Source organism: Kitasatospora sp. NPDC001539, from assembly GCF_040298565.1.
In the GTDB taxonomy this organism is placed as follows: domain Bacteria; phylum Actinomycetota; class Actinomycetes; order Streptomycetales; family Streptomycetaceae; genus Kitasatospora.
This window is the reverse complement of the sequence record NZ_JBEPAK010000028.1, coordinates 1-41,426: the sequence shown is the minus strand read 5'-3', so window position 1 is coordinate 41,426 and position 41,426 is coordinate 1. Positions and strand designations below refer to the sequence as shown.

Here is a 41,426-nt window from a genome sequence, read left to right as displayed (position 1 = left end):
ACAACCGAGTCCCGCGCAAACAACCCCGCGGCCCGCCGGCCCCCGGCGCCCCCCGGCACCGGCCCGACCGGTCCCGGGGCGCGGCTCGTGGCCGCCTCCTCCTGGCGTCCTCCTCGCCGGGACCACCGCCGAACCGGTCGCCGCGCCCGGAATGCGCTGGCCCCGGGTGCCGGGCGGGCGTCAGACTCGGTGCCATGCGAGCGACCATCGAGCACATGGCGGGCCGACTGGCCGAAGTACCCGGCGTGGTCGGGGTGATGCTCGGCGGGAGCCGGGCGCGCGGCGAACACCGCCCCGAGTCGGACTGGGACCTCGGGATCTACTACCGGGACCCGCTGGACCTGGACGCCCTTCGCGCGCTCGCCGGGCCGGACGTCGAGGTGGCCGGGCCGGGCGGCTGGGGGCCGTGGGTGAACGGCGGGGCGTGGCTCCGGGTCGACGGGGCCGCCGTCGACTGGATCCTGCGGGACCTCGACCGGGTCGAGCGGGTGTGGGCGGACTGCCGTGAGGGCCGCTACGAGGTGGGCGTCCAGGCCGGTCACCCGCTGGGCTTCTGGTCCCCCTGCTACCCGGGCGAGATCGCGTACGGCGTCGTACTCGCCGATCCCGCAGGCGAGTTGGCGGCTCTGAAGGAGCAGGCCGCGACATACCCCGAGCCGCTGCGCGAGGCGCTGACGGCGGGCGCCTGGGAGGCGGAGTTCCTGGTCGGTGTCGCTGCCAAGGGCGCGAAGCGCGGCGACACCCTGTACGTCACGCTCTGCCTCGCCCGGGCGGTCGGGGTCCTGGTGCAGGCGCTGTACGCGCACGACCGGCGCTGGTGCCTCAACGAGAAGGGTGCACTCGCCGTCGCCGAGCAACTCAGCACCGCACCGGAGGAGTTCGGCCCGCGGGTACGGAGCCTGCTGGGTGCCGCGGGGGAGAGCGCCGAGGCACTGACGGCGACCGTGGAGCGAGCGCGGACGCTGGTCGGGGAGGTCCTGGCGGCGCTGCGGAACTGACGGCCCGACGCGGTGCCCGGCGGGGTCCGGCGCCACACACCCGCCCCCGCCACTACCAACGTACAGCGCACGGAGGGTCTTGCGGCAAGGCCCCGGTGATCCCGCAGAATCTCCGACTCCAGGGCGGACCTGGGGGAACGGGAGATGCACGGGATGCGAGTGGTGTTGTCCACGTACGGGTCGCGCGGTGACGTCCAACCACTGGCGGCCCTCGCGGTGCACCTGCGGGAACGCGGCGCGCAGGTGCGGGTGTGTGCGCCGCCGGACGAGGAGTTCGCCCAGCGGCTGGCCGCCCTCGGGGTGGAGGCGGTGCCGGTCGGGGAGTCCGTCCGCGCGCTGGTGAGCGGTGCGTCCTCCGCACCGGTGGACTTCCCCTCGCGGGTGGCGATGCTGGTGGGGCAGTTCCACGAAGCGGTGGCCGCCGTGGCCGAGCCGGGCGGCGCGGTGGTGGCGACCGGGCTGTTCCCGGCCGTGGCCGGCGCGCAGTCGGCGGCCGAGCGGGTGGGCGCCCGCTTCACGTACGTCGCGCTCCAGCCGACCATGCTGCCGTCCCCGCACCACCGGCCGTTCGAGTTCCCCAGCCGGCCCTACCCGGCCGGGACGACCGACAACCGGGAGCTGTGGGAGCACAACATCCTGACCATGAACGCCCTGTTCGGGGAACAGGTCAACGCCCACCGGGCGGCGTCGGTCGGCCTCCCCGGGGTCGCGAACGTGCGCGACCACGTGTTCACCGACCGCCCCTGGCTGGCCACCGACCCGCTGCTCGCCCCCTGGCCGCAGCCCGCCGAGCGCGAGGTCGTGCAGACCGGCGCCTGGCTGCTGCCGGACGAGCGGCCGCTGCCCGCGGAACTCTCGGCCTTCCTGGACGCGGGCGAACCCCCGGTGTACGTCGGCTTCGGCAGCATGCCGCTGCACGGCGCGCCGGACGCCGGGCAGGTGGCGGTCGAAGCCGTCCGGGCCCACGGGCGGCGGATCGTGCTCGCCCGGGGCTGGGCGGACCTGGCACCGGCCGACGCCGGGGACGACTGCTGCACCGTCGGGGAGGTCAACCAGCAGGCCCTGTTCGGCCGGGTCGCCGCCGTCGTGCACCACGGCGGGGCGGGCACCACGACCACCGCGGCCCTGACCGGGGTGCCGCAGGTCGTGGTGCCGCAGATCGTCGACCAGCCGTACTGGGCCGAGCGCGTCGCCGCCCTGGGCATCGGCGCGGCCCACGACGGCCCCGCCGCGACGGTGGACTCCCTGTCGGACGCGCTCGAGCAGGCGCTGACCCCGGAGGTCGCCGCCCGGGCGGCGGAGGCCGCGGGCGGGATCCGCACGGACGGGGCGGCCGTGGCGGCGGGGCTGCTGCTCGACCCGGCCGCACCGTAGGGCGCCGGCTGGCCACCACCCACGCGTGCGGCTGGGGAACGTTCGCCCCCCAGCCGGCGCCAATGGGCTCGCGCGCTGTGGGTGGCCCAATTAGCATCCGGCGAATGATCATCTCCCATGACGTATCAGGCGCCGGTCCGGCGGTCGTTCTCCTGCACTCCTCGGTCTGCGACCGACGCATGTGGGACCCGCAGTGGCAGCCGCTGGTCGACGCCGGCTACCGGGTGGTCCGCTGCGACTTCCGCGGTTTCGGCGACACCCCGCTCGCCGACGCCCCGTACAGCGCCTCGGCCGACGTGCTGTCCCTGCTCGACCACCTCGGCATCGAGACCGCCGCCTTCGTCGGCGCCTCCTACGGCGGCCGGATCGCCCTGACCGTCGCGGCGCTCCGCCCGGCGGCGGTCTCCGTGCTCGCCCTCCTCTGCGCGGCCAAGCCCGGCCACCAGCCGAGCGACGCCCTCCTCGCCCTCGACGCCGAGGAGGAGGAACTGCTCGAAGCCGGAGACATCGACGGCGCCGTCGAACTGAACGTCCGCACCTGGCTCGGCCCCGAGGCCGACGAGCCGACCCGGGAACTGGTCCGGCGGATGCAGCGCCACAACTTCGAGGTGCAGCTGGCGGCCACGGTCGGCCCGCAGAAGGAGGACGTCGACCTCGCGCGCGTCACCGCCCCCACCCTCGCCGTCGGCGGCGCCCACGACGTCCCCGACTTCCGCGAGATCGCCGCGTCCCTCCCCGCCCTCCTGCCGAACGCCCGCCACCAGGAACTCCCCTGGGCCGGCCACCTCCCGAACCTGGAGCGCCCAGCCGAGGTGACGGAACTGCTCAAGGCCTTCCTCCAGGAGTCCCTGGCGGGCCGGTAGCCGCGGGCCCGGAGCAGGAAGTCGGCGGGGTCGACTTCCTGTTCCGGGGTTTTCGGCGCGGTGAGTGGGGGCGTGCGGGGGGCGGTGTGGGCTTTGGGAGTAGGAAGTCGGTGGGGTCGACTTCCTACTCCTATGCGGTTGGGGCGGTTGGGGCGGTTGTGGGGTGGTCGTGCGTGGTCGCCGGTGGGGTCGGCTGTCTGCTCGGGGGTTTTCGGCGCGGTGAGTGGGGGCGCGCGGGGGCGGTGTGGGCTTTGGGAGTGGGAAGTCGGTGGGGTCGACTTCCTGCTCAGTGCTCAGGGCGGGCGGCCCCCGGAAGGCGGCGCCGCTGGGCGGGCCGAATGGCCGCTGGGGGCGCCCTCGGGGCGGCGCGCCGACAAACAAAATGTCCTTGACAAATTTTCTTGTCGGCGTGACGCTGGAACCGTGCTCGATGTTGCTGTGATCGAAGAACCCGCTGCGGCCGAGGCGTCCCTGGACCCGATACGGGCCCGGATCCTCGCCGCCCTGGCCGAGCCGGGGTCGGCCGCCATGGTGGCCACCCGGCTGGGGCTGCCCCGGCAGAAGGTCAACTACCACCTGAAGGAGCTGGAGCGGCACCAGCTCGTCGAACTCGCCGAGGAACGGCGGAAGGGCAACGTCACCGAACGGGTGTACCGCGCCACCGCGGCCTCGTACGTGATCTCGCCGAGCGTCCTCGCCGCCGTGAGTCCGGACCCGTCGCGCTCGCCCGACCAGCTGTCCGCGCGCTGGCTGCTGGCGCTCGGATCCCGGTTGGTGCAGGAGGTCGGGGCGCTGCTGACCGGGGCCTCCCGGGCCGGGAAGCGGGTGGCCAGCTTCGGCATCGACGCCGAGGTGCGGTTCGCCTCGGCGGCCGACCGGGCGGCCTTCGCCGAGGAACTGTCCGAGGCCGTCGCGGCCCTGGTCAGCCGGTACCACGACGAGTCCGCCCCCGGGGGACGCACGCACCGGGTGGTCGTCGGACTCCACCAGATCCCCGCCACCCCGCCGCCCGCAGCACCCGCACCGCCCGCAGCACCCGCACCGCCCGTGTCACAGGAGGACCCGCGATGACCCACCCGTTCGAGATCGAGCTGGAGACCACCCTCCCGGTGAGCCCGGAGGAGGTCTGGGAGGCGATCGCCACCGGACCGGGGATCGACTCCTGGTTCATGGGCCGCAACGAGCTGGACCCGCGCGAGGGCGGGGCCGCCGTGATGGAGGTCGGCGGCCACCGTGAGGAGGCGGTGGTCACCGCCTACGAGCCGGGCAAGCGGCTGGCCACCCGTACGGCCGCGGGTGAGGACGGCCGCTTCATGGCCTTCGAGTACCTGGTCGAGGGCCGGGACGGCGGCAGTACGGTGCTCCGCGTGGTCCACAGCGGGCTGCTCGGCGACGACTGGCAGGACGAGTACGACGCGCTGCGCCGCGGCTGGCCGTTCCACCTCCACACGCTGCACGAGTACCTCGTCCACTTCCGCGGCCGCACCGCCGTACCGGTGTTCGCCGCCGCGCCGTCCGGCGGCCGGGCGGAGGCGGAGGTGCGGACGCTGCTCGCACGCGCCCTCGCGCTGCCGCTCCCGCTCGCCGTGGGCGCGTCGGTGCACGCCGAGCCGGCCGGTCTGCCGCCGCTGGAGGGCGAGGTGGTCTGGGCGGACGGCGAGCGCTTCGAGGTCCGCTCCGCCGACGCGCTGTACACCTTCCACCACGGCGGCGGCATGGTCCTGATGTTCCATCACCTCTTCGGCCCGGCACCGGAGGGCGTCGAGGTCGCCTGGCAGCGGTGGCTGGCCGAGCTCCTGGGCTGACCCGGAAACCCGACCCACCCCACCCCGACCCACCCACCCACGCGAGGAAGCGACAACCACCATGCGCACCCTGATCACCAGTGCCTTCATCTCGCTCGACGGCGTCGTCGAGGGCCCCGGCGGTGAACCCGGCTACCGCAACTCGGGATGGACCTTCAAGGACGTCGAGTTCGTCCCCGAGGCCTTCGAGCTCAAGGAGCGGGAGCAGCAGGAGGCCGCCGCGGTCCTGTTGGGCCGCGTCAGCTACGAGGCGTTCAGTCCGGTGTGGCCGGCCATGCCGGAGTTCGCCCGCTACAAGACGCTGCCGAAGTACGTCGTCTCCACCACCCTCGCGGACGACGCCCTGGTCTCCGACTGGGGCGAGACGACCATCCTCCGCTCCCTCGACGAGGTCGCGGCCCTGAAGGAGACGGAGGGCGGCCCGATCATCGTGCACGGCAGCGCGGCCCTGAACCGGGCCCTGTCGGACGCGGGCCTGGTGGACCGCTACCACCTGCTCGTCTACCCGCTGCTGCTCGGTGCCGGAAAGCGCCTGTTCAGCACCACGGACAAGGACACCCAGAAGCTGCAGCTGGTCGAGCACGCGGTCTACGCGAACGGCGTGCAGAAGCAGGTCTTCGACGTGGTGCGTTGAGCCGGCCCGAAGCGGCCCCGCCCGCCCTGCCCGCGTTGCGCGCAGTGCGTGGTGACCATCGGCCAGGGCGGCGAAAGGGTTGGGCTCGAACGTGTGTGTGGCGCCATGATGAGGAGATGCACTTCACCTCGGACTTCACCTCGGACTCCAGTGCGGACTTCACCCCGGACTCCAGCGCGGACTCCAGTGCGGGCTTCACCCCCGGCGCCGCCCCGGACGCCAGCCCGCCCGCCGTCACCCAGCGGGGCTTCGTCCTCGACGCAGTGCCCGGCGTGCTCTGGCAGCCGGCCGGATCGTCCCTCCGGGCACGGCCGTTGGTGCTGCTGGGGCACGGGGGCGGCCAGCACAAGCTGGGGCCGGGGGTGGTGGAGCGGGCCCACCGGTGCGTGACGCGGTACGGGTGGGCGGCGGTGTCGCTGGACGCGCCCGGGCACGGTGAGCGGGAGCGGACCGCGCAGGACGAGCGATTCGCCACCGAGATCGGGCAGTTGCTGGCGGCCGGGCGCCCGATCAGCGCCTGGGTGGCGCGGCACACGGCGGCGCTCGCCGAGCGGGCCGTGCCGGAGTGGCGGGCGGTGCTGGACGCACTGGAGGAGGAGGCCGACGGGGAGTTGGGTCCGGTCGGCTACTGGGGGCTGTCGCTGGGCAGTGTGATCGGCATCCCGCTCGCGGCGGCCGATTCCCGGATCGCCGCCGCGGCGGGTCGGCGTGCCGGTGGAGTTCCTGATCCAGTGGGACGACGAACTGGTGCCGCGGGAGGGGGCCTTGGCGGTGTTCGGTGCGCTGGGTTCGGCGGAGAAGACGCTGCATGCCAATCCGGGGGGCCACCTGGCGGTGCCCGACTTCGAATTGGACTTCTCGGAGAGCTTCCTGCTCCGCCGACTGGGCCGGAAGGCGGGTGCGGGCGGCTGACGGAATCCGGCGCGATTGCCACCCTGATCGTGCACGGTTCCTTCACGGTTCGGGCTGCGTCTCCCAGTGTTCGTCCAGCAGGGTTGCCCGGTTTGTCGGGGCCGGGGGGCTTTGTCGTGGATCTGTTGGCATGAGCACCTTCATGGGCTTGTCGGCAGCGAGTAAAACTTCGCAAAGAATTGCCCTCGGCAACCATCCGCCCGGCCCGAACTTTCAACAGAATGTTGCAGCTCAGCGGGCGCCTCGTCACTCAGCGTCGGTTTGGCGTAACTTCCTGCGCCTGTCCCGCTCGGCAATCCGCAGGAGTACGGTTCCCAGCGAATCGCCGAACGGGCTCCCGAGCGAACTCCCGAGCCCCCTCGTCCGTACCGGGAATTGGTGCGCTGTATGGCTCGACAAAAGGGTGGGGAAGGTGTTTCCGAAGGAGCACCCGAAAGCGCTGCCGGGGCTGCCCGGCCGATATCCGTCACGTTAGTCCGCGAAGTCCTGCGCGGTGTCGCCCAGGTCGACTTCATGCCGTCCGCCGTGTGCGGGCTCCTCTTCGTCGCCGCACTGTTCGCGGCCGGCTGGCCGTACGGCCTCTACGGTCTGCTCGGCAGTGCCGTCTCGACCGCCGTCGGGTACGCCCTCGGGCTGCGGCGGGAGACCGTCGAGGCAGGGCTGGCGGGCTACAACGGGTGCCTGGTGGCGCTCGGATGTGCCGTCTTCCTCGGCCCCGGGCACCCGGCCACGGTCGCCGTCGCGGTGCTCGGCTCCGCCGTCGCCGTGGTGATCGCGGCCGGCCTCGGCGCACTGCTGGAGGGGCGGCGGCTGCCGGCGCTCACCGCGCCGTTCTGCCTGGTCGCCACCGCCGTCACGGTCGCGGCACCCGGCTTCCGGCGCCTGTGGCACGAGGACGCCGGACCGGCCGCGCTGCCCGTACCGGCCGCGCTGGGCGCGCCGGCCGCCGAGGGAGCCGGGCTGGGCTGGGAGCAGGTGTGGCACGGGTTCCTCGCCAACATCGGTCAGGTCTTCTTCATGCCCCAGTGGTACGTCGGCCTGCTGTTCCTGGCCGGGCTGTTCGTCGCCAGCCGCCTCGCCGGGTTGGTGGCCTGCGGCGGCAGCGCCACCGGGCTGGTCACCGCCTGGGCGTTCGACGCGCCCGCCGAGGCCGTCGAGCAGGGGCTGCTCGGCTACAGCGGCGTGCTGGTGGCACTGGCGCTGTGCGGGGTGTTCGTCGTGCCCGACGGTTGGAGCGCGGCCTACGCCGTGGTGGGCGCGGCCACGGCGACCGTGCTGACCCCGGCGCTCGACGCGATCTCCGCGCCCTTCGGCGGCCACGCCTTCACCTGGCCGTTCGTGTTGACCACCATGCTGTTCCTGGCGGCGGTGCCGGCGATTCCCCGGTTGCGCCGGGTCTGATCCCCGGCGGGCGCCGCACGCATTCCCCGCCGTCCAACTCCCTTGCCGTTCATCGGATCCTCGGAAAGGAGGAGTGGTTCCCGTGAATCTCTCCCCGCGTGAGATGGACAAGCTCTACATCTACGTCGTGGCCGATCTGGCGCGCAAACGCCGCGACCGGGGCGTCAAACTCAACTACAGCGAGGCCTGCGCGCTGATCAGCGAGGCGATCATGGAGGGCGCCCGGGACGGCCGCACCGTCGCCGAGTGCATGGAGATCGGCAAGCAGGTCGTCGGAAGCGCCGACGTCATGCCCGGCGTGCGGGAGATGCTGCCGCTGCTCCAGGTCGAGGCCGCCTTCCTGGACGGCACCAAGCTGGTCTCCTGCCACGACCCGGTCGGCGCCTGAACCGTGGCAGCACGTCAGGCAGCCCGGTCCGGGCCCGCCACCGTGGTGCTGGCCGGCGGCCACGAGAGCGACGGCGGCCGCGACCTGGCCGCGCTGGTGGGCCACCGAGCCGGCGGGACGGGGCCCGCCGTGCACGCCGCGACCGCCGCCGGCCGGCACCTCGTCGAGGCCGTACGGTCGGCGCTGGCGGCCACCGGCGGCCCGGTGTGCGTCGTGCCGATGACGCTCGGACGCGACCCCCGGCTGGTCGCCGACACCGCCCGCGCCCTGCGGTGGCTGGCGGCCGGCGAGGGCCGGGAGCGGCTCGCGCTCACCGCGCCGTTCGGCGCCGCCGAGCACCTCGTCGGCTGGCTGCGCGCGGCCGCCGGGGGCGCCACCCGAACCGGGGGCGCCACCCGAACCGGAGGAGCCGCCGCCGGGCGCGCCGCCGGAAAAGCCACCCCCGGAAACGCCGCCGCCGGAGGCGCCGCTCCAACCGGAGGCGGCACCCGAACCGGGACCGGGAGCGGCACCCGGACCGACGGCGAGGGCGCCGTCCTGATCACCGCCCCGGCGGCCGGCCCCTTCGAGGACGCCGACCTGTTCCGGATCGCCCGCCTGGTGCGCCAGTACGGGCACCACCGCTGGGTGGAGGTGGCCCTGACGGGCGGTGACCCCGAGCCCGCCGAGGGGGCCGAACGCTGCCGGCTGCTCGGCGCGGCCGCGGTGACGGCCGTCCCGGCCTCCTTCGGACCGGCGCTGCGCACCGCCCTGCCGGGCGTACGGGACGGCGGGCCGCTGCTGCGGCCGTCCGCGGTCGCCGGCGTGGTCGCGGCCCGCACGGCGGCGGCGCTGCACCTGCTCGGACACGGCGAGGACGGCATCGCGGCCGGCCTCGACGCGGAGCACGGACACGGCTACGCCCACAGCCACGGGCCCGGCGACGCCGGCTCCCACCCGCACCCCCACAACCACTCCCACGGCCACCTCCAGAGCCACCCCCACGGCCACCCCCAGACCCACCCCCACGGCCACCCCCGCGCACACACCCCCACGTTCACCCCCCACTGAACCGGCAGAGAGGAAGGCCAGCCATGTCTGGTGGCGCCGCATACCTGTACGGCGACGACCCGGTCGAGATCAACGCCGGCCGCGCCAAGGCCGTCATCACGGTCAGCAACACGGGCGACCGGGCGATCCAGGTCGGTTCCCACTACCACTTCTTCGAGGCCAACCGCGCCCTCGACTTCGACCGGAACGCGGCCTTCGGCAAGCACCTCGACATCCCGGCCGGCACCGCCGTCCGCTTCGAGCCCGGCGACACCAGGGACGTCACGCTCGCCGAGTTCGGCGGCCACCGCCGCCTGGTCGGCTTCAGCAACCTCGTGGACGGCGGCGTCACCGCGCCCGCCACCCGCGCCCGCGCCATCGACCGGGCGATCGCGCTCGGCTTCAAGGGCACCAACCTCGACCACAAGGAAGACCGCCCCCGCGCGGACTTCCACACCGAGAGCCACCAGGAAGGCGGCGACCGCTGATGGCCGTCCTGTCCCGCAAGCAGTACACCGACCTCTTCGGCCCCACCGTCGGCGACCGCTTCCACCTCGCCGACACCAACCTGGTGGTCGAGATCGAGAAGGACCACAACCAGGGCCACTACGGCGACGAGGCCGTCTACGGCGGGGGCAAGGGCATCCGCGACGGGATGGCCCAGGACCCGGCCGCCACCGCCGTCCAGGGCGCGCTGGACCTGGTCATCACCAACGTCGTCGTGCTGGACCCGGTGCTCGGCGTCGTCAAGGGCGACATCGGCGTCAAGGACGGCTTCATCACCGCCGTCGGCAAGGCCGGCAACCCGCACACCCAGAGCGGGGTGCACCCCCGACTGGTGATCGGCCCCGGCACCGAGGTGATCTCCGGCGAGCACCTGATCGCCACCGCCGGCGGCATCGACACCCACATCCACTTCATCGCCCCCCAGCAGGTCCAGGAGGCGCTGAGCAACGGCATCACCACCCTGATCGGCGGCGGCACCGGCCCGTCCGACGGCACCAACGGCACCACCTGCACGCCCGGCCCGTGGAACATCGGCCGGATGTACCAGGCGGTCGAGGACCTCCCGGTGAACGTGGGCCTGCTCGGCAAGGGCAACGGCTCGCTGCCGGGCGCGCTGCGCGAGCAGGTCGAGGCGGGGGTGTGCGGCCTCAAGGTGCACGAGGACTGGGGCAGCACCCCGGCCGCGATCGACAGCGCGCTGATCGTCGCCGACGAGTACGACGTGCAGGTGGCCATCCACACCGACACCCTCAACGAGTCCGGCTACTTCGAGGACACCCTCTCCGCGATCGACGGCCGCACCATCCACACCTTCCACACCGAGGGCGCGGGCGGCGGCCACGCCCCCGACATCATGCGGATCGCCGGCGAGCCCAACGTGCTGCCGTCCTCGACCAACCCGACCCTGCCCTACACCGTCAACTCGGTGGACGAGCTGCTGGACATGGTGATGGTCTGCCACCACCTCAGCCACGACATCCCGGAGGACGTCTCCTTCGCCGACTCCCGGGTGCGCGCCGAGACCATCGCGGCCGAGACCGTCCTGCACGACGAGGGCGTGATCTCGATCTTCTCCTCCGACTCGCAGGCCATGGGCCGGATCGGGGAGTCCTTCACCCGCGCCTTCCAGACCGCCCACCACTGCAAGGAGCAGCGCGGCAAGCTGGCCGGGGACACCGAGCGCAACGACAACTTCCGCGTGCTGCGCTACCTCGCGAAGCTCACCATCAACCCGGCCGTCGCCTCCGGCACCGCCGACCACATCGGCTCGCTGGAGCCCGGCAAGCTGGCCGACATCGTGCTGTGGCCGATCAACTCCTTCGGTGCCAAACCCAAGATGGTGATCAAGGGCGGAATGATCAACTGGGCGCTGATGGGCGACCCGAACGCCTCGCTGCCCACCCCGCAACCGGTCTACTACCGCCCGATGTTCGGCGGGTACGGGCGGGCCAGGCAGGCCACCCGGGTCTCCTTCATGTCCCAGGCCGCCGTCGACCTCGGGGTCCCGGCCGAACTCGGCCTCGCCAGCACGGTGCTGCCGGTGCGGCGGTGCCGATCGGTGGGCAAGCAGCACATGGTGCGCAACGACGCGCTGCCGAAGATCGCGGTCGACCCGGAGACGTACAAGGTCACCCTGGACGGCGAGCCGGCCACCATCGAGCCCGCCCGCGAACTGCCGCTCAACCACCTGTTCTACCTCACGTGAGCGGCGCCGCTCCCGGCCTGGACGCCCTGCTGGTCAGCCTCCAGCTGACCGACTCCGCCTTCCCCAGCGGCTTCTACACCCTCTCGCACGGCCTCGAGGGCTACGCCCAGGCCAAGGCCGTCACCCCCGACACCGTGCCCGCGCTGCTCGCCGACCTGCTGCGGCACTCCGTCGGCCCCTCCGAGGCCACGGCGCTGGCCCTGGCCCACCGGGCCGCCTCGGCCGGGGACTGGGAGCTGCTGGCCGAGACCGACCGGCGGCTGCACGCCACCAAGCTCAACCGCGAGCTGCGCCTGGCCGCCACCCGGACCGGACGCCAACTCCTGGACATCGCCCGGGAGTCACTGGGCGGCGAGCCGCTGGACCGGTACGCCGGACTGGTCGCCGCCAAGCGTGCCCCCGGCTGCCAGGCGGTGGCCGCCGGGGTCGCCTACGCCTCGGCCGCCGTACCCGTCGAACAGGCCGTCGCCGGCGATCTGTTCGCCTTCTGCACCAGCTTCGTCGGCGCCGCGCTGCGGCTGCGGCTGACCGACCACCGCAGGGCGCAGGTGGTGCTGCGGGCGGCCGCGCCGGTCATCCAGGAGGTGGTGGCGGCGGCCCTGGTGCGGGAGTCGGCGGACCTGGGCGGCTGCGTACCGGTGGCGGACGCGATGTCCGGACGGCACGAGCGGGCGGAGGCCCGGCTGTTCGCGAGCTGAGAGCCGCAACGCGGACGAACGACGAGCGGACGAACGACGAGCGGACGAACGACGAGCGGACGAACGACGAGCGGACGAACGACGAGCGGACGAGACGACGAGTGAACGAGCCAACGACCAAGCGAGCAAGGGAGACAGCATGACCGACAACGTGCTCCGGGTGGGCATCGGCGGCCCGGTCGGCTCCGGCAAGACGGCGCTGATCGAGGCGCTCGTCCCGGTGCTGATCGCGCGCGGCCACCGCCCGGCGGTCATCACCAACGACATCTACACCCAGGAGGACGCCCAGCACGTGCGCCGCACCCTCGCCGGGGTGCTCGACCCCGAACGGGTCGTCGGCGTCGAGACCGGAGCCTGCCCGCACACTGCCGTCCGGGACGATCCCACGATGAACCTGGCGGCCGGGGCCGAGATCCTCGAACGCTTCCCGGACGTCGACACCCTGCTGTTCGAGTCCGGCGGCGACAACCTGACCCTGACCTTCAGCCCGGTGCTGGTCGACCTCTTCCTGTTCGTCCTGGACACGGCCGAGGGCGAGAAGATGCCCCGCAAGCGCGGGCCGGGCATCACCGAGTCGGAGCTGCTGGTCATCAACAAGATCGACATCGCCCAGTACGTCCGCACCGACCTCGGCGTCATGGAGTCCGACGCCCGGCGGGTCCGCGAGGGCGGTCCGGTGGTGCTCACCAACTGCCTTACCGGGGAGGGCCTGGAGGAGATCGCGAGCTTCCTGGAGACCTACCGCAAGGTCCCCGCGTGACCGTGGCGGCGCAGCGGCCGGTGCCCCGGCTCGACCCCCGGCACTACGCGCCGGACCGCGTCCCGTACGAGGTCCGGCGGTACGCCGGGACGCCCGACACCCTTGCGGTCGGGCGTCCCGGCAAGGTCGGCCTGCTGGAGCTGGCCTTCGAGCGGATCGCCGGGCGCACCGAACTGACCGGGCACTATCAGAAGTCGCCGCTGCAGATCATGCGCCCGCTCTACTTCGACCCGGCCCGCCCCGACCTCGCCGTCACCCTGCTGATGTCCACCGGCGGCGGGATCCTGCAGGCCGACCGGCTGCGCACGGACGTCCGCTGCGGTGCCGCCACGGCCGTCCACCTGACCACCCAGGCGGCCACCAAGGTCTACCGGATGGAGCACGACTACGCGACCCAGCTGTTCAACCTGTCGGCCGGGCCGGGCTGCTACGTCGAGTACCTGCCAGAGCCGGTGATCCCCTTCGTCGACTCGCGCCTGTACCAGCGGACGGTGCTGACGGTCGACGCCGACGCGACGGTGGTGGCCGGGGAGACGGTGCTGGCCGGCCGGCTCGCCCGGGGCGAACGGAACGCCTACCAGGTGTTCGCCTCGGACCTCGAAGTGCGGCGTCCGGGCGGTGAGTTGGTCGCGCTGGACACGGTGCGGCTGGTGCCTCCCGGTGGCGGTACGACCGGCCCGGCCGTGCTCGGCGGGCACGACGTGATGTCCAGCCTGTACGTGGTCAGCCCGCTCGCCCCGGCCGCGCGGATCGCGGACGTGCTGCACGGGGCGCTGGCCGACTGCGGCCTGCTGTACGGGGTCAGCGTGCTGCCGCAGGACAGCGGCGCGTGGCTGCGCCTGCTCGGCTCGGACACCCGGGCCTGCGCGGCCGCGCTGCGGGCGGGGTGGGACGCGGTGCGGCGGTTGCTGATCGGGGTCCCGGCGCCGGAGTTGCGGAAGACGTAGCGGTAGGGACTTCCCGGGCCCGGCCGGCGCGGTCAGGCGGGGCCGGTCCCGCTGAGGCGGGCGATCTGGCGCTGGCCGAGTTCCACCGTGCGGTTCATGTGCCGCAGCAGGAAGGCGAGTTCGTCCTCGCTGTCGTCGGCGAAGACGGCGGCCCAGTCGGCGCCGAGGGTGCGCCAGACCTCCCCGAAGCGGGTCAGCGCCTCGGGGAGGACGGCCACCAGCACCCGGCGGCGGTCCGCCGTGTCCCGCTGGCGGGCCACCAGGCCCGCCTTCTCCAGCCGGTCGACCAGGCGGGTCGCCGAGCCGCTGGTGAGGCCGGTCAGCTCGGCGATGCGGCCGGTGGTGACCGGGCCGTCCTCGAGGGTGAGCAGGTTCAGGCACTGGACGTCGGTGGGGTGCATGCCGAGGTGGTCGGCGACGGCCTGGTTGAACAGCACGTAGGAGGCCAGGTAGCGGCGCGAGACCGGCCACAGCTGGGCCATCAGTTCGTCGCGGGTGGGCGTCATGGGGGAAGGGTAGCCGGGCTGCGGATAAACAGTTGCGCGGCGCAGTCAATCCTCCGTAGCTTTATCTGCATGACGCAGATATCTGAGCTTCCCGTCGCCGTCACCGGCGCCACCGGCGCCCAGGGCGGGGCCACTGCCCGCGCGCTGCTGCGCGCCGGCCGCACCGTCCGGGCCCTGACCCGCGACCCCCGCTCCCCGGCCGCCCGCCGACTGGGCTCCCTCGGCGCCGAACCGGTCTTCGCCGACTTCGACGACCCGGCCTCGCTGACCGCCGCCCTGGACGGCGCCGGCGCGCTGTTCGCGATGTCCACCCCCTTCGGGACGGACCTCGACACCGAGGTCCGCCAGGGAACCGCCCTGCTCGACGCGGCGGCCGCCACCGGCGTGCGCCACGTCGTCCTCACCTCCGCCACCAACGCCGACCGCTCCACCGGCATCCCGCACTTCGACACCAAGCAGCGCATCGAACAGCACCTCGCCGGCCTCGACCTGCCGTGGACCGTCCTCGGCCCGGCCGCCTTCCTCGACAACTACGCCAACGACTGGACCCTCCGGTCCCTCCGCGAGGGCGTCTTCCACCTCCCCATGCCGCCCGGCGTCCCGCTGCCGGTGATCTCCACCGAGACCATCGGCGCCTTCGCCGCCCACGTCCTCGCCCACCCGGACGCCTACACCGGCCGGCGCATCGACCTCGCCTCCCAGTGGTGCACCGGAGAGCAGATCGCCGCCGCCATCGCCGCCGCCGCAGGCCGCCCGATCCGGTGCGAGGAGGTGCCGCTCGCCGTCGTGGAGACCCACTCCCACGACCTGGCCGCGATGTTCCGCTACTTCCAGGACCCGGGCCTCGACGTCGACATCGACGCCCTGCACGCCGCCCACCCGCAGATCCACTGGCAGACGGTGGAGGAGTGGGCGGCCGGGCGCCGCTGGGACCTGTGAGTCCGCCCCCGGCCGGTGCCCGGCAGACCTTGACCGTGATCACGGGGTGTCCGGGCGGCCGAGTGAGGGGCATCCGGCTCGGAACGGCCGGACCGGGGGGCGGAACCGGGGGGCGGAACCGGGGAGGAGGCGGGCGGGTGGAGGGCGGAGAACGGGCAAGGGGGTGCGGGGTCGTGGCGCCGTCCCGATAACCGGTGGCGCCCGGCGGAGGGCCGTGGTGGACTCCTCGGATGAATCGTGATCATGTCCTCGCCCTCTTCGACGAGCGGGTCAGGCGCGGCGCCTGGCCGGACGGCCCCGGGGTGCGCGTCGAGCGTGACGGCGCCGTGCTGCGCCAGGTCGGCGGGGAGCACGACTGGAACGGCGTCCTCTGGTCGGCCCTGGACACCGCCGGAGCGGACGCGGCCATCGCCGCACAGGTGCGCTGGTTCACGGCCCTGGGCCGGGAGTTCGAATGGAAGGCGTACACCCACGACAGCCCCGCCGACCTCGGCCGACGGCTCCGGTCGGCCGGCTTCACCGCCGGACCGGACGAGGCGCTGATGGTCGCCCGGATCGCGGACCTGCCGACCGACCCGGCGCTGCCCGACGGCGTCCGGCTGGAGCCGGTGACCGACCCGGCCGGGGTGGAACTCATGGTGGCGGCCCACGACCAGGCCTTCGGCAGCCCTTCGCCCGGTCTGCGCGAGCGGCTGCTGGACCACCTCCGGCAGGGCTCGGAGGAGATCGCCATGGTCCTCGCCCTGGCCGGCGACCAACCGGTCAGCGCGGCCCGGATGGAACTGAACCCGGGTACCGGCTTCGCGGGTCTCTGGGGCGGGGGCACGGTGCCCGCCTGGCGCGGTCGCGGCGTCTACCGCGCCCTGGTCGCCCACCGCGCCCGACGCGCCGCCGAGCTCGGCTACGAGTACCTTTACGTCGACGCGAGCGACCAGAGCCGCCCCATCCTCCAGCGCCTCGGCTTCGTGCAGCTGAGCACCACAACGCCCTACGTGTACCGGCCGTAGCCCGGCGGGCCGCGCGGCAGCCGGACGGTGGGGTCGCGCGGGCGGTACGGGTAGTGGGGCCGCGCGGCGGTACGGACGGTGAGGCCGCGCGGCCGCGCGCCGGTACGTACGGTGCAACCGTCGAGGGGACCGTACGGACCAGGGCCGCGGTCACGGCGAGAGCGTGAACCGCCCCGGGAGCGGCTCCCCCGGCTCACCGGCGAAGACCACCTCGCCCCGGTGCAGCACGTACACCACCGCGGCCCCCGCGAGCGTGCGCGGCAGCGACTGGCCGGTGAGCACCACCGTACGGCCCCCGGCGGCGTCCGCCAGCAGTCGGGCGTGCAACCGGGCGGCGACGGCGGGGGAGAGCCCGCGCTCGGGCTCGTCGAGCAGCAGCAGGCCGGGCCTGGCCGCCAACGCCCGCCCGATGGCCACCAGTTGCTGCTGGCCGCCGGACAGGGTGCCCGCGCGACGGCCCAGCAGGGCGGTCAACTCGGGGAAGAGCTCCAGGACTTCGTCCCGCCCGGGGCCGCCGAGGCCGAGGTTCTCGGCGACGCTGAGCGAGCCGAACACCCCGCGCTCGGCGGGCACCAGCACGAGCCCCAGCCGCACCCGCTGGTGGACGGAGAGCCGGGTGACCTCCCGCCCCCGCCAGACCGCCCGCCCACCCGACAGCGGCACCAGCCCGGCGAGGGCGTGCAGGGCGCTGGTGCGCCCGGCACCGTTGCGGCCGAGCAGGACGCTGACGGCCGCGGAGGGGAAGGCGAGGTCCACGCCGTGCAGCGCCTCCAGCGGGCCGTACCGGACCCGGGCGGCGCGCAGGGCGGCGGCAGCGGTCATCGGACCACCCCGGGAGCGTCCTGGCCGCCGAAGGGACGGCCGCGCGGGGCGGGGCGGGCGGTCACGTCGACGACCCCCACGCCCCGGCGACCCGGGGGTCCGCCAGGACGGCCGCCGTCGGACCGGCGGCGACCACCCGGCCCGCCGCCATCGCGTAGACCGAGTCGGCGAGTTCGGCCACCAGCTCGGCGTCGTGCTCCACCAGCAGCAGTGCCATGCCGCGCCCCGCGAGGTCGCGCAGCACGGTCACCAGACGGGCCGTCTGGACGGCGTCCAGGCCCGCCGCCGGCTCGTCCAGCAGCAACACCCGGGGCCCGCCCGCCAGCGCCCGGGCCAGTTCCACCAGCCGCAGCACACCGGTCGGCTGCGCCCCGGCCGACTCGGCGGCGATGCCTCGCAGCCCCAGCAACCCGAGCGCCCGGTCCGTCCGCCCGGCGGCCGCCCGGACGTCCGTCCGGCCCCCGCGCTGCTCGGCCCCGACCCGGACGTTGTCGGCGACCGACAGGGTCGGGAAGACGGCGATCTGCTGGAAGGTCCGCGCCAGGCCCAGGCGCACCCGCCGGTGCGCCGGCACCCCGGTCACGTCCCGCCCGCCCAGCAGCACCCTCCCGGCGTCGGGCCGGGCCGTCCCCGCGAGGCAGTCGAACAGGGTGCTCTTCCCCGCCCCGTTCGGCCCGATCAGCGCCGTGATCCGCCCGGCCGGCGCCACCAGGTCCACCCCGGCCACGGCCTCGATGCCGCCGTAACGCCGTACCAGGCCCCGGGCGGTGAGCCGGGCGGCGGGGGCGGGGGTGGAGTTCACGGCGGGCCTTCGGTTGTGTGGGCGGGGAGTGGGGGTGCTCTTCGGGTTGGGGTGGTGGTGCCGTGGGGGTGGGTCGGTGGTCGGCGGCGGGTGGGGGTGGCGGGCCGCGCCGGACGGCCGGGTGGTGGTGCGGCATGCGGTAGTTGGTCATCTCGCGGTCGCCGGCGCTGTGGGCGGCGGGGGCGGGGGTGGAGGTCACGGCGGGTCCTTTGGTTGTGTGGGTGGGGAGCGGGGGGTGCTCTTCGGGTTGGGGTGGTGGTGCCGTGGGGGTGGGTCGGTGGTCGGCGGAGGGTGGGGGTGGTGGCCCGCGCCGGACGGCCGGTTGGTGGTGCGGCATGCGGTAGTTGGTCGTGGTGGTGTGCCGTATCTCGCGGTCGCGGTCGCGGTCGCGGTCGCCAGCGCCGTGGGCCGGGGCCTGCGGCTGGGGCGGTGCGGTGCGGCGTCCGAGCGGCGCCGGATGGGAGTGGCTGCCACCGGCGCGGTGTGCGGTGCGGCCGTGGACGGCGGCCGGATGACGTCCAACGGGGGCCGGCCGGCCGCCACCCCGCGGCCTGCGGCATCCCAAGTGGCCCGGATCGGCGAGGCGTTCACAGCCGGCGCTCCAGTGCCTCCCGTACCCGCCGCCCCGTCGGGCTGAGCCGGGACGGCGGCAGCGGCGGAGCCGGTGTGTTGCCGCGGCCGGGGCCGCGCCGCCGTGGGAGGGCGGTCAGTCCGCCGGGCAGGCGGCCGATGGCGGCGGCCAGGGCGCCGACGGCCACGGCCGAGACGCCTGCGACCGTGCCCGCGTCGAGGCCGATCAGCAGGGCGGCCGCCAGGACCGCGCCGAGCGCGCTGTCGGCCCCGGCGACCACCACCGCGGCGAACCAGAGCAGCCCGCGCACCGGGTCGAAGGACGCGGCGTCGAAGGCGCGCCCCGCCATGCCCATCAGGCCGCCGCCGAGGGCCGCGAGGGCCGCACCCGCCGTGAAGGCGAGGAGTTTGAGGCCCGGGACGTCCACGCCCGCCGCGACCGCCCCGGCCTCGTGGTCGCGCATGGCCGTCAGCGCGCGGCCCGTCCGGCCGCGGTGCAGACCGCGGACGGCGAGCAGCCCGAGGCCCAGCAGCAGCAGTTCGGCGAGGTAGAAGGCGCGGTCGCCGGTGAGGAAGGAGGGGCGGTCGAGGACGAGACCGGTGGTCGCGTACGGCTGTTCGAAGACGAAGCGGCTCATCGCCGTGCCGACGGCGAAGGTCACCAGGGCGAGCGCGAGCCCGCGGCGGCGGATCGCGGGCCAACCGGTGAGCAGGCCGAGCGGGGCGGTGGCGAGGACGGCGAGCAGCAGCGCGGGGACGGCGGGCAGCGGCGGCAGGCCGGGGATGCGACCGGACATCAGCAGCGCGGTGCCGAGGGAGCCGAGGCCCGCGTAGCCGGCCTGGCCGAGTGAGATCTGGCCGCCGTACCCGGTGACCACCACGACGGACAGCAGCACCAGGGCGAGCGCGGGCACGGCCAGTGCACTGCGCAGGTCGTTGCCCCGGAAGCCGAACGGCAGCAGGAGCAGGACCAGGCAGACCGCCCCCGCGAGCCGCCCGCCGCCCCCACGGCCGGTGCCGCTCCCGCTGCCACGGCCGCTCCCGCCGCCACGGCCGGTGCCGCCCCCGCCGCCGCCCGGGCCGGTCCCGGGGTGACGGGCCGCCAGCGGCGCGGCCGCGCCCGGCTCGCCGGTGATCCTCGGACCGGCCAGCAGCGCGGCGACCAGGAGCGCGACCACGAACAGGTTGGACTGCACCGCCTCGACCAGGGGCAGCAGTTGCCCGGAGGGGCGCAGCCGGGTGAGCTCGGCCTGCGCGATGCCCAGCCCGAGCCCGACGGCGACGGCGACCGGCAGGCTGCGCAGCCGGGCGGCGACCGCGACGGCCATGGTCTCCATCACCAGCAGCGGCAGCCCGTACGGGTCGAGCAGCAGGTACGGCGCGAGCGCGACGCCGACCAGCCCGGCGGTGAAGGTGCCGAAGGCCCAGCCGGCGGCGGAGACCCGGTCGGCGTCGACCCCGGTGAGGGCGGCCAGCCGACGGTCGTCGACGACCGCGCGCAGCCGCAGGCCGAAGCGCGTCCACCGGGTGGTGGCGGCGACGGCGAGGCCGAGCACGAGGATGGCGGCGAGCTGGGCGACGGTGTCGGGCCGCAGCGGGTGCCCGCCGGGGAGCCGGATCGGGGCGCCGCCGAACGGGGAGGGCGCTCCGGCCAGCGGCGCGGAGCCCCACAGCAGCACGGCCACGCCGATGAGCAGGACGAACACGCCGAGCCCGGCGACCATGGTCTCCGCCGGGCCGGCGCCGCGCCGCTGGAGCGGGCGGTGGACCAGGACGTCCAGCAGCACGCCGAGCGCGGGGGCGACCACCAGCAGGCAGCAGGCGACGGCGGGCCAGATCGGCCAGTGGCGGACCACCACGAGGTCGCGCAGCAGGTAGGCGACGGCCATGGCCTGGGCGCCCTGGGCGATGTTGAGCACCCCGGTGGCGCGGTGGCAGACGACCAGTCCGATGCCGCTGAGCGCGGCGGCACTGCCGACGGTGAGCCCGGCGAGGGCGAGGTCGACGGTGAGGCCGAGCGAGTCGGGGGCGGCGGCGAGGAGCGTGTCCATCGGTCAGCCGCCCGGTGGTGCGGGTTCGCCCGGAGGGGTGGCGGGGGAGTCGGGCGAGCAGAGCGGACAGGGTGTCAGGCGCCGCTCGCGGACGGCGGTCGCGTCCACGGCCCCGGCCCGCGGTTTGCCGATGACCAGCGGGCAGTCCGGCCGGTGGTAGCGGGTGCCCTCCGGGACGGCCAGCCAGCCCCGCCCGTCGGCCGGGCCGCCGGGTGGCGGGGTGGCCTCGGGCTCCACCAGCAGGTCGTACAGCCGTTCCACCCGGCGGTCGGTCAGGTCCGCACGGTCGCCGCGGTCCCCGCGCGGCGGCGGCTGCCGCAGCGCCACGAGCAGCACGCCCGCCACGATCAGCGCCGCGCCGGGGACGGTGGAGGAGGCCAGATAGGGGACCTGCTGTTCGACGAACCGCTCCCCGGAGACCCCGTACCAGCCGAGCACGCACAGCACCGCGCCGACCGCGACGAGCAGCCAGCCGGCCCACTCGCGCCCGCCGCGGAGGCTCCGCAGCAGCCGGGCACCGCGCCGGACGGGGGAAACCCTCGGGTCGGTACGGGTGATTTCTCCGTCGGATTGCGATTCGTCCATGGATCCGCCTTCATGGTGTCACTTGAGACGTTTCCAGGATCGGCCTGGAACAGCATCCGGGACAGCGAGGGCGGGCCCACCGCGCGACCGGCCCGGGCGGCGAAGCCGAGAGGGATCACCATGCACGTGACGCGAAGCGGCACCCCCGAGGGCGGCGGCCCCCTCCGGCGGACGGCGGGCGGGCTGCTCGCCGTACTGCTGGTGTGCTCGGCCGCCGCGTGCAGCAGCGGCTCGTCCGGCTCCTCGGCCCCCTCCTCGGCGAGCGCGAGCGCGAGCGCGACCGGCGGTGCCGGCGCCGGCACCAGTGCGAGTGCGAGCGCCGGCGCGACCGGGAGCGGAAGCGCCGGAGCCGGGGCCACCGGGACCGCCCCCGCCGATCCGGCCGCCGCGAAGGCGGAGATCACCACCAACTGGGAGCGGTTCTTCGACCCCGCCACCCCGATCGCCGACAAGGCGAAGCTGCTCCAGGGCGGTGACGCGCTGCTCCCCGTGCTCCAGGGCTTCTCGCAGGATCCGCGGGTCGGCCAGGTGAAGGCCAAGGTCAACGACGTCGCCTTCACGGACGCCGCCGACGCGACCGTCACCTACGCGCTCTTCCTCCAGGGCAACGAGGTCGAGCCGAGCGCGACCGGCCAGTCCGTCCTGGAGAACGGCACCTGGAAGGTCTCCCGCGCCACCCTGTGCGGTCTGCTCACCCAGGCCGGCGGAGCCAGCGGCACACCCGTCCCCGGATGCAGCTGACCGCGCCGCCGACCGTCCCGCCGCGACGCCGGGCCGCCGACGCGATCCCGCGCCGGCGGCCCGCCCGCGTTCCGCTGCGGGCCTCGGCAGCGGCCCTGTCGGCCCTGCTGGCCCTGGCGCCGGCCCTCACCGGGTGCGGCACCCGGCTGCCGGAGGCCGACTTCACCGCCCGCGCCCGACCGTCGGGCGGCACCGGCGGCGGCACGGCCGGTTCGGGCACCAACCCGGCGTCCGACACCGGCGTCACCGCCACCGAGATCCGGATCGGCATCGTCACCTCGCTCACCAGCCCGGTCGGCAGCGAGGTGTTCAGCGGCCCCCGCTACGGCGCCCAGGCCTTCTTCCAGGCCCTCAACGACCACGGCGGCCTGCACGGGCGCACCGTCAAGCTGGTGACCTGCGACGACGGCGGCAGCGGCGTCGGCAACCAGGACTGCGTGCACCGGCTGATCGACCAGGCGCACGTCTTCGCCTTCGTCAGCGGCAGCGTGCTGGACTACGCGGGCGCGCCGTACGTGAGCGGCAGGGCCGTCCCCGACATCGGCGGCCAGCCGATCGGCACCGCGTACGACCGCTGGCCGCACCTGTACGGGATCTACGGCAGTGCCGCCCCGCGCGACGGCCGAGCGGTCGGCTGGAACGGGACGCTGTACCAGAGCACCGAGGTGTTCCGTTTCTTCAAGCAGCGCCTGGGCGCGAGCAGCGCCGCCGTGGTCGCCTACAACCAGTCCGACTCCGCCCGCTACGCCGGACAGCTGAAGGCCGGGCTGGAGGCGGAGGGCTACCGGGTGCTGCTCCAGACGGTCGACTTCGCGCTGCCGAACTTCCAGGCGGTGGCCGCGGCGGTGCGGGCCGACGGCTCGCAGCTGCTGTTCGACGCGATGGACACCCGGGGCAACGCGGCGCTCTGCCGGGCGCTGGACGAGGCGGGGGTCACCGTCGCCGCGAAGGTGACCAACGTGCAGAACTGGTCCGAGTCGGTGCGCACCGACTACGCCTCCTCGCCGAACTGCCGCAACGCGCTCTGGGCGACCTCCTCCAGCCTCGACTACGAGGACGAGCAGTACCCGGCGGTGCGGGACTTCCGCACCGCGATGGCCCGCTACTACCCGGACCGGGCCGCCCGGCTGTCCGCCTGGGAACTGGAGGGGTGGGCCGGCGCCCAGTGGCTCACCGACGCGCTGGACTCCTGCGGCGCGGCCCCGACCCGGGGGTGCGTCGAGGCCTTCATGAACCGCGCCGAGCCCTACGACGCGCACGGGCTGATCCTGCCCGCCTCCTTCGTCCCCCGGCCCCCGCCCACCGGCCCGACCAGGGCCTGCCTCAACGCGGCCCGCTGGCAGGACTCCGCGCAGGGCGGGCGGGGCGGCTGGGTCACCCAGGTGCCCGCCATGACCGAGAACTGCTTCGACGTGCCGCAGCTGCCGTACAAGCCCTGAGCCCCCTCCCGGCGTCCCCGCGGCGCTCCCGAGGGGCCTGCGCTACGGCAGCCGCTCGACCACGACCATCGCCGCGTCGTCGTCCAGCCGCCCGCCGACGTGGGCGAGCAGGTCGCGGCGCAGCCGGTTCAGCAGGGCGGCGGGGCGCTCGGCCTGCCAGGCGGCCACCCGCTCCGTGAGCGGGTAGAAGCGGCGCTGGGCGTCCCGGGCCTCGATCACGCCGTCCGTGTAGATCAACAGCCGGTCGCCGGGGCGCAGGGGGAAGGTCTCCACCTCGTACTCCACCGGCGCCAGCTCGCCGAGGCCGAGCGGGGGCGCCGGGTGGCGGGCGGCGACGGCGGTGATGCCCTCGGGGCGCAGCAGCAGCGGGGGCGGGTGGCCGCAGTCGATCAGGCGGACCGGCGAGCCGTCGTCGGGGATGTCCAGCAGCACCGCGGTGATGAAGGACTCGCCGCCCTCGTCGGGCGCCTCCTGCTGCCCCTGGCGCAGCGACGGGCGGGCCAGCCGGGCCTGCCGGGACTGCTCGGCCAACTGGGCGAGGTCCCAGCAGACGCTGCCGTCCAGGTAGGCGGCGAGGTCCGGCAGGTCCGCGTGCAGGTGGGCGGCGGCGCGGAAGGCACCGAGCAGCAGGGCCGCGTCGCCGAGCGAGGACAGGCCCTTGCCGCGCACGTCGCCGACCAGCAGCCGGGTGCCGGTGGCCGTGCGGGCGGCCGCGTAGAGGTCGCCGCCGACCTGCGCCTCGGCTTCGGCGGCGAGGTAGACGGAGGCCAGGTGCAGCGGCCCGAGCCGCTCCGGCAGCGGACGCAGCAGGACCCGCTGGGCGGCCTCGGAGACCGACCGGACCCGGGCCAGCTCGCGTTCGTGCCGGTCGCGCAGCACCCGCAGTCCGACGATCAGGACCGAGACGACGATCTGCGCCCCGAGCTGGCTCTCGATGTTGATGCTGGTCAGGCCGTCCCGGACGGCGCCGATGACGGTGAGCGCGGCGAGCGCGAGCAGGGCGACCCCGGCGGTGGCACGGGGGCCGGCGATGGAGGCCGTCAGGGCGGGGGCGACGATCAGCAGCGGGCCCAGGTGGACCTGGGCGGGGGAGAGGATGTCGACGACGGTGATCACGACGATCAGCGCGAGCGGCAGCGCCGTCAGCGCGCGGCGGTCAGGTCGCCAGGAGCGGCGGCGGGCGCGAGGACGCGGCTCTTCGGGACGCTGCCGGAGGGGCACCCCTCCTCTGTACACCGTGGGGCCGGTGGGGCGCACCCCGGGCGATGGTGCCCGGGGCGGCGCCCTCGGCGGGCACGCTCGGACCGTGCCGGCGCGGGCCGGGTGGCGACGCGCGGCCGTGACCGGCCCCCGGCCTACTCCTCCGCGCCGTAGCGGGCCAGATAGGCGGCGAAGCGGGCGACGTCCTCGTCGGACCAGTCGGTGAAGCGGGTGGTGAAGGCCGCGCGCCGCTGCTCGTTGGCATCGCGCAGGAGGGTCAGGCCGGCCTCGGTGGCGCGCAGGATCTGGCCCCGCTGGTCGTCCGGGTCGGCCTCCCGGCGCAGCAGGCCGAGCTTCTCCAGGGCGGTGACCTGGCGGCTCACGGTGGACTTGTCGAGCATGAAGTGCGCGGCCACGTCCGCGGCCCGGCAGCCGCCGCGCTCGGTGATCAGGTCGAGGATGCTGTAGGTGACCAGGGAGAGGTCGGGGTGCAGCTGGGAGGCCTTGTGCCGGGCACGGCGGGCGAAGGCGGTCAGCTCGCGCTGAATGGTGTCGATGGACGACTCGCGGCCGGGCACGGCGTTCCTACCTCCTCGAAATTTGTTGCACTATACAACAGATTCGCCCGGCGTCGCGCGCGGCTCGCCGACCGGGCCCGGGGTGGTTCCGCCGGCGGCCCCGCCGGTGCCGCCGCCGGCCGTCCGGCTCGCCGATCCGCCGGCCGGTCCGTCCGCCGGTCCGTCCGCCGTCCCGCCCGCAGTCATGTCCGCCGTCCCGCCCGCCGTCCGCCCCGGTCCGGCCTGCCAGGCGCGGGCGGCCGCGATCCGGCGGGTCGCACTCGGGTGAGTGGCGAACAGTAGCTCAAGCACCCGGGGCGGGTCGACATCGGAGACGTTCGCCAGCGCAAGTCTGCGCTGCATCGCAATGAACTGTTCGGGATCACCGGTCAGTTCGAGTGCATGCCGGTCCGCCCTCGCCTCGATCCGGCGGCTCACCGCGCACTGCGCCGGGCCGGACAGGGCACCCGCCAGCGCGGCGAGCGCGGCCAGCAGCGGCAGCGCCCGCGGATCGCCCGCGTCATCGACCCCGGCGGCGTCCAGCAGCGGGCGCCAGGTGCTCAGCAAGCCCAGTACGGCCACCACGACGGCCGCGCCGACCGCGCCCAGCGCCGTCCCGAGCGGCACGTCGCGGTGCCTGACGTGGCCCAGCTCGTGCGCCACCACCAGCTCCACCTCGCGGGGCTCGGCGGTCGACAGCAGGGTGTCGTACACGACGATCCGGCGGGTCGCGCCCAGCCCGGAGACGTACGCGTTCAGCGCGGTGGTCCGCCGGGAGGCGTCCGCGACCAGGACGTCCCGCACCCGCACGCCGTCCCGCTCGGCCAGCTCGAGCAGCGCGGTGCGCAGTTCGCCCGGCGGCATCGGGGCGAAACGGTTGAACACCGGCTCGATCAGCAGCGGGTGGAGGAAGGAGAGGGCGGCGGTCAGCACGGCCGCCGCGCCGGCGGCCGGGAGCCACCAGTGCTGCGGCGACCAGCCGGTGAGGGCGAACAGGCCGAGGGCGAGCGGGAGGACCAGGAGCAGGCCGAGCGCCAGCCCGCGCAGCACGTCCACCACCCAGCCGGCCCAGCCCTGGGTCACCAGGCCGTAGCGCGCCCGGACGGAGCGCACCCTGGCGCCGAAGGGCAGCTGGAGCGCCTGGCCGAGCAGCAGCAACGCCGCTGCACCGGAGAGGACGACGGCGGTGCGGGAGCCGCCGAACCAGCGGCCGGTGGCGGTCACCAGGGCGGCGCCGGCCGGGCTCAGGCCGAGCACCAGGGTCAGCGCCAGGCCGGCCACCCGGCCGCCGAGCAGCCACGGCAGCTGGGCGCGGCGCAGCGCCCGGCCGCGGGCGCGCTGGGCCGGGGTGAAGTCGGGGTCGGGCGGCGCGTCGGTCGACGGGGTGGTCATGGGTGGGGTGCGCTCCTCCGCTGCGGCGCGCCCGGTTCGGGGCGTCGCGGTTCAGCATGGCGTACCCGGCCGGGTCGCGCTCGGTCCGGGTGTTCCGCCGTGGGACACGGCGGGCCGGCGGGCGCGGCGGTCCGCCGGGTGGCGCGGGGTGGGTGGGTCGGCCGGGTGCGGCGGTCGGGTGCGGCGCGGGGCAGGTGCGATTCCGGGCGTGAACGGCGGCGGGTCGGGCGGGGCTGTCCCCCGCGGTGGCCGTCGCGCTCACTCCTCGGCCGGATCGGTGGCATCGTGCACGCCGGCGCGCAGCAGCTGGTGGCCGAGGTCGACCAGGGCGCGGCCGACCGCGAACTCGTCGCCGACCCGGGGGTCCGGGTCGTCGCGGGGGTTGCGGCGGGCCAGCGCGTCGCTGCGCAGCACGGTGCCGTCGGCGTCGAGCACGGCGTGCACCCGGGTGGTGTCGGCGTCCTCGACCACGTGCAGGCTGAGCTGCCAGTCCTTGGTGCGCACGGTGTCCGGGGCGGCGTCCGGGGCGATGCCGTGCACGGCGTCCGGGGCGGTGCCGCGGGTGGCGTCCGGAGGCCGCGCCTCCGCGGTCGCCGTCCGGTACTGCGGTGGGAAGTCGGCCATTCGGAACCACCTCCGGCGTGGGCCTCTGCCTCCCCTCCATGGTCCAACGCCGCCCCTCGGCCCGCCGGGTCGCCAGGGGTGCGGTGGCCGGTGCGGCGGGGGCCGGCCGGGAGAGCCGTCCGCCGGCGCCCGGGACCGAGCCGCCGCTGCGCGTTTGTGTTCGAAAGATTGCGGGGGCGAGCTGAAGCGGTGCCGATTCGGTGGCGTAGGCTGACCGCTCTTGCACCATCCTCCGGGGGGAACCACTCATGCGCCGTGCCGCGGCCGCCGTCGCGCTGTTCGTCGGGCTGACCGCCGTCGCCGCCTGCGGACCGGACGACCCGCCGCCCGCCCCGGCCTCCCCCGCGGGCGCCGCGACGGCCGGGCCCTCCGGCTCCGCCGGCCCGTCCTCCGGCCCGGCCCCGGCCCCCACCAAGGGCGGCGCGCCCCGGCCCGACGGCAGCATCACCGTCGCCTTCGCCGGGGACGTCCACTTCGAGGGCCGCACCGAGGCCCGGCTGTCGGTGCAGCCGCCCGAGCCCGCGCTCGGCCCGATCTCCCGCACCCTCGCCGACGCCGACCTGTCCGTCCTCAACCTGGAGACCGCGATCACCGGCCGCGGTGCGCCGGAGCCGAAGACGTACACCTTCCGCACCTCGCCCAAGGCGCTGTCCGTGCTCAAGGACTCCGGGGTGGACGTCGTCTCGATGGCCAACAACCACGCCGTCGACTTCGGCGCCGACGGCCTCACCGACACCCTCGCCGCCAAGAGCTCCTCGCCGATCCCGGTGATCGGCGTCGGACGCAACGCCACCGAGGCGTACGCGCCGTACACCGCCACCGTGCGCGGGGTGAAGGTCGCGGTGGTCGCCGCCAGCCAGGTCGAGGACATCACCAACCAGAAGTGGCGGGCCGGCGCCAACAAGCCGGGCATCGCCTCGGCGCTGGACGTCCCCGCCCTGGTCAAGGCGGTGGAGTCGGCGAAGCGCCAGGCCCCGGTCGTGCTCGTCTACCTGCACTGGGGCGAGGAGGGCAAGGCCTGCCCGACCGGCGCCCAGACCGCCGTCGCCAAGAAGCTCGCCACCGCCGGCGCCACCGCCGTGGTCGGCACCCACGCCCACACCATGGTCGGCTCGGGCATGCTCGGCGACACCTACGTCGGGTACGGCTTCGGCAACTTCCTCTGGTACGGGACGTCCAACTACCCCAACTCCAACGAGACCGGCGTCACCACCCTCACCCTGACCGCCGACGGCAAGGTCACCGGCGAGGCCTTCACCCCGGCCACCATCGACGACAAGGGCATCCCCGAGCCGGTCACCGGCGCCGCCGCCGAAGCCGCCCTCAAGCGCCGCGACGGCCTCCGCGGCTGCGCCGGACTCACCCCGCCCCCGGCCGCGCACTGACGGCCGCTCGCCCGGCCCGGGTGACGGGCGCGTCCGGGCCCGGGCCCGCTCAGTCGGTGGGCCAGAGGATCAGGTCGTCCAGTGCGTGGCGACGCGGCCCCTCGCCCAGTTCGGCGAGTGCGGCGCGGATGCGGTGCAGGTGGTCGACGGTGAGCTGGAGCGGGGGCTCGTCCGGCTGGTAGGTGGTGCGGACCGGGTAGTCGACGCCCGGGGTGCGGGTCATCTCGATGTGGCAGCCGAGCACGTACGTGACGGGGCGGCTCCCGGCGAACTCGACGAGCCGCTCGACGGTGCGCCCGAAGGCGGGCCAGTCGTCGATGTAGAGCCGGCCCGGGTAGACGGTGTCGCCGGTGAGCAGGAAGCCCGTCCACGGGTCGTAGTAGGTGACCGCCGCCTCGTGGTGGCCGGGGGTGGCCAGGCACTCCAGCACCCGCCCGCCGCCGAGGTCGACCCGGGCCACGGCCTCCGGGGCCCGGCCGAAGCCGAAGTACGCCCAGGCCGTGGGCCGGTCGCCGCCGACCACGGTGGTCGCCGGCCGGTCGGCGAACTGGCCGTCCCCGGCGATGTGGTCGCCGTGCGGGTGGGTGTGGAGCACCAGCAGGGGGTAGTCCTCCCGGGGGTTCCGGGCGAGCCACCTCGCCACCAGGCCGTCGACGGTCGCGCGCAGCGGGAAGTACTCGGGCTCGGCCGTGGCGCCCGTGTCGATCAGCACCGCCCGTTCCGCCCCGAACAGCAGGAACAGGAACGGCGCTTCGTAGTGGACCGCCTTGTTCTGCCGCAGGATGACGGTGTGCTCGTCGTACTCGTGGACCTGGATGTCCGGATCCGTGTTGTGCTTCGCTGACGGCGAGCCGTGGATCCACCGCACGTCCAGCGGGCGGGCGATCGGCGTGCGGGCGGCCATGACGTCTCCTCGGTGCGTCGTCTTCGCGGGCCGGGTACGGCGCACATCTCGTCCGGGGCGGACGCCGACGCGCCGCCGCCGCGACGCTAGCACCACCCGGCCGCGCTCCGGCCGCCGGTGCCGCCGCCCGCCGCTGCTGCCCGACCGGGGCGGTGCCGCCCGGTGCCGCCCGGAACCGAAGTAATTGCAGAGTCAGATAATCCGCGCCAACTGGGATACTGTCGAACGGAAGACGCAACGGGGCGTACGGGTGAACGCGAAGGGAAGGCGAGCCATGGGGATCCGCGACGACGCCGCCGAGGTCCGGGCCAGTGGCTGGCGCACGCTCGCCGCACTGCACGGGCTGATCGACACCGCGCTGGAGAAGGCGCTCCAGGCGGGGCACCAGCTCTCCGTGGTCGAGTACACCGTGCTGGAGGCCCTCTCCCGGCAGGACGGGTGGCACATGCGGATGCAGCAGCTGGCCCGCGCGGCGGCGCTGAGCAGCAGCGCGACCACCCGGCTGGTGACCCGGCTGGAGGACCGGGGGCTGCTCAGCCGCTACCTCTGCGCGGACGACCGCCGGGGCATCTACACCGAGTTGACGGCGGCGGGCCGCGCGCTGCTGGAGGCCGCCCGACCGGTGCACGACGCCACCCTGGAGGCGACCTTGGCCCAGGCCGCGGAGGTGCCCGAACTGTCCACCCTGGTCGACGCGTTGACCGAGCTCACGCCGACGAAGGCGTGACCGCGGCGGCCCGACCGCGACGGCCCGCCCTCACCGGTGTCCGGCGGGCCGCCCTCACCGCCGTCCGGCGGCCAGCGCCTCCCGGTGCACCCGGTCGAGCAGGGCGAGCAGCAGTTCCTTGCTGGACGCCCGCTCCCGGACGTCGCACAGCACCACCGGCACCTCCGGCCCGAGGTCGAGGGCGCGCCGGACGTCCTCCGGGCTGGCCTCGCGCCGTCCGTGGAAGCAGTTGACGCCGATCGCGAACGGGATGCCCCGCTGCTCGAAGAAGTCCACGGCGGCGAAGCTGGTCTCGAGCCGCCGGGTGTCCGCGAGGACGATCGCCCCGAGGGCGCCGAGCGCGAGGTCGTCCCACATGAACCAGAACCGGAACTGCCCCGGCGTGCCGAAGAGGTAGAGCACCAGGTCCTCGCGGAGGGTGATCCGTCCGAAGTCCATCGCCACCGTGGTGGTGGACTTGTCCTGGATGCCGTCGAGGCTGTCGATCCCGACGCTGGCGCGGGTCATCCGCTCCTCGGTCTGCAGCGGTTCGATCTCGCTGACCGAGCCCACCATCGTGGTCTTCCCGACACCGAAACCGCCGGCGACGAGGATCTTGACCGCGCCCGGCACCAGGCTCTTGATCGTCAATTCGGGTCTCCTGGAGGGGAACTGGGAGTCGCATGCGGGGCCGGTCCGCCGCTCAGAGCCGGCGGACGCCCTCGATCACGGCCTGGATCAGCGAGATGTCCGGCGCCTCGGCCAGCTGGACCGGGGCCCGGGTGAGGATCAGCCGGGCCTCCGCGAGGTCGTCCAGCAGCACCTTGACCACGCTCACCGGCAGGTCCAGGGTGGCCGCGATCTCGGCCACGGCCAGCGGGCGTTCGCGGCACAGGTCGATGATCGCGGCCGGTTCGGGGGCCAGCCGGCTGGTGTCGGTGCGCGGGTCGGCGGTGACCACCAGGGTGATCAGCGCGAAGCCCGTACGGACCGGGCCGGTGCGCCCGTTGGTGATGGCGTAGGGACGGACCAGGTGGCCGGCGTCCTTGTCGTAGAACCAGCCCTCGTCGGCGTCGGCGGTGGTCACGCACCGCCACCCGCGCCGACCTGGCCCGCGTCGCTGCGCGGCGCCGCGGTCAGGTACTGCCCGACCTGCTTCACCAGCATGTTGATCTCGTAGGCCATCAGTCCGGCGTCCACCTGCTCGCTGGTGAGGACGGCGAGCCGGGCGCCCTGCCCGGCGGTGGTGACGAACAGGAACAGCTGGTCCATCTCGACCACGGTCTGCCGGACCCGGCCGCCGTTGAAGCGGTGCCCGGCGCCGCGGGCGAGGCTCTGCAGGCCGGAGGCGACGGCGGACAGGTGCTCGGCGTCGGCCCGGTCGAGTCCCTGGTCCATGCCGACCAGCAGGCCGTCCTCGGAGAGGACGATGGCGTGCCGGGTCTCGGGGACCCGCGCCACCAGCTGGTCCAGCAGCCAGTTGAGGTCGCGCTGGGTCTCGGTGTGCTGCGTCATCACTGCTGTTCCTTGGCTTCCTGGGCGGCGGGCGCTTGCGCGGGGGCGGTCCCGGGGGCGGTCCCGCGGGCGTCCTGAGTGGCGGAACGTTCCGCCAGGTCGGGGGGCACGGCTGGTGCGCCCGGGTCGGCACCGGCTTCGCGGGCGCTCCGGGTGCCGCGCTGGATGGCGGCCATGGTGGCGCGCGAGCGCGCCGGGGAGGGGTCACCGTCGGCGCCGTCGTGGCGGGAACCGTCGGGTGCGGTGTGCGTCCCGTACGGCCGGGCCGGCGAGGCCTGCGGCGACGACGGTGCCGGCGGCACCGGCGGCAGCATCGCGCCGGGCGCGTGGGCTTCGCGGAGCTGCTCGGCGAGGCTGGCGTTGCGGACCCGCTGCGGCAGGACGCGCGGGGTGCGCAGTTCACCGTCCGGGCCCTGCGCCACCTGCTCCTCCCGGGGGCGTGCGTGGCTGGGCACCGAGCGGTCGGCGGGCACCCCGTCGAAGACGGCCGCCGGGTCCGCGAGCAGCCCGTCCGCCCGGTGCGGAGCGGGGGCGGAGGCGGTGCCGGAGCCGGGCCCGGTGGCAGGGCCGGAAGCGTCCCCGGTGCCCCCGCCGGAAGCCGGGAGCGGAGCGGTGCCGGGCTCCGCCGGGCCGGGCTCCGACGGATCGTCCGGAAGGTCGTACGGCCGGGGCAGCACGGGCCGGGGCACCACCACGGCGCCGGGCAGCCCGGGGATCTCGGCGCCCACCGGCAGCCCGCCGCCGGCGGGGGCGGTGTCGCCGTCCCCGTCCGGCCGTCCGAGCAGCTCGCCGGCGACCGCACCACCGCCCGCGGTCCCGGGACCGCCCGGTCCGACGGGTCCGGCCGGTCCGACCGGTGCGAGGGGTCCGGCCGGTGCGGGGGGTGTGTCCACCTCGGGCGCGGAAGGGCCGCTGGGCCCGCCGTCCGCCGCGGGCCGCTGCTCCGGCACCGGCGTACGGGTGACCCGCGCGCCGGAGGGCAGCCCGGGCACCGCGGCCGGCTGCTCGGCCTGCTCCAGCAGCACCGCCGGCACCAGCACCACGGCCCGGGTGCCGCCGTACGGCGAGGGCCGCAGGGTGACCTGGACGGCGTGCCGGGCGGCGAGCCGCGCGACGACGAACAGGCCGAGCCTCAGGTCGTCGCCGAGCGCGGAGACGTCCAGCTCGGGCGGGTTGGCCAGGTACTCGTTGAGCCGCTCGTACTCCTCCTCGGTCATGCCGAGGCCGCGGTCCTCGACCTCGACCGCCAGGCCCTTGGGGACCTCCTGGGCGCAGACCTGCACCTGGGTGTACGGCGGGGAGAAGGTGGTGCCGTTCTCGATCAGTTCGGCGACCAGGTGGATCACGTCGGCGACGGCCTGCCCGCTGAGCGAGACCCGGGGCACGCCCTGGACGACGACGCGGGAGTAGTTCTCGGTCTCGGAGACGGCGCTGCGCAGGACGTTGACCACGGGCACCGCGTTGCGCCAGCGCCGGGCCGGCAGCGCCCCGCCGAGGATGACCAGGTTCTCGGCGTTCCGCCGCATCCGGGTGGCCAGGTGGTCGACCGCGAACAGCTCGCGCAGCAGCTCCGGTTCCTCGTGCTCGCGCTCCAGCGCGTCGAGCATGCTGATCTGCCGGTGGATCAGGATCTGGGTGCGCCGGGCGATGTTGAGGAAGACCTTCTTCGTCCCCTCACGGCCCTGGGCCTGGTGGACGATGGCCGCGACGGCGGCCTGGCGGACGGCGGCCAGGCCGTCGGAGGCCTGCTGGACCTCGTCGCCGATCCGCCGGGACGGCGCCCAGGCCGGCGGGACGAGGACGGTCTCCCCGGCGCGCAGCCGGTCGGCCACCTCGGGGATCTCGCGCTGGGCGAGCGCGAAGGTGTCGGCCCGCAGGCCGGCCAGCCGGGCGGACAGGGCCCGGGCGACCCTGGCCGCGCGGATCGCGCTGACCAGCAGGACCACCACGACGACGGCGGTGCCGGCCAGCAACGCGGTGCGGTGCCCGGCGTCGCGCAGCAGGTAGGCGGCGTAGCCCCAGGCGGCGGCGAGGCCCAGGCCGGGGAGGAGGACGAGGCCGAGGATCGAGCTGCGGAGGGAGCCGGACCGGCCGGCGCGGTGGCCCGTGCGGGGGGCCGATATGCCTGGCATCTGATTCCTTGTCGCAGGGCCGAGTTGCGGGGCCGGGTCGCGGGTCCGAACGGCGTGGTCGGCCCGAGCGGCCCGGGCGGGCTTCTGGGCGCCGAGGCCGGGTCCGCCGGACGGGGTGACGCGGTGTCACCGTCCGAGCGGGTGCAGCTACGGCCGCCGACGGCAGGAAACCTATCAGCCCCAGGTGCCTTGTTAGCAACATCAACTGACGATATGTGAACGGCCGATGGTGCCGTCGGCGGCGCCCGGCGGAAGGGTTCGCCGACGGAACGCCGCAGGTCGCCGCGGTCGCGAAGAGTCGGAGCGGCTTCCCGGGGCGGCGGCGGGCGCGCCCCGGGAACACCGTCAGGAACAGGTCAAACGGGCCGGGTCAGCCCGCCAGCGAGATCGGCACCACCCGGGCGGCCCGCACCCGCCGCTCGTCCCGCCGCTCCTCCCGTTGGACGCCGCGCCGCTCGTTGCGCAGCTCGTCCCGCTGGGGGCCGCGCCGCTCCGCGCGCTGCGCCTCCAGCTGGTTGAGCTCCGTCCACGCCCAACTGGTCACGTCGGACAGCTCGGCCGACCACTGCTTGCCGTACGTGCCCGAAGCCACCTGTCCCAGGCGCAGCTTCTGCACGTCCGAGGTGCCGGCCGGGGCGTAGACGTGGGTGGCGTCCCGCAGGTAGCGGATGATGTGGTGCTCCTCCTGGGTGCCGCGGGCGGCGAAGATCTCCATCGCCTGGCGCGCCGAGTCCATCGCGTACTCGGTGTTGACGAGTTTGGCGTTCATCAGCTCCGCGTCGCAGGCCTTGCCGCGGTCGAGCAGGTGGGAGGCGTGGTAGGCGGCCAGCTTGGCCGTCATCAGCCGGGACTGCATCTCGCCGAGCTTCAGCGCGATGCTGTTCAGCTGGTTGATCGGCCGGTCGTAGAGCATCCGCTCCTCCGCGAAGCGCACGGTGTCCTCGACGACCGCGACGTGGATGCCGAGCGCGACGGCCCCCAGGTTCAGCCGGCCGTACAGGGTGGAGGAGGAGTAGGCGACGTCGAGGCCGAGCCCCTCCTCGCCGAGCCGGTTCGCCGCCGGGATGCGGCAGTCCTCGAAGACGAGCTCACCGAAGCTGAAGCCGTGCAGACCGCCCTGGGTGCCGATCGATCCGGTGCGGAAGCCGGGCCGGTCGCTCTCGACCAGGAAGGCGGACAGGCCCCGGCTGCCGGTACCCGTGCGCAGGACCACGCCGTGCACGTCGCCGATGTGGGAGTTGCCGACGAAGACCTTCCGGCCGTTGAGCACGTACTCGTCGCCCTCGCGGCGGGCGGTGCCGGACATGCCCAGCACGTGGCCGCCGGACTCCGGCTCGGTGACGGCGATGGTCGGCAGCGCCGCTCCGGACGCGAACTTCGGCAGCCACTCCCGTCGTTGTGCGTCCGAGCCGAAGTGGAGGACCTTGGCGACGCCGAGCTGCGACGCCTGTGCCACCGCGCCCATCGCGCCGCTGACCCGGGCCAGTTCCTCCACGATGACGGTCTTGGCGAGGTGTCCCAGCCCCAGGCCGCCGAACTCCCGGGGAATGGTGACGCCGATCCAGCCCCGGCGGGCGATCTCACGGGCGAGGTCGATCTCCACCTCCCGGTCGGACTCCATCCTGGCCACCTGCGGACGCACCTCCTTCTCCGCGAACTCACGGACCTCCGCGCGGAGGCTTTCGTGCCGTTCGTCGGTGAAGTAGTCCATCGCCATGCTCTCGTCCTCTCGTTCCGGTGGGTGTCGTGCCTCCGTTCATGCCGTCGATGCCGCTCCGGCCGCTCCCCCGAGGGGATCGGTGGGGGTGTGGAGGGGGTGGGGCGGGCCGATCGCTCCTTCGCAACCGGGGTGCATGCGGATCCTGGGGCGGGTTCCCGGAGGGTCGGGGACTACCGTCCGTGTCTTCGGCAGGGCTCATTGTCATATGGACGTGCCGGCTTACACAGATCTGATCTTGGATTGGCGGGATTCGGCGCGTCCTTTTTCGAGCGAGTTTCGCCGCGGTGCCCGCGGGGAAGTGATCTTCCTCCGCTCCACAGCCTGCGGTCGGCCGCTCACATGCGGTTTTGACTGAACATCAGCAGTGACCGCCGGCCGGTCCCGGTTCCACCGCAGCGCCCGGATGTCTGATTACATGTGCGCCATGACTGATGTGATGAGCACTCAAGGCCAGTTCCCGGGTGCCGCCGGGGAGTCCGAGCGAACCCGCAGACTGCGCAGCCTGGGTCTCAACGACCCGTCCGCGGACGAGGCCTTCGACCGCTTCGCCCACCTGGCAGCCAGTATCACCCGCGCCCCCATCGCGATGGTCAACTTCATCAACGACGAGCGCCAGATGTTCCGGGGGCTCTACATCCCGCCAACTTCGACGGAAACCGCGCACGAGGACGGCGCCTCCTGGGCGGACCGGGGCATCGCCTTCGACCTCCCCACCCGCCAGATGCCGCTCAGCCACGGGTTCTGCCCGCACGTGGTCGCCCAGCGCTCGCCCCTGGCGCTGGACGACATCCTCGCCTACCCCCGGTTCGCCGGGAACCCGGTCGTGGACGAACTCGGCGTCCGGGCCTACCTCGGAGCCCCGCTCGTCGACGACACCAACACCGTCATCGGCACCGTCTGCGTCCTCGACCGGGAACCGCGCCAGTGGGGCCGCGAGCGGCTGCGCGACATCCAGCACCTCGCCGAGGCGCTGCTCTCCGAGATCCGGCTGCGCGACAACCTGCTCGCCCAGCAGCAGGAGATGTTCGCCGCCTTCGACGGCTCCCCGTTCCCGATCATGCTGACCGACGGGCCCGGCCAGGAGATCCGCTACGCCAACGCCCAGCACGCCGAGACCTTCGGCGCCCCGGTCGCCTACGGCTCGGTCGGCGCGGCCTACCCGCAGCTCGGCGCGGCCGGCCTCCAGCAGGCCGTCACCGAGGCGTACCACACCGGCCGCACCACCGTCCTCAACGACGTCCGGATCCAGGCCCGCCCCGAGGCGCAGCGCATCCAGCAGGTCTTCAGCTTCACCTGCACCCCGATGCGGGCCGTGCGCACCGGCCAGGTCAACGGCGTCCTCACCGTCGGCATGGACGTCACCGCGCAGTCCCGCACCGAGGAGGAACTCGGCACGCTGGCCGCGCTGCTGGTCGACCGGCTCCAGCAGACGGGCGCCGCCCCCGGGACCGGTCGCCCGGGCGTCAACGGCGGGTCCGGACACGTCCTGCCGAGCTGAACGGCCGACCACCCGCCCGCAGGTGCACCGCACCCGGCCGGCGGATCGCTCCACCACCGCACCGACCACCCCCCGTGGCGGGGCGCCTCTCACCCCCGTGGAGAGGCTCCCCGCCACACTGCCGTCCGGGCGGTGCCCCGCGGAGGGACCGCTGGCGCCGCCGCGGCGGCTCCGGACCCCCTGACCCGCACCACCCGCCCGCAGCCCCGGGCCGAGCGGGTGAACCGCCCGCCCCCCGCACCCCGGCCGGGCCCGGCGGCGGGCCGCCGATGGTAGGCATGGGCCGCATGGACTGGTTCGCCGCCCCCGACTACTGGCTGAGCCGACTGCTCGTCCAACGCCTGCTCGCCGGCCTCTACCTGATCGGATTCCTCGCCGCCGCCGCGCAGTTCCGCGCCCTGATCGGCGCCGACGGCATGCTGCCGGTGCCCCGCTTCACCGCCCGCGTGCCGTTCCGCCGCTCCCCGAGCCTGTTCCACCTCCACTACAGCGACCGCTTCTTCGCCGCCGTCGCCTGGACCGGCGCCGCCCTGGCCGCCGCCGTCGCCGCCGGGCTCGGCGACGCCGTGCCGCTCTGGGCCTCCGTGCTGCTCTGGGCGGCGCTCTGGGCGCTCTACCTCTCCATCGTCAACGTCGGCCAGACCTGGTACTCCTTCGGCTGGGAGTCCCTGCTGCTCGAGGCGGGCTTCCTGGCCGCCTTCCTCGGCAACGCCGACACCGCCCCGCCCACCCTCGTCCTGTGGCTGACGCGCTGGCTGGCCTTCCGGGTCGAGTTCGGCGCCGGACTGATCAAACTGCGCGGCGACTCCTGCTGGCGGGACCTGACCTGCCTGCGCTACCACCACGAGACCCAGCCCATGCCCGGACCGCTCAGCTGGTTCTTCCACCACCTGCCCGACCCGCTGCACCGGGTCGAGGCCGCCGCCAACCACGCGGTCCAACTCGTCGTACCCGTCTGCCTGCTGCTCCCGCAGCCGATCGCGAGCTACGCCGCCTGCGCCGTGCTCGTCACCCAGCTGTGGCTGATCGCCTCCGGCAACTTCGCCTGGCTCAACTGGCTGACCGTCGTGCTCGCCCTCGCCGCCGTCGAACCCGCCCGCCTCGGCCTGCCCGTGCACGCCCGCCACTACCCCGGCGCGCCGCTCTGGTACGAAGCGCTGGTGATCGCCGTGACCGTCGCCGTCGCGGTGCTCAGCTACTGGCCGGTGGCCAACATGGTCTCCCGCCGCCAGGCGATGAACCGCTCCTTCAACCGGATCCACCTCGTCAACACCTACGGCGCCTTCGGCAGCGTCAACCGGCTGCGCCAGGAGGTCGTGGTCGAGGGCACCGACGAGGCCGTCCTCACCCCGCACACCGTCTGGCGCGAGTACGGCTTCAAGGGCAAGCCCGGCGACGTGCGCCGGCTCCCGCGCCAGTACGCCCCCTACCACCTGCGGCTCGACTGGCTGATGTGGTTCGCCGGCATCTCACCCGCCTACGCACGCCCCTGGTTCCTGCCCTTCGTCGCCCGTCTGCTGGCCGGCGACCCGGCGACCCTCCGCCTGCTGCGCCACAACCCCTTCCCCGACGCCCCGCCGACCCACGTCCGGGCGACCCTCTACCTCTACCGGTTCACCGGATGGCGCGAACTGCGGGAAACCGGCGCGTGGTGGCACCGCACCGCGCTGCACGAGTACCTCGCGCCGGTCGACACCCCCACCCTCGGTCGGGCCGGGTACCGACCGCCCCTCGGCCGACCGGCCCGCAGCGCCCGCAAGGTGCCGCTGGACGGGCTCCGGAGGCCCCGTCCACCCCGGACGGAGCACCGCGGCCACCCGTCCGGACCAGCCACGGGCCACCCGGGCAGCCCTCCCGGGTAGCGGCCAGGCGGGCGGTAGGGCACGCGACACCGGTCCGTCCGGCGGTGGGTGCGTGCAAGGCTCGAACGGGCACCCGTATTCTTGGCCTCCGCAACCGGCGGCCCGACCGCGCGCCCCCGGCCCCGCCCCAGGGGCACCCCGCGCACCCGGTCCGTCGCGCCCTCCCCGCCAGCCCCGCCGTCGACGCCCAGAACCGGACCACACATGACAGTGCTTCACTCGCGCAACGCCGACGCAGCCGACCCGGCCGACGTCGCCGACGCCGCAGACGTCAAGGACCCCCAGGACGCGGCCGCGGAGCCCGACCTCCGCGACGACCTCGGCCGCTACGCCGAACTCGGCGCCTTCACCCTCAGCGCCGACACCCACGCCTGGTACGCGGCCGTCGACACCGTCGCCACCCCCGAGGACGCCCGCGCCGCGTCCACCGTCCTCGCCGAACTGCGCGGAAGCGACCTCCAGCAGACCTGGGAGGCCGTCACCGCGCTGGCCGCGGAGGTCAAGCTCGACGAGCCCGACACCGTCGCCAAGACCGCGCTGCTGGTCGAACTGCTCCAGCGGGTGCACCGCACCTCCGCCACCCTCACCCCCGCCGCGTACGACGCCGACCTCGCCGCCCTGGCCGCCGCCACCGCGGACAGCGCCTGGCGCCGCGAGAACGGCGTCAAGCTCTCCTGGCTGCGCGGCCGCTCGCTGCGCAAGCAGGCCGCCGCCCTGGCCACCGACCGCCGGATCCGCCGCGAGGACCTGCACGAGGCCCTCACCTCCGCCGAGGTGGAGCGCCGCGCCTGGGCCGCCCTCGCCCCGGCGGGCACCCTCCCGGTCGTGCCCGCCGACGGCGCCCTGGTCGACCGCACCGCCCAGGCCTTCGAGACCATCAACACCGGCCTGCGCGGCCTCGCCCGCCTGCTGCCCGACCAGGACCTCGACGGGCTCGCCTTCGCCGAGCTGGTCGAGCTGGTCGAGCGCCTCGCCACCGACGAGGGCACCCTGTACCGGCTGCCCACCATCCGCAGCCTGCGCGCCACCCTGGAGGCCGCCGGCCTCGGCGACCTGCTCGCCGAGCTGACCGCCGCCAAGGCCGACCGCCGCGCCGCCGAGGCCGCGTACGCGGCGCGTCAGGCGCTGGCGGGCGGGCAGCGGGACGGGCTGACCGGGTCGGCCGGGGCCGTCGGTGCGGAGGAGCCGACGGGCGTCGAGGCGGACGGGCCGGAGGCGGACGGGCCGGAGGCGGGCGTGTCCGAGGCGGGTCTGTCGGAGGCGAGCGGTCAGGAGTCGGACGGCCACGACGTGGGCGTTCAGGACGAGGGCGATCAGGAGTCGGACGCCGAGGCCGATGCCGAGGCCGAGGCTGCGGCGCGTCAGGCCCTGGCCGGCGGTCAGCGTGACGGGCTGGTGGAGGAAGCGCCGGTTGCGGTGCCTGCTCAGGCCGATGCCGATGCCGAGGTCGAGGCTGATGCCGAGGCCGTCGTCGACGTCGAGGCTGACGCCCATGCCGATGCCGAGGTCGAGGCTGACGCTGACGCTGACACCGAGGACGCGGTGGACGTGGAGGACGAGGCGGACGCCGGGACCGGTGCGGAGGCAGTCGAGGCGCCGTCCGACCCGGTGGCCGAAGCCACCGGGACCGAGTCGGCCGCCGTCGTGACGGAGGTGACGGAGGAGGAGGCCCCGGCCGCCGTGGTGTCCCTCCCGGCACCCTCCCCGGCCGCCGACGACCTGGTGGCCGCCGCGACCGCCGCCGTTCCCGAGTCCGAGGCTGCGGACGAGGAGGAGGCGGACGGTTCGGACGAGGCCGCCGCCGAGGTCGAGATCGTTGCCGAGGTGGTGGAGGACAGCACCGCCGCCGAGCCGGAGGCCGAGGCGGAGACCGACGTGACCGCCGAGCCCGGGACCGCCGAGGCGCAGGTGGCCGACACCGACGCCGAGCCGGAGGCCGAGGCTGCGGTCGTCGAGCCCGAGTCCGTCGAGCCGGAGCCGGTCGAGGTCGCGACCGCCGAGGTCGAGGCGCCCGCCGTCGAGTCCGAGTCCGTCGGGTCCGAGTCCGATGAGCCCGAGTCCGATGCGGCCGGGTCCGTCGAGCCGGAGCCCGCCGCCGAGGCTCCCGCAGGCCGTCCCGAGAAGCCGGACTTCACCCCCGGCCGCCCGGTGACCGCCTACTCGGCCGACGAACTGCTCGCCGTCGTCCGCTGGATCAACGGCGACGGCACCGAGCGGAGCGAGGAGGAGCTGCTCCGGGCCGCCATGAAGGAGCTGGGCTTCGCCCGCCTCGGTCCCCGGATCAAGGAGGCGCTGGGCGCCGCCGTCGCCGCCGCGCGCGGCTGACGCCCCGGCACGGCTCGGCACGGCTCGGCATCGCCGAGTACGGCCGAGTACGACTGAGTTCGACGGAGCCGCCCTCGGCGCCGGACGGCACACGGCAGGGCCCGGGACGCGCAGCAGACGGTG

General features: G+C 74.8%; 39 protein-coding genes and 1 riboswitch. Of the genes, 24 read left to right on the top strand and 15 right to left on the bottom strand.

Features of this window, described 5'->3' with window-relative positions:
- Window positions 1-194: 194 nt before the first annotated feature.
- The 15 genes from ABT247_RS07870 (at window position 195) to ABT247_RS07800 (ending at window position 14,021) form a co-directional block, all read left to right on the top strand.
- Complete coding sequence (locus ABT247_RS07870) at window positions 195-998, top strand: DUF4037 domain-containing protein (RefSeq protein WP_350739616.1); 804 nt, start codon at window positions 195-197, stop codon at window positions 996-998.
- 153 nt (window positions 999-1,151) lie between these two features.
- Entirely contained in the window at window positions 1,152-2,372 is a 1,221-nt protein-coding gene (locus ABT247_RS07865) for a glycosyltransferase (RefSeq protein WP_350739631.1), read from the top strand.
- A 104-nt stretch (window positions 2,373-2,476) separates the two neighbouring features.
- The gene (locus ABT247_RS07860) at window positions 2,477-3,235 is read left to right on the top strand and encodes an alpha/beta fold hydrolase (protein ID WP_350739613.1); all 759 of its coding nucleotides are present in this window, start codon (window positions 2,477-2,479) and stop codon (window positions 3,233-3,235) included.
- 423 nt (window positions 3,236-3,658) lie between these two features.
- The gene (locus tag ABT247_RS07855; protein ID WP_350739610.1) at window positions 3,659-4,306 is read left to right on the top strand and encodes an ArsR/SmtB family transcription factor; all 648 of its coding nucleotides are present in this window, start codon (window positions 3,659-3,661) and stop codon (window positions 4,304-4,306) included.
- Window positions 4,303-5,040: an SRPBCC family protein gene (locus ABT247_RS07850; protein ID WP_350739608.1), complete on the top strand. Its 738-nt coding sequence runs from the start codon at window positions 4,303-4,305 to the stop codon at window positions 5,038-5,040. The genes ABT247_RS07855 and ABT247_RS07850 overlap by 4 nt, the downstream gene beginning before the upstream one ends.
- A 61-nt stretch (window positions 5,041-5,101) precedes the next feature.
- On the top strand, window positions 5,102-5,674 hold the full coding sequence (locus tag ABT247_RS07845; RefSeq protein ID WP_350739605.1) for a dihydrofolate reductase family protein: 573 nt from the start codon (window positions 5,102-5,104) through the stop codon (window positions 5,672-5,674).
- A 116-nt stretch (window positions 5,675-5,790) separates the two neighbouring features.
- Entirely contained in the window at window positions 5,791-6,720 is a 930-nt protein-coding gene (locus ABT247_RS07840; protein WP_350739602.1) for an alpha/beta fold hydrolase, read from the top strand.
- A 253-nt stretch (window positions 6,721-6,973) separates the two neighbouring features.
- On the top strand, window positions 6,974-7,987 hold the full coding sequence (locus tag ABT247_RS07835; protein ID WP_502892405.1) for an urea transporter: 1,014 nt from the start codon (window positions 6,974-6,976) through the stop codon (window positions 7,985-7,987).
- 82 nt (window positions 7,988-8,069) lie between these two features.
- Window positions 8,070-8,375 carry an urease subunit gamma gene (locus ABT247_RS07830; protein ID WP_350739600.1) on the top strand — a complete coding sequence of 102 codons (306 nt, stop codon included), beginning with the start codon at window positions 8,070-8,072 and terminating at the stop codon, window positions 8,373-8,375.
- 3 nt (window positions 8,376-8,378) lie between these two features.
- Window positions 8,379-9,425, top strand: coding sequence for a cobalamin biosynthesis protein CbiX (locus tag ABT247_RS07825; protein ID WP_350739597.1), 1,047 nt, complete (start codon window positions 8,379-8,381; stop codon window positions 9,423-9,425).
- Window positions 9,426-9,448: 23 nt separating this feature from the next.
- Entirely contained in the window at window positions 9,449-9,892 is a 444-nt protein-coding gene (locus ABT247_RS07820; protein ID WP_350739594.1) for an urease subunit beta, read from the top strand.
- Window positions 9,892-11,616: an urease subunit alpha gene (gene ureC / locus ABT247_RS07815; protein ID WP_350739591.1), complete on the top strand. Its 1,725-nt coding sequence runs from the start codon at window positions 9,892-9,894 to the stop codon at window positions 11,614-11,616. The genes ABT247_RS07820 and ureC overlap by 1 nt, the downstream gene beginning before the upstream one ends.
- Window positions 11,613-12,314, top strand: coding sequence for an urease accessory protein UreF (locus ABT247_RS07810; protein ID WP_350739587.1), 702 nt, complete (start codon window positions 11,613-11,615; stop codon window positions 12,312-12,314). The genes ureC and ABT247_RS07810 overlap by 4 nt, the downstream gene beginning before the upstream one ends.
- A gap of 139 nt (window positions 12,315-12,453) precedes the next feature.
- Entirely contained in the window at window positions 12,454-13,074 is a 621-nt protein-coding gene (gene ureG / locus ABT247_RS07805; RefSeq protein ID WP_350739584.1) for an urease accessory protein UreG, read from the top strand.
- Complete coding sequence (locus tag ABT247_RS07800) at window positions 13,071-14,021, top strand: urease accessory protein UreD (RefSeq protein WP_350739581.1); 951 nt, start codon at window positions 13,071-13,073, stop codon at window positions 14,019-14,021. Before ureG ends, ABT247_RS07800 begins: the two co-directional genes overlap by 4 nt.
- A gap of 32 nt (window positions 14,022-14,053) precedes the next feature.
- Here ABT247_RS07800 and ABT247_RS07795 read toward each other — a convergent pair whose 3' ends face one another.
- The gene (locus tag ABT247_RS07795; protein WP_350739578.1) at window positions 14,054-14,527 is read right to left on the bottom strand and encodes a MarR family winged helix-turn-helix transcriptional regulator; all 474 of its coding nucleotides are present in this window, start codon (window positions 14,525-14,527) and stop codon (window positions 14,054-14,056) included.
- 69 nt (window positions 14,528-14,596) lie between these two features.
- Here ABT247_RS07795 and ABT247_RS07790 point away from each other — a divergent pair, with 69 nt between their 5' ends.
- Together ABT247_RS07790 and ABT247_RS07785 are read left to right on the top strand one after the other, a co-directional pair.
- Window positions 14,597-15,466 (top strand): NmrA/HSCARG family protein, encoded by an 870-nt coding sequence (locus ABT247_RS07790; RefSeq protein ID WP_350739576.1) that lies wholly within the window; start codon window positions 14,597-14,599, stop codon window positions 15,464-15,466.
- Window positions 15,467-15,696: 230 nt separating this feature from the next.
- The gene (locus tag ABT247_RS07785; RefSeq protein WP_350739573.1) at window positions 15,697-16,473 is read left to right on the top strand and encodes a GNAT family N-acetyltransferase; all 777 of its coding nucleotides are present in this window, start codon (window positions 15,697-15,699) and stop codon (window positions 16,471-16,473) included.
- A gap of 150 nt (window positions 16,474-16,623) precedes the next feature.
- Here the strand turns inward: ABT247_RS07785 and ABT247_RS07780 are convergent, their stop codons facing one another.
- The 4 genes from ABT247_RS07780 to ABT247_RS07765 all read right to left on the bottom strand — a co-directional run bounded on the left by ABT247_RS07780 (window position 16,624) and on the right by ABT247_RS07765 (window position 21,303).
- Window positions 16,624-17,295, bottom strand: coding sequence for an ABC transporter ATP-binding protein (locus ABT247_RS07780; protein ID WP_350739571.1), 672 nt, complete (start codon window positions 17,293-17,295; stop codon window positions 16,624-16,626).
- 61 nt (window positions 17,296-17,356) lie between these two features.
- On the bottom strand, window positions 17,357-18,097 hold the full coding sequence (locus ABT247_RS07775) for an ABC transporter ATP-binding protein (RefSeq protein ID WP_502892404.1): 741 nt from the start codon (window positions 18,095-18,097) through the stop codon (window positions 17,357-17,359).
- 587 nt (window positions 18,098-18,684) lie between these two features.
- Window positions 18,685-20,718 (bottom strand): ABC transporter permease subunit, encoded by a 2,034-nt coding sequence (locus tag ABT247_RS07770; RefSeq protein ID WP_350739569.1) that lies wholly within the window; start codon window positions 20,716-20,718, stop codon window positions 18,685-18,687.
- Between the two features lie 3 nt (window positions 20,719-20,721).
- Window positions 20,722-21,303 (bottom strand): hypothetical protein, encoded by a 582-nt coding sequence (locus ABT247_RS07765; RefSeq protein WP_350739567.1) that lies wholly within the window; start codon window positions 21,301-21,303, stop codon window positions 20,722-20,724.
- 120 nt (window positions 21,304-21,423) lie between these two features.
- Here ABT247_RS07765 and ABT247_RS07760 point away from each other — a divergent pair, with 120 nt between their 5' ends.
- Window positions 21,424-22,044: an MTB12 C-terminal domain-containing protein gene (locus ABT247_RS07760; protein ID WP_350739564.1), complete on the top strand. Its 621-nt coding sequence runs from the start codon at window positions 21,424-21,426 to the stop codon at window positions 22,042-22,044.
- Complete coding sequence (locus ABT247_RS07755) at window positions 22,035-23,483, top strand: ABC transporter substrate-binding protein (RefSeq protein WP_350739561.1); 1,449 nt, start codon at window positions 22,035-22,037, stop codon at window positions 23,481-23,483. The genes ABT247_RS07760 and ABT247_RS07755 overlap by 10 nt, the downstream gene beginning before the upstream one ends.
- Before the next feature lie 42 nt (window positions 23,484-23,525).
- Here ABT247_RS07755 and ABT247_RS07750 read toward each other — a convergent pair whose 3' ends face one another.
- From ABT247_RS07750 to ABT247_RS07735, 4 genes are all read right to left on the bottom strand, one after another.
- Window positions 23,526-24,704: a PP2C family protein-serine/threonine phosphatase gene (locus ABT247_RS07750; protein ID WP_502892403.1), complete on the bottom strand. Its 1,179-nt coding sequence runs from the start codon at window positions 24,702-24,704 to the stop codon at window positions 23,526-23,528.
- A gap of 134 nt (window positions 24,705-24,838) precedes the next feature.
- Entirely contained in the window at window positions 24,839-25,261 is a 423-nt protein-coding gene (locus ABT247_RS07745; protein WP_350739559.1) for a MarR family winged helix-turn-helix transcriptional regulator, read from the bottom strand.
- A 30-nt stretch (window positions 25,262-25,291) separates the two neighbouring features.
- A complete protein-coding gene (locus ABT247_RS07740) occupies window positions 25,292-26,632 on the bottom strand; it encodes a M48 family metalloprotease (protein WP_350739555.1) in 1,341 nt (446 codons plus the stop codon).
- 258 nt (window positions 26,633-26,890) lie between these two features.
- Window positions 26,891-27,256, bottom strand: coding sequence for a dsRBD fold-containing protein (locus ABT247_RS07735; protein WP_350739552.1), 366 nt, complete (start codon window positions 27,254-27,256; stop codon window positions 26,891-26,893).
- A 248-nt stretch (window positions 27,257-27,504) separates the two neighbouring features.
- On the opposite strand from ABT247_RS07735, the gene ABT247_RS07730 reads away from it, so the two are divergent.
- Window positions 27,505-28,641: a CapA family protein gene (locus tag ABT247_RS07730; RefSeq protein WP_350739550.1), complete on the top strand. Its 1,137-nt coding sequence runs from the start codon at window positions 27,505-27,507 to the stop codon at window positions 28,639-28,641.
- A 49-nt stretch (window positions 28,642-28,690) separates the two neighbouring features.
- Here the strand turns inward: ABT247_RS07730 and ABT247_RS07725 are convergent, their stop codons facing one another.
- Window positions 28,691-29,545, bottom strand: coding sequence for an MBL fold metallo-hydrolase (locus ABT247_RS07725; RefSeq protein ID WP_350739547.1), 855 nt, complete (start codon window positions 29,543-29,545; stop codon window positions 28,691-28,693).
- Between the two features lie 11 nt (window positions 29,546-29,556).
- Window positions 29,557-29,624, bottom strand: a riboswitch (guanidine-III (ykkC-III) riboswitch).
- Between the two features lie 195 nt (window positions 29,625-29,819).
- On the opposite strand from ABT247_RS07725, the gene ABT247_RS07720 reads away from it, so the two are divergent.
- Window positions 29,820-30,272, top strand: a complete 453-nt coding sequence (locus tag ABT247_RS07720) for a MarR family winged helix-turn-helix transcriptional regulator (protein WP_350739544.1) — start codon at window positions 29,820-29,822, stop codon at window positions 30,270-30,272.
- Window positions 30,273-30,326: 54 nt separating this feature from the next.
- On the opposite strand, the gene ABT247_RS07715 is transcribed toward ABT247_RS07720, so the two are convergent.
- The 5 genes from ABT247_RS07715 to ABT247_RS07695 all read right to left on the bottom strand — a co-directional run bounded on the left by ABT247_RS07715 (window position 30,327) and on the right by ABT247_RS07695 (window position 35,615).
- A complete protein-coding gene (locus ABT247_RS07715; RefSeq protein WP_350739541.1) occupies window positions 30,327-30,902 on the bottom strand; it encodes a GTP-binding protein in 576 nt (191 codons plus the stop codon).
- A gap of 52 nt (window positions 30,903-30,954) precedes the next feature.
- Complete coding sequence (locus ABT247_RS07710) at window positions 30,955-31,338, bottom strand: DUF742 domain-containing protein (RefSeq protein WP_350739538.1); 384 nt, start codon at window positions 31,336-31,338, stop codon at window positions 30,955-30,957.
- Window positions 31,335-31,766, bottom strand: coding sequence for a roadblock/LC7 domain-containing protein (locus tag ABT247_RS07705; protein WP_350739535.1), 432 nt, complete (start codon window positions 31,764-31,766; stop codon window positions 31,335-31,337). Before ABT247_RS07705 ends, ABT247_RS07710 begins: the two co-directional genes overlap by 4 nt.
- A complete protein-coding gene (locus tag ABT247_RS07700) occupies window positions 31,766-33,898 on the bottom strand; it encodes an ATP-binding protein (RefSeq protein WP_350739532.1) in 2,133 nt (710 codons plus the stop codon). Before ABT247_RS07700 ends, ABT247_RS07705 begins: the two co-directional genes overlap by 1 nt.
- Window positions 33,899-34,268: 370 nt before the next feature.
- A complete protein-coding gene (locus tag ABT247_RS07695; protein WP_502892402.1) occupies window positions 34,269-35,615 on the bottom strand; it encodes an acyl-CoA dehydrogenase family protein in 1,347 nt (448 codons plus the stop codon).
- A 427-nt stretch (window positions 35,616-36,042) separates the two neighbouring features.
- Between ABT247_RS07695 and ABT247_RS07690 the strand changes: the two genes are divergently transcribed.
- From ABT247_RS07690 to ABT247_RS07680, 3 genes are all read left to right on the top strand, one after another.
- Window positions 36,043-37,116, top strand: coding sequence for a GAF domain-containing protein (locus ABT247_RS07690; protein WP_350739530.1), 1,074 nt, complete (start codon window positions 36,043-36,045; stop codon window positions 37,114-37,116).
- A 287-nt stretch (window positions 37,117-37,403) separates the two neighbouring features.
- Complete coding sequence (locus ABT247_RS07685) at window positions 37,404-38,978, top strand: lipase maturation factor family protein (RefSeq protein WP_350739619.1); 1,575 nt, start codon at window positions 37,404-37,406, stop codon at window positions 38,976-38,978.
- Between the two features lie 204 nt (window positions 38,979-39,182).
- Window positions 39,183-41,303, top strand: coding sequence for a hypothetical protein (locus ABT247_RS07680; RefSeq protein ID WP_350739527.1), 2,121 nt, complete (start codon window positions 39,183-39,185; stop codon window positions 41,301-41,303).
- Window positions 41,304-41,426 lie beyond the last annotated feature (123 nt).

Excerpts from the sequence above, each read along its gene's own strand:
- ABT247_RS07870 (WP_350739616.1), top strand. The coding sequence starts at position 195 with ATGCGAGCGACCATCGAGCACATGGCGGGCCGACTGGCCGAAGTACCC.
- ABT247_RS07790 (WP_350739576.1), top strand. The coding sequence starts at position 14,597 with ATGACGCAGATATCTGAGCTTCCCGTCGCCGTCACCGGCGCCACCGGC.
- ABT247_RS07770 (WP_350739569.1), bottom strand. The coding sequence starts at position 20,718 with ATGGACACGCTCCTCGCCGCCGCCCCCGACTCGCTCGGCCTCACCGTC.
- ABT247_RS07680 (WP_350739527.1), top strand. The coding sequence starts at position 39,183 with ATGACAGTGCTTCACTCGCGCAACGCCGACGCAGCCGACCCGGCCGAC.
- ABT247_RS07845 (WP_350739605.1), top strand. The coding sequence starts at position 5,102 with ATGCGCACCCTGATCACCAGTGCCTTCATCTCGCTCGACGGCGTCGTC.
- ABT247_RS07760 (WP_350739564.1), top strand. The coding sequence starts at position 21,424 with ATGCACGTGACGCGAAGCGGCACCCCCGAGGGCGGCGGCCCCCTCCGG.
- ABT247_RS07705 (WP_350739535.1), bottom strand. The coding sequence starts at position 31,766 with ATGACGCAGCACACCGAGACCCAGCGCGACCTCAACTGGCTGCTGGAC.
- ureG (WP_350739584.1), top strand. The coding sequence starts at position 12,454 with ATGACCGACAACGTGCTCCGGGTGGGCATCGGCGGCCCGGTCGGCTCC.
- ABT247_RS07725 (WP_350739547.1), bottom strand. The coding sequence starts at position 29,545 with ATGGCCGCCCGCACGCCGATCGCCCGCCCGCTGGACGTGCGGTGGATC.
- ureC (WP_350739591.1), top strand. The coding sequence starts at position 9,892 with ATGGCCGTCCTGTCCCGCAAGCAGTACACCGACCTCTTCGGCCCCACC.
- ABT247_RS07860 (WP_350739613.1), top strand. The coding sequence starts at position 2,477 with ATGATCATCTCCCATGACGTATCAGGCGCCGGTCCGGCGGTCGTTCTC.
- ABT247_RS07695 (WP_502892402.1), bottom strand. The coding sequence starts at position 35,615 with ATGGCGATGGACTACTTCACCGACGAACGGCACGAAAGCCTCCGCGCG.
- ABT247_RS07735 (WP_350739552.1), bottom strand. The coding sequence starts at position 27,256 with ATGGCCGACTTCCCACCGCAGTACCGGACGGCGACCGCGGAGGCGCGG.
- ABT247_RS07795 (WP_350739578.1), bottom strand. The coding sequence starts at position 14,527 with ATGACGCCCACCCGCGACGAACTGATGGCCCAGCTGTGGCCGGTCTCG.
- ABT247_RS07740 (WP_350739555.1), bottom strand. The coding sequence starts at position 26,632 with ATGACCACCCCGTCGACCGACGCGCCGCCCGACCCCGACTTCACCCCG.
- ABT247_RS07700 (WP_350739532.1), bottom strand. The coding sequence starts at position 33,898 with ATGCCAGGCATATCGGCCCCCCGCACGGGCCACCGCGCCGGCCGGTCC.
- ABT247_RS07850 (WP_350739608.1), top strand. The coding sequence starts at position 4,303 with ATGACCCACCCGTTCGAGATCGAGCTGGAGACCACCCTCCCGGTGAGC.
- ABT247_RS07730 (WP_350739550.1), top strand. The coding sequence starts at position 27,505 with ATGCGCCGTGCCGCGGCCGCCGTCGCGCTGTTCGTCGGGCTGACCGCC.
- ABT247_RS07765 (WP_350739567.1), bottom strand. The coding sequence starts at position 21,303 with ATGGACGAATCGCAATCCGACGGAGAAATCACCCGTACCGACCCGAGG.
- ABT247_RS07690 (WP_350739530.1), top strand. The coding sequence starts at position 36,043 with ATGACTGATGTGATGAGCACTCAAGGCCAGTTCCCGGGTGCCGCCGGG.
- ABT247_RS07820 (WP_350739594.1), top strand. The coding sequence starts at position 9,449 with ATGTCTGGTGGCGCCGCATACCTGTACGGCGACGACCCGGTCGAGATC.
- ABT247_RS07835 (WP_502892405.1), top strand. The coding sequence starts at position 6,974 with ATGGCTCGACAAAAGGGTGGGGAAGGTGTTTCCGAAGGAGCACCCGAA.
- ABT247_RS07755 (WP_350739561.1), top strand. The coding sequence starts at position 22,035 with ATGCAGCTGACCGCGCCGCCGACCGTCCCGCCGCGACGCCGGGCCGCC.
- ABT247_RS07840 (WP_350739602.1), top strand. The coding sequence starts at position 5,791 with ATGCACTTCACCTCGGACTTCACCTCGGACTCCAGTGCGGACTTCACC.
- ABT247_RS07865 (WP_350739631.1), top strand. The coding sequence starts at position 1,152 with ATGCGAGTGGTGTTGTCCACGTACGGGTCGCGCGGTGACGTCCAACCA.
- ABT247_RS07785 (WP_350739573.1), top strand. The coding sequence starts at position 15,697 with ATGAATCGTGATCATGTCCTCGCCCTCTTCGACGAGCGGGTCAGGCGC.
- ABT247_RS07780 (WP_350739571.1), bottom strand. The coding sequence starts at position 17,295 with ATGACCGCTGCCGCCGCCCTGCGCGCCGCCCGGGTCCGGTACGGCCCG.
- ABT247_RS07720 (WP_350739544.1), top strand. The coding sequence starts at position 29,820 with ATGGGGATCCGCGACGACGCCGCCGAGGTCCGGGCCAGTGGCTGGCGC.
- ABT247_RS07685 (WP_350739619.1), top strand. The coding sequence starts at position 37,404 with ATGGACTGGTTCGCCGCCCCCGACTACTGGCTGAGCCGACTGCTCGTC.